Below are 57,531 nucleotides of genomic sequence, written 5' to 3' on the forward strand. Positions count from 1 at the left end.
CAGCCAGGTGGCGGCCTTGAGGTTGTGGGCGTTGCGGGCGCGCAGTTTTTTCACCAGTTCGCCGGTGTTGATGCCCACCGGGCAGCGCTGGGCGCACAGGCCGGTGGCGGCGCAGGTTTCGATGCCCTGGTATTGGAAGTCCTGCTCCAGGGCGCTGGTGTCGAGGCCTGCGCGTTTTTTTGCCTGGATGTCGCGCCACATCACGATGCGCTGCCGGGGGCTGAGGGTCAGGCCTTTGGACGGGCACACCGGTTCGCAGAAGCCGCACTCGATGCACTTGTCGACGATGTCATCGGCGGCGGGCAGTGGCTTCAGATTTTTCAGATGGATCTGTGGGTCTTCGCTGAGCACCACGTCAGGGTTGAGGATGCCAGCGGGGTCGAGCAGGCGCTTGAGCTGCCACATCAGCTGGTAGGCGTCGTGGCCCCATTCCAGTTCGACGAAGGGCGCCATGTTGCGGCCGGTGCCGTGCTCGGCTTTCAGCGAGCCGCCAAATTCCACCGCCACCAGTTGCGCCACGTCGTCCATGAAGGCCTGGTAGCGCGCCACTTCCGCGGGGTTGTTGAAGCCCTGGGTGAAGACGAAGTGCAGGTTGCCCTCCAGGGCGTGGCCGAACAGGATGGCTTCGTCGTAGCGGTGTTTGTCGAACAGCGCGATGAGGCGGTTGACGCCGATGGCCAGTTGTTCGACCGGGAAGGTCACGTCTTCGATGATCACCGTGGTGCCGGTCTGGCGCACGGCGCCCACGGCCGGGAAGGTGTCTTTGCGGATGGCCCACAGGCGGGCGTTTTCCACCGGGTCTTCGCTGAAGTCGACCTGGCGTTCCACCGGGAACGGCGCCAGGGCGGCCATGATCAGCGCGAGTTGTTGGTGCAGCAGGGCCTGGCTGGCGGCGCGGCTTTCGATCAGCAGGGCGCAGGCGCCGTCGGACAATTCGCGGACGAACGCGGGCATGCCCTTCATGTTCTGCACCGAGCGCAGGCTGCGGCGGTCCAGCAGTTCCACGGCGGCCACCGGTTGGGTCTTGAGCACGGTGACGGCGTTGCAGCAGGTTTCCACGCTGGGGAAGACGATCAGCGCCGAGGCCTTGAAGGGGTGGTCGATGACGGTGTCGTAGGTGACGGCGCTGATGAAGCCCAGGGTGCCTTCGGAGCCGACCAGCAGGTGGCTGAGGATGTCCAGCGGGTCGTCGTAGTCCACCAGGGCGTTGAGCGACAGGCCGGTGGTGTTTTTCAGACGGTATTTGTGGCGGATTCGTGCGGCCAGTTCGGCGTTGGCGCGGGTCTCGCGGCCCAGTTCCGCCAGGCGCTCGAGCAGGGTGCCGTGGCTGTGGCGGAAGGCGGCGACGCTGGCCGGGTCTTCGCTGTCCAGGCGCGTGCCGTCGGCCAGCACCAGGCGGATGCCGGCCAGGGTGTGGTAGGTGTTTTGCGCGGTGCCGCAGCACATGCCGCTGGCGTTATTGGCGACGATGCCGCCGATTTTGCAGGCGTTGATGGAAGCCGGGTCGGGGCCGATCTTGCGCCCGAACGGTGCCAGCCAGGCGTTGGCCTGGGCGCCGATGACGCCGGGCTGCAGGCGGATCTGCGTGCCCTGGCCACGAATTTCGCGGCCGTTCCAGTTGTCGCCCAGCACCAGCAGCACCGAGTCGCTGATGGCCTGGCCGGACAGGCTGGTGCCGGCGGCGCGGAAGGTGACGGGCACCTGGTCGCGGTGCGCCAGCTTGAGCAACGCTACCACTTCGTCTTCGGACTCGACGCGAATCACTAGCTTGGGAATCAGCCGGTAGAAGCTGGCGTCGGTGCCGAAGGCCAGGGTGGAGGTGGGGTCGTCGAAACGGCGTGCGGCCGGAATCAGTTGGCAGGCGTCACGCAGGAAGGCAGCGGGCAGGCTCATTGGTCCTCCAGAATCAGTACCACCAGGTCCTTGGGCCCGTGGGCGCCATAGGCCAGCACCTGTTCGATGTCGGCAGTCTTCGATGGCCCGGAGATTAGCAGTGCGTTGGTGGGCATGCCGGCGGCCAAGTTGAACTGGCGTTGCACGCTGTAGAGGTTGTCGTGGATCTGGCTGGCCTTCAGCAGGGCGAAATGCACCGGCGGCACCAGGCTCATCAGCCGCGGTTCTTCGCGGGTTGGCCACAGGATCAGGCTGCCGGTGGCGGCGATGGCGCCCAGGGTGCTGGTGAGGCCGGCGCTGGTGTCGTTGAACAGCTCGGCTTTCCACTCTTCCACGGGGCGGTCGTAGGCTTTCAGGGTCGGCAGGCCAGGCTCGCTTTGCCAATGGGCGCTGATGCGCTGGCCGTGGGGCGTGCCGGGGGCGATCAGCAGGTTGGGCAACTGGCGGTCGCGCAGCAGCTGCGCCAGCAACGCCGGCCAGGTGGCGTCGGTGGTCAGGTGGATTTCGGTGTGCACGGCTTCCATCAGCTTGCACAGCTGGGCCAGGCGCTCGCCTTGTGGATAAGTCCACGGCAGGGTGACCAGGGCTTCGTCGAAGTTATCCACAATGGGCGTGGTGCCGGTCAGGCTTTGCCGCAGTTTCCCCAGAATGTTCTGCTTGGCGCTCATTTGTTGTCTCCCAGGTGGTTGCGAGCCAGGTCGTGCAGTGAGCGCGCGGCGGGTTGCGGGGCGCTGTGGTTTTGCGTCCAGGGGCCGACGTTGCTCGGCGCCAGGCGGCGCAGGCGCGTGGCGCAGAAGCTGAACGCGCGGTACAGCAGCGGCGAGCGGTTGAGCGTGGCCCAGGCGTTCCAGATGAAGCGTTCCTTGCGCGAATACTTGCTGCCCTGGCCGCGCATCACTGGGTTTGGACTGTCCGGCGCCTTGACGTTTTCTTCGCGCAGGCGCCGCAGGATAGCCGGGATGGGGATTTTCACCGGGCATACTTCACCGCAGGCGCCGCACAGCGACGAGGCGCTGGGGTGGTCCGGCACCTTGGCCAGGCCCACCAGGTGCGGGGTGATGATTTTGCCGATGGGGCCGGGGTACACCTCGCCGTAGGTGTGGCCGCCGACGCGGGTGTACACCGGGCAGTGGTTCATGCAGGCGCCGCAGCGGATGCAGTTGAGGGTCTGGCGCAGTTCGCTGTCGGCGAAGGCCTGGCTGCGGCCGTTGTCCAGCAGCACCAGGTGCACTTCCTGGGGGCCGTCGAGCTCGTCAGGCTTTCGCGGGCCGCTGATCATGTTGACGTAGGTGGTGATGGGAATGCCCAGCGCCGAGCGAGTCAGCAGCGACAGCAGGGGCACGGTGTCACGCAGGTTTTCCACCACCTTCTCGATGCCGGTGACGGCGATGTGCACCGGCGGCACGCTGGTGGTCATGCGGCCGTTGCCTTCGTTTTCCACCAGCAGCAGGGTGCCGGTCTCGGCCACGGCGAAGTTGACGCCGGACACGCCGATGTCGGCCTCGGAGAATTTCTGCCGCAGCACGCGGCGGCCGATCTGGATCAGCTGGTCGACATCCTTGGTGTATTCCACGCCGAGTTTGTCGTGGAACAGCGACGCCACCTGGCCGGCGTTCTTGTGGATGGCCGGCATGATGATGTGGGAAGGCTTCTCGTGGTCCAGCTGGACAATGTACTCGCCCATGTCGGACTCCAGGCATTCGATGCCGCGGGCCTCCAGGGCGTGGTTCATTTCCATCTCTTCGCTGACCATGGACTTGCCCTTGATCACCTGGCGCGCGCCGTGGGCGTCGATGATGCCCTGGACGATGGCATTGGCCTGGTCCACGGTCTCGGCCCAGTGCACCTTGACGCCGTTGCGGGTGAGGTTGCGCTCCAGGGTTTCCAGCAGGTCGGGCAGCTTGGACAGGGCGCGGGCGCGAATGGCGTTGCCCAGGGCGCGCAGTTGCTCGCGCTCGTCGGGGTCGGCGAAGGCCACGGCGCGCTTGGTCATCAGCGAATCCATGGCGGTGCGGAAGTTGTTGCGCAGCTGCGTGTCGCCCAGCGCCTGGTGGGCACGGCTGCGGAAATCGTCTTCAATTTCGACGGCGGGAATGCGTGCCTGGCTGGTCATTGGCCACCCCCGCTGCGCTGCCACAGGAAGGTGGCCAGGTGTTGGCCGCGCAGGGCTTCGCGTTGTTTTTCCAGGGCGCCGTTGATGTTCATCAGGCAGCCGCAGTCGGCGCTGAGCACCTGGTGGGCGCCGGATGCCTTCAGGTTGCGGGTCTTGTCGGCCACCATGGCGCCGGAAATGTCCGGCATGCGCACGCTGAAGGTCCCACCGAAGCCGCAGCATTCGCTTTCATGGCTGTGCTCCACGCGCTCGACGTTGCCGAGCTGCGCCAGCAGGGCGCGGCCGTGCAGGTGGGTGTTCATTTCGCGGCGGGCGGAGCAGGAGGTGTGCAGCGCCACTTTCACCGGTTGGCCGCGGTCCTTGAGCTGCACCTTGCACACGTGCAGCAGGAATTCGGCCAGCTCATAGGTGCGTTCGGCCAGGGCCTGCACCTGCTCGAACATCTCAGGCTCGTCCTTGAACAGGTCGGCGTAGTGCTGGCGCAGCATGCCGGCGCAGGAGCCCGAGGGCACCACCACCGGTTGGTCGTTGGCGAACAGTTTGAGCTGTGCGCGCGCCACTTCGCGGGCCTGGTCGGTGTAGCCGCTGGTGTAGGCCGGCTGGCCGCAGCAGGTCTGGCCCTGGGGGAAATCGACGCGGATGCCTTCGCGTTCCAGCAGGCGGATCGCGTCCATGCCGGCCTCGGGGTAGAACAGGTCGACCACGCAGGTGCCGAACAGGTACACCCGCGCAGGCTTCGCCGCAGGGTAGCGGCGCGGCTGGGGAATGGGGGGCGCAACGCGGGTGGCGTTGGGCATGGCGTTGTGGAAAAGCTCGCTCATCAGGCGTTGTCTCCGGGTTGGCCCGGTTAGCCGGCCGCGAGGGCCGGGGTTATCAGTACCGGCGCCGCCCAGGGCAGCGCCGGGCGTGTTGCATCAATGCACCAGCATGCCGGTGAACCAGTAGGCCTGGGCCAGGGTGATCAGGCCGACGATGGTGGCGAAGAACAGGCTGTGCTTGAGGGTGAAGCGGAACAGGTCCGACTCCTTGCCCACCAGGCCGGTGGCGGCGCAGGCCACGGCGATGGACTGCGGCGAGATCATCTTGCCGGTCACGCCACCGCTGGTATTGGCGGCCACCAGCAGGGTGTCGCTGACGTTGATCTGGTGCGCGGTGGTGGCCTGCAGCGAGCTGAACAGTGCGTTGGAGGAGGTGTCGGAACCGGTTAGGAACACCCCCAGCCAGCCCAGGAACGGCGAGAAGAACGGGAACGCCGCGCCGGTGGCCGCCAGCACCAGGGCCATGGTCGAAGACATGCCCGAGTAGTTGGTGACGAAGGCGAAGGCCAGCACCATGCCGATGGACAGGATGGGCCAGCGCAGCTCGAACAGGGTTTCAAAGAAAGTGGTAAGACCAATCTTCGCCTTGATCTTCAGCACGGCCATGGAGACCAGCGCGGCGAGGAAGATGGCGGTGCCGGTGGCGGCGATCGGGTCGAGCTTGAACACCGCGGCGATGGGCGTTGGCGTGGCGGCAATCGGCGCCATCTTGATCACCAGTTGGTCCAGGTGCGGGATGGCGAAGTTGAACACCGTCGAGTACATGGCGCCGCCGGCGGCGAACAGGGCCTTGAAGGGTTTCAGGGTCCAGATGGTCACCAGCACGGTGAGGATCAGGAACGGCGACCAGGCCTTGAAGATCTCGCCCAGGCTGTAGGGCGAGACCAGCTGCGTGCGCGGCTTGCCGAAGCCGCCGACGCTGGCCACGGCCGATGCGCCCTCGGCGGTGCCGGCAATGTGGTCGCCGGCGCTGCGGTGCGGCTGCCAGACTTTCAAGAACAGGGTCAGGGCGATAAGGCTGACCAGCGCCGAGGTGATGTCCGGCAGTTCCGGGCCAATGAAGTTGGAGGTGAAGTACTGGGTGATGGCGAAGCTGGCGCCGGCCACCATGGCGGCTGGCCAGGTTTCGCGCACGCCGCGCATGCCGTCCATCATGAACACCAGCCAGAACGGCACGAACACCGACAGCAGCGGCAGCTGGCGGCCGGCCATGGCGCCGATCTTGAAGGCGTCGATGCCCGTGACCTGGCCAGCGACGATGATCGGGATGCCCAGGGCGCCGAACGCCACGGGCGCGGTGTTGGCGATCAGGCACAGGCCGGCGGCGTACAGTGGGTTGAAGCCCAGGCCCACCAGCAGCGCCGCGGTGATGGCCACGGGTGCGCCGAAGCCGGCGGCGCCTTCCAGGAACGCCCCGAAGCAGAAGCCGATCAGCAGCACCTGCAGGCGCTGGTCGTCGGTGATGGACAGCACCGAACTGCGGATGATTTCGAACTGGCCGCTCTTCACGGTGAGCTTGTAGAGGAACACCGCCGCCACGATGATCCAGGCGATGGGCCACAGGCCATAGATAAAGCCATAGCCGGCGGCCGCCAGGGCCATGTCGGCGGGCATGCCGAAGGCGAATATCGCCACCAGCACCGCCAGCACCAGGGTGATGCTGCCGGCCACGTGGCCTTTGAGGCGCAACACGGCCAAGGCGAGGAAGAAGAAGACGATCGGGATGACGGCGGCGAGGGCGGATAAACCGAGGCTGCCGAGCGGGCTGTAGAGTTGTTGCCAGGTTTGCATGTGGGGTGGCCCCTAATTGTTGTTGGTCAGGCACTGCACTGGCATTGGCAAATTGGTAATACCAATTTACAATGCATGTGTGCTAGGTTAGAGGCCCTGCTGTCAGTGTGTCAATTTGTCACCCTGAAACTTTGGTCGCAGTTGGATGAGTGGTGAGGTGTTTCATGGCGTTTGATCAGGTGCGGCAGCGCCGTCTGTCCGACGATATCGTCGAGCGGCTGGAAGGGATGATTCTGGAAGGCACCCTGCGTGCCGGTGAGCGGCTGCCTGCCGAGCGGGCGTTGGCGGAGCAGTTTGGCGTGTCACGGCCGTCGTTGCGCGAGGCCATCCAGAAGCTGGTGGCCAAGGGCATGCTGATGAGCCGGCAGGGGGGCGGTAACTATGTGGTGGAGTCGCTGGGGTCTACCTTCAGCGACCCGCTGATGCAGCTGCTGGAAAGCAACCCCGAGTCCCAGCGCGATTTGCTGGAGTTTCGCCACACCCTGGAGGCGTCCTGCGCGTTTTACGCGGCCAAGCGCGCCACCGAGCTGGACCGGGAGCGGTTGAAGGTAGCGTTCGAGGCGTTGCTGGATTGCTATGCGCGGGAAGACAACGTGACCCGGGCCGAGGAGGGCGCGGCCGACGCCAATTTCCACCTGGCCATTGCCGAGGCCAGCCACAACGCGGTGTTGCTGCACACCATCCGCGGGTTGTTCGACCTGCTCAAGCGCAACGTGGTGATCAACATTGGTGGCATGTACCAGCAGCGCAGCGAGACCCGCGACATGCTGATCAGCCAGCACCGCGAGCTGTACGAGGCCATTATCGAGGGGCGTGCCGAAGACGCCCGGGAGATCTCCAGCCGGCATATCCTGTATGTGCAGGAAGTGCTGGATGAAGTCAGGCAGCAGGTGCAGCGCGTGGCGCGGGCCGAGCGGCGCAAAGGCCTGTAACCCCACCCCGTAGCAGCTGCCGAAGGCTGCGTCACCCCCCCGCGCGATAACCAGATGATCGTGCGGCGGCCGTGACGCGGCCTGTGGCCGCTGCTACGGGTGGTGTTGGTTACTCGTCCTTGCCCTTGGTGCGCACGGCGCGGTGCAATTCGCGGTCGGAATCGCGCTCGCGCTCGGTATGGCGCTTGTCGTATTCCTTCTTGCCCTTGCCCAGCGCGATTTCGCACTTGATCAGGTGCTGCTTCCAGTACATGGACAGCGCCACGCACGCGTAGCCTTTCTGTTGCACCAGGGTGAACAGTTTTTCCAGCTCGCGCTTGTTCAGCAGCAGTTTACGGGTACGTACCGGGTCAGCGATGACGTGCGTACTGGCCGCGGTCAAGGGCGTGATATGGCTGCCCAGCAGCCAGGCTTCGCCATCCTTGAGCAGGACGTAGCTGTCGATCAACTGCGCCTTGCCGGCACGCAGACTTTTTACTTCCCAACCGGACAGGACCAGACCGGCCTCGAACTTGTGCTCGATGAAGTAATCGTGTCGCGCCTTCTTGTTCTGCGCGATAGTCCCTTCGGGGTGTTTCTTTTGTTTGGCCATAGGGGGCGCATTATAGGCAGTCGCGACGTTGTCGGCTACGGTGAAGCTACGTGCTTGAGCCCGTGCGGTGAATCCCGGACAATGCGCGATCTTTTTTGATCACCTGGGCCTGGTTGCTGTCGACTGATAGGCACCGGAGGAAATGACGCACTCATGACTACTCATATCCAACGTTCGGCCTTGCTGCCTTACCCTGCGCAGGCCTTGTATGACCTGGTCAACGATGTGGCTAACTACCCGCAGTTCCTGCCCTGGTGCTCGTCCAGCACGGTTTTGGAAAACACTGACACCTTGATGCGCGCCAGCCTCGAAGTGGCCAAGGGGGGGCTCTCGCAGAAATTTGTCACACGAAATGTACTGGTGCCTGGCAGGTCCATCGAGATGAACCTCGAGGAAGGCCCGTTCACCCAGCTGCATGGCCTGTGGGTGTTCAAGCCGCTGGGCGAGAAGGCCTGCAAGATCAGCCTCGACATGTCCTTCGACTACGCCGGCTCCATCGTGCGCGCCACCCTGGGCCCACTGTTCAACCAGGCCGCCAACACCATGGTCGATGCGTTCTGCCAGCGCGCCAAGCAGCTCTATGGCTGAGGCAAGCCTGGAGGTGGAAGTGGTATTTGCCGCCGTGGACCGGCAGGTGCTGCTGAGCGTGCAGGTGCCGGTGGGTTGCTCGCTGCGTGAAGCGGTGGAGCGCTCGGGCATTGCCGCGCACTTCCCCGGGCTGGATGTACTGGCCTGCCCCATGGGTGTATTCGGCAAGGTGGTGGCGGACCCGTCCCGCCCGGTGGAGGCGGGGGAGCGCATCGAGCTGTACCGCCCGCTGATCGCCGACCCCAAGGAGGTGCGACGTATGCGCGCAGCCAAGGCCGCGGAAGCTGCGAGGTTACGCGCAAGCGAATAAAAAAGCCCCGGCACTGGCCGGGGCTTTTTTGTACCAACCGCTTACTGCGGGTTGGCTTCGATCGGTGCTGGCGTAGGCACTGGCACCACTTTCACGTCGTCGACGCTGCGCTGGATCTGGTCCAGGGTGGAGCCCGGCTTGGCCGGTGCTTCCTTGGCCGGCTGCGGCGCGTTTTCGGCCGGTTCAGCAGGCGCTGCGGCTGGAGTGCCGAGGATGGTCTGGTCCTTGCTGACGCCAGGCATGAAGTCGCCCGACAGGCTGGCCAGTTGATCGTTCTCGTTGAAGAAAACGCTCATCCGTTCCTGCTGGCGTTCGCCGCCACCTGGTTGGATACTGTAGAGGTAATCCCAGCGATTGGCGTGAAACGTATCGACAAGCAGAGGGTTGCCCATGATAAACCGTACTTGCCGGCGGGTCATTCCCGGGCGTAACTGGTCTATCATGTCCTGCGTGACGACATTGCCCTGCTGGATGTCGATTTTGTAAACCCCGGGGAATGAACAACCGGCGAGTGCGAGCAGTCCCACGAAGGTGAGGCTGAATAGCAAGTGCTTGGTGTTTTGCATCGGTGGGCGACTTCCACTATCTTGGCTGGGACAACGTAAACCCCGATCATACCCGCATTAAGAGAAGCTGCGAAGCAGCATCGGCGAGAAAGCTGACCATGGTTGAAAATAGCGAGTTACGAAAAGCCGGCCTCAAGGTGACCCTGCCTCGAGTCAAGATCCTGCAAATGCTTGACGCTGCAGAGCAACGCCACATGAGTGCCGAGGATGTCTACAAGGCACTGATGGAAGCAGGCGAAGATGTGGGCCTGGCCACGGTTTACCGTGTACTGACCCAATTCGAAGCTGCTTCCCTGGTGGTGCGCCATAACTTCGATGGCGGCCATGCCGTGTTCGAGCTGGCTGACAATGGCCACCACGACCACATGGTTGACGCGGATACCGGTGAGGTCATCGAGTTTGTCGACGAGGAAATCGAGAAACTGCAACACGCCATCGCCGCGCGTCATGGTTATGAGTTGGTTGACCATAACCTGGTACTGCACGTACGCAAGAAGAAGTAATCGACCTGCGTGACGAACGAAGGCGGCCTTAGGGCCGCCTTTGTGCTTTCTGGGCAGAGATCGTTGTGGGAGCTGGCTTGCCAGCGAGTTTTTGGGGCCTCAACAGCTCGCTGGCAAGCCAGCTCCCACAGAGGTTTTCAGAGAGATTATCGTCATCAGCCGCAGCGGGCGGTGACTACCATCTTTTTCGCGTGGGCCAGGGATTCCTTGGTCAGGTCGATGCCGCCCAGCATCCGCGCCACCTCTTCCACACGTTCTCCTTTATTAAGGTTGGCCACCGCCGTGCGCGTTTCGTCGCTGCCGCGCTGCTTGTGCACGAACAGGTGGTGATGGCCTTGCGCCGCAACCTGCGGCAGGTGGGTGACGGTCAGCACCTGGCCGCGCTCGCCCAGGCGGCGCAGCAGTTGGCCGACGATCTCGGCGGTAGGGCCGCCGATGCCCACGTCCACTTCGTCGAACACCAGGGTCGGCACCCGCGAGGTTTGTGCGGTGATTACCTGGATGGCCAGGCTGATGCGCGACAGCTCGCCGCCCGAGGCCACCTTGGCCAAAGACTTGAGCGGCTGGCCGGGGTTGGCGCTGACCAGCAGTTCCACCTGCTCCAGGCCATGGGGCAGCAGTTCGTCGCCGGCATGGGGGCGCAGTTCGATGGTGAATCGCCCGCCCGGCATGCCCAGGCGCTGGATTTCCACTTCCACTGCGGCCGCCAGCTGGGTGGCGGCCTGCGCGCGCAGGCCGCTGAGTTCGCGGGCGTGCTCCTGGTAATGACGGGCGTAGGCTTTCACCTCGTCGGCCAGGCGCTCGATGGCCTCGTCGTTGGCGTTCAGCGTCTCGATTTCGTCCAGCAGCTTCTGTTGCAGCGCCGCCACTTCGGTGGGGTGGATGCGGTGCTTGCGCGCCAGGGTATAGATGGTGTCCAGGCGCTCTTCCAGTTGCTGCAGGCGCGCCGGGTCGGCGTCGAAGTGGTCGAGGAAGCGGTTCAGCTCCCCCACGGCTTCTTCTACCTGGATCTGCGCGCTGGACAGCATGCTGGCCGCCTCGCCCAGGGCGCGCGGGGCGTTATGCACCGCGGTCAGGCGGTTGAGGCTGGCGGTGAGGGCGCTGAGCACGTTGCCCGAGTCGTTCTCGCTGCAATGGTCGATCACCTGGCGGCAGATGCCGAACAGCGCCTCGGCGTTGGTCAGGTTCTTGTGTTCCTGCTCCAGCAGCTCCAGTTCGTTGTCGCCCAGGTTGAGGTTCTCCAGCTCTTCCAGCTGGTAGCTGAGCAGCTGGTGGCGGGCACGCTGTTCGTCGCCGGAGTTCGACAGGCGGTCGAGCTCCTGGCGGGTCTGGCGCCATTTCTGTGCGGCCAGCTGCACCTGGCGGGCCAGGTCGGTGGCGCCGGCGTACTCGTCCAGCAGGCGCCGGTGGGTGTCGGTTTTCAGCAGGGACTGGTGCTCGTGCTGGCTGTGGATATCGATCAGCAGCTCGCCCAGCGCCTTCAGGTCGCCGAGCGGGCAGGGCGTGCCGTTGATATAGCCGCGCGAACGGCCTTCGGCGGTGATGACCCGGCGCAGGATGCACGGGCTGTTGTTGTCCAGGTCGCGCTCGGCCAGCCAGGTGCGCGCCTCGGGAATGTCGCCCAGGTCGAAGGTGGCGAGGATGTCGGCCTTGTCGGCACCCGGTCGAACTACGCCGCTGTCGGCGCGGTCACCTAGGGTGAGCCCCAGCGCGTCGAGCATGATGGACTTGCCCGCGCCGGTCTCGCCGGTGATCACGCTCATGCCGCGTGCGAGCTCAAGGTCCAGGTGTTCGACGATGGCGTAGTTGTGTACGGATAGGTGCACCAGCATGGGGCGGCTCCCTGGGTAAAAAGGTCTGGTTATTTATACAGTGTTTTTATTTGCCCTGACAATGCCTGCGCTTAGCACCATTGGCTTGCCTGGCGGTTTTTTTAATCGCCAGCGGTGATTTGCCAATGTGCACGCGGCAACACAAAGGCCCTTGAAGCTGAGAATTGCGACCCCATATAGCGGGCAGAAGCGCGAGTCGAGCTCGCAGACGAAATTGAAAGGAGAACCCTTATGGCTGACGAACAGACTCTGGACGAACAGAACCTCGAAGCAAACCAGGCTGGCGAAGCTGGCGCAGAAGACCTCGCCGCGCGGGTGAAAACCCTCGAGGAGCAGCTGGCTGCCGCCCAGGACCAGTCGCTGCGCGTGGCTGCCGACCTGCAGAACGTGCGTCGCCGTGCCGACCAGGACGTGGAAAAGGCGCACAAGTTCGCCCTGGAAAAATTTGCCTCCGACCTGCTGCCGATCATGGACAGCCTGGAACGTGGCGTTGAACTGAGCAGCGCCGATGACGAAGCCCTGCGCCCGATGCGCGAAGGCATGCAGCTGACGCTGAAGATGTTCGAGGACACCCTCAAGCGCTACAACCTGGAAGCCATCGACCCGCACGGCCAGCCGTTCAACGCCGAGCACCACCAGGCCATGGCCATGCAGGAAAGCGCTGACGTCGAGCCCAACAGCGTGCTGAAAGTGTTCCAGAAGGGCTACCAGCTCAACGGTCGCCTGCTGCGCCCGGCCATGGTCGTGGTCAGCAAGGCCCCGGCGCCGGTGTCGCCGTCGATCGACGAGCAGGCGTGAAACTTCTGTTAATGGGTGGCCTTGAAATTCCTCCAAGGGCCCCCATTTTGATGTCAAGCGTTTAAGTGCTACCGCAGACAGCCACTACTGCTGCGGCATCCAAATCCAAAGTTTCGGGAGAGTTAACATGGGCAAGATTATCGGCATCGACCTGGGGACCACCAACTCCTGCGTCTCCATTCTGGAAAACGGCAAGGCCAAGGTTATCGAGAACGCTGAAGGCGCTCGTACCACCCCATCGATCATCGCCTACGCCAACGACGGCGAAATCCTGGTTGGCCAGTCGGCCAAGCGCCAGGCCGTCACCAACCCGCACAACACCCTGTACGCGGTAAAGCGTCTGATCGGCCGTCGTTTCGACGAAGAAGTCGTGCAGAAAGACATCCAGATGGTCCCTTACAAGATCGTCAAGGCTGACAACAGCGACGCCTGGGTGGAAGTGAACGGCCAGAAAATGGCTCCGCCACAGATTTCCGCCGAAATCCTGAAGAAAATGAAGAAAACCGCCGAAGATTACCTCGGCGAGGCAGTGACTGAAGCGGTCATCACCGTGCCTGCCTACTTCAACGACAGCCAGCGCCAGGCCACCAAGGATGCCGGTCGCATCGCAGGTCTTGACGTAAAACGCATCATCAACGAACCAACCGCAGCCGCACTGGCCTACGGCATGGACAAGGCCAAGGGCGACCACACCGTGATCGTCTACGACCTGGGTGGCGGTACCTTCGACGTGTCGGTCATCGAGATCGCTGAAGTCGACGGCGAGCACCAGTTCGAAGTACTGGCTACCAACGGCGACACTTTCCTGGGTGGCGAAGACTTCGACATCCGCCTGATCGACTACCTCGTCGACGAGTTCAAGAAAGAAACCGGCATGAACCTGAAGGGTGACCCCCTGGCCATGCAGCGTCTGAAAGAAGCCGCTGAAAAAGCCAAGATCGAGCTGTCCTCCAGCCAGTCGACCGACGTCAACCTGCCGTACATCACTGCAGACGCCACCGGTCCTAAGCACCTGAACGTGAAAATCTCGCGTGCCAAGCTGGAATCGCTGGTTGAAGACCTGGTTCAGCGCACCATCGAGCCTTGCCGCATTGCCCTGAAAGACGCCGGTATCGACGTTGGCTCGATCAACGACGTGATCCTGGTCGGCGGCCAGACCCGTATGCCGCTGGTACAGAAAGCCGTTACCGACTTCTTCGGTAAAGAAGCTCGCAAGGACGTAAACCCTGACGAAGCCGTTGCCATGGGTGCTGCCATCCAGGGCGCCGTACTGGCCGGTGACGTGAAAGACGTACTGCTGCTGGACGTCAGCCCGCTGACCCTGGGTATCGAAACCATGGGTGGCGTGATGACCGCGCTGATCGAGAAAAACACCACGATTCCTACCAAGAAATCGCAAGTGTTCTCGACTGCCGACGACAACCAGAGCGCCGTGACCATCCACGTGCTGCAGGGCGAGCGCAAGCAAGCCGCGCAGAACAAGTCGCTGGGCAAGTTCGACCTGTCCGAGATCCCGCCAGCCCCACGCGGTGTGCCACAGATCGAGGTGACCTTCGACATCGACGCCAACGGTATCCTGCACGTAGGCGCTAAAGACAAGGCTACCGGCAAGACCCAGTCGATCGTGATCAAGGCCAACTCGGGCCTGTCTGACGAAGAAATTCAACAGATGATCCGCGACGCCGAAGCGAACTCGGAAGAAGACCGCAAGTTCGAAGAACTGGCCGCTGCCCGCAACCAGGGTGACGCGCTGGTGCACTCGACTCGCAAGATGGTCACCGACGCGGGCGACAAGGTCACCGCCGAAGAGAAAACCGCTATCGAAGCGGCCGTGGTTGCCCTGGAAGCCGCTGTCAAAGGCGACGACAAGGCTGCCATCGACGCCAAGGTCGAAGAGCTGTCGAAAGTCAGCGCGCCGGTTGCCCAGAAGATGTACGCCGAGCAGGCCGAACAGCCTGCAGGCGCGGCAGCCCAGCCTGCTGAAGAAGCCGGCAAGCACGACGACGTCGTCGACGCCGAGTTCGAAGAAGTCAAAGACCACAAGTAATTACTGCTTGTTGTCGGCCAGTTGACTGCCCTTTGGCAGTCGCTGGTAGGATGTCGCCGCGCGGGGGCTTGCTCCCGCGTTGGCGTGTCTGGAATAGACGAATTTTTACAGCATGCGACTGACTCGGATGCTGTCGGCACGGTCGGAGGCCCTCGTGCGCTCCGACGTCCTGAAGAGACAATAGAACTATGTCAAAGCGTGACTATTACGAGGTTCTAGGGGTCGAGCGCGGCTCCAGCGAAGCCGATCTGAAAAAGGCCTATCGCCGCCTGGCGATGAAGCACCACCCGGACCGTAACCCGGGCGACAAAGCGTCGGAAGACATGTTCAAGGAGGCCAACGAGGCCTACGAAGTGCTGTCCGACTCCAGCAAGCGCGCAGCCTACGACCAGTACGGCCACGCCGGTGTCGACCCAAGCATGGGTGGCGGTGGCGGCTTTGGCGGCGGCGGTGCCAACTTCTCCGACATCTTCGGCGACGTATTCAGCGACTTCTTCGGTGGCGGCGGCCGTGGCGGCTCTCGCGGCGGCGCCCAGCGCGGCAGCGACCTGCGCTACACCCTGGAACTGAACCTGGAAGAAGCGGTGCGCGGCACCACGGTCAGCATTCGCGTGCCGACCCTGGTCAACTGCAAGCCGTGCGACGGCTCGGGCGCCAAGAAAGGCTCCGCGCCGGTCACCTGCCCAACCTGTGGCGGTATCGGCCAGGTGCGCATGCAGCAGGGCTTCTTCTCGGTGCAGCAGACCTGCCCGCGCTGCCATGGCCAGGGCAAGATCATTTCCGACCCGTGCGAATCCTGCCGTGGCGAAGGCCGCGTGGAAGAGTACAAGACCCTGTCGGTGAAAGTGCCGGCTGGCGTCGACACCGGTGACCGCATCCGCCTGTCGGGCGAAGGCGAGGCCGGCACCCAGGGCGGCCCGACCGGCGACCTGTACGTGGTGATCAACGTGCGCGAGCACGACATTTTCCAGCGCGACGGCAAGCACCTGTACTGCGAAGTACCGATCAGCTACACCGAGGCTGCCCTGGGTGGTGAGCTGGAAGTGCCGACCCTGGACGGCCGCGTGAAGCTGAAGATCCCCGAAGGCACCCAGACCGGCAAGCAGTTCCGCCTGCGTGGCAAGGGCGTGGCCCCTGTGCGTGGCGGCGGTGCTGGCGACCTGATGTGCCGCGTGGCGGTGGAAACCCCGGTCAACCTCAGCCGCCGTCAGCGCGAGCTGCTGGAAGAGTTCCGCTCCACCCTGGAAGGCGACAGCTCGCATTCGCCCAAGGCCAGCGGCTGGTTTGAAGGCGTGAAGCGCTTCTTCGGCGATCTGTAAGGAATCTGGCATGAGACGTATTGCGGTGATGGGCGCTGCCGGGCGCATGGGCAAGAACCTGGTCGAGGCCGTGCAGCAGCGCGCGCCGCTGACCGGCCTGACCGCGGCGATCGTTCGCCCGGGCAGCACGATGATTGGCGCCGACGCCGGCGAGCTGGCCTCGCTGGGTCGTATCGGCGTGCAGTTGACCGGCAACCTGGAGCAGGTAGCGGATGAATTCGATGTGCTCATCGACTTCACCCTGCCGGACGTGATGCTGAAGAACCTGGCCTTCTGCCGCAAGGCAGGCAAGGCCATGGTCATCGGCACCACCGGCCTGAATGCCGAGCAGAAGCAGTTGCTGGTGGAGGCGGGCAAGGACATCCCGATCGTCTTCGCTTCCAACTTCAGCGTCGGCGTGAACCTGTCGTTCAAGCTGCTGGACCTGGCGGCGCGGGTGATGGGCGAAGAGGCCGACATCGAGATCATCGAGGCTCACCACCGCAACAAGGTCGACGCGCCTTCGGGCACGGCCGTGAGCATGGGTGAAGTGGTGGCCAAGGCCCTGGGGCGCGACCTGTCCAAGGTGGCGGTCTATGGCCGTGAAGGCCACACCGGCGTGCGTGAGCGCGACACCATCGGTTTCGCCACCGTGCGTGGCGGCGACGTGGTGGGCGACCACACCGTGCTGTTCGCCGCCGAAGGCGAGCGCCTGGAGATCACCCACAAGGCCTCCAGCCGCATGACCTTCGCCAAGGGCGCCGTGCGCGCTGCCCTGTGGCTGGATGGCAAGGCTGCCGGGCTGTACGACATGCAGGACGTGCTCGACCTGCATTGATCGATTGTGGGAGCTGGCTTGCCAGCGAGTTTTTGGGGGTATCAACAGCTCGCTGGCAAGCCAGCTCCCACAAGGGCTGCGTCCCGTCGCCGCACCGTGGTGCGGTCGACGGGGTTGCCGGGGGCGAAAAAGCTCGCTGGCAGGCCTGCTCCCACGTACAATTGCGGCTCCAGACCCCGTTTTACCCCCGCCACGCGATTCCTTGTCGCATTCCTCTGCCTTTCAGGCTCATTGGCGGTAGATAAAAAAATCATTTTTCTGTAAGCTACAGCTTTAGTGTGTCCACTAAAAGCGCGCAGATAATTCGATGAAGAAGCGGGGTGACGTGTCTATACGTCATTCCGCTTTTTTACAACCTGCGATCGCCCTTTCAGGTTTTATTTACGGGAGGTCTTCTTGACTAAGCCAGCCATACTTGCCCTTGCTGATGGCAGCATTTTTCGCGGTGAAGCCATTGGCGCCGACGGCCAGACTGTCGGTGAGGTGGTGTTCAACACCGCAATGACCGGCTATCAGGAAATCCTTACCGATCCTTCCTATGCCCAGCAAATCGTTACCCTGACTTACCCGCACATCGGCAACACCGGCACCACCGCCGAAGACGCCGAGTCGAACCGCGTCTGGTCCGCCGGCCTGGTCATCCGTGACCTGCCACTGGTTGCCAGCAACTGGCGCAACACCCAGCCCCTGGACGAATACCTGAAGGCCAACAACGTTGTTGCCATCGCCGGTATCGACACCCGTCGCCTGACCCGCATCCTGCGTGAGAAAGGCGCCCAGAACGGCTGCATCATGGCCGGTGACAACATTTCCGAAGAAGCCGCCATCGCCGCCGCTCGCGCCTTCCCAGGCCTGAAGGGCATGGACCTGGCCAAGGAAGTGACCACCAAGCAAGCCTACCAGTGGCGCTCCAGCGTCTGGAACCTGGCCACCGACAGCCACCCGGAAATCGCCGACAGCGAACTGCCGTACCACGTGGTTGCCTACGACTACGGCGTCAAGCTGAACATCCTGCGCATGCTGGTAGAGCGCGGTTGCCGCCTGACCGTGGTGCCGGCGCAAACCCCTGCCGCCGACGTGCTGGCCCTCAACCCTGACGGCGTGTTCCTGTCCAACGGCCCGGGCGACCCCGCGCCATGCGACTACGCTATCCAGGCCATCAAGGACGTGCTGGAAACCGAGATCCCGGTCTTCGGCATCTGCCTGGGCCACCAGCTGCTGGCCCTGGCCTCCGGCGCCCAGACCGTGAAGATGGGCCACGGCCACCACGGTGCCAACCACCCGGTCCAGGACCTGGACACCGGCGTTGTGATGATCACCAGCCAGAACCACGGTTTTGCCGTTGACGAGGCGACCCTGCCAAGCAACGTGCGGGCGATCCACAAGTCGCTGTTCGACGGTACCCTGCAGGGCATCGAGCGCACCGACAAGAGCGCGTTCAGCTTCCAGGGCCACCCTGAAGCCAGCCCAGGCCCGAACGACGTGGCCCCGCTGTTCGACCGCTTCATCGACGCCATGGCCAAGCGCCGCTGAGTGAAGCTGTTGGAAGCGTAACGCGCGCCGTGCAGGCCCCGCTTCAAGCGGAGACAGCCTGCCCGGCGCCGCCAAAGAATGTTCAAGGCGGCTCGCCTGAGGGCCTGCCGACTGACCTGCGGATTTGAGTGACAACCATGCCAAAACGTACAGACTTAAAAAGCATCCTGATTCTCGGCGCCGGCCCCATCGTGATCGGCCAGGCCTGTGAATTCGACTACTCCGGCGCCCAGGCCTGCAAGGCCCTGCGCGAAGAGGGCTACCGCGTCATCCTGGTGAACTCCAACCCGGCCACCATCATGACCGACCCGGACATGGCCGACGCCACCTACATCGAGCCGATCAAGTGGCAGACCGTTGCCAAGATCATCGAGAAAGAGCGTCCGGACGCCGTGCTGCCGACCATGGGTGGCCAGACCGCCCTGAACTGCGCCCTGGACCTGGAACGCGAAGGCGTGCTGGAAAAGTTCGGCGTGGAAATGATCGGTGCCAACGCCGACACCATCGACAAGGCTGAAGACCGTTCGCGTTTCGACAAGGCCATGAAGTCCATCGGCCTGGCGTGCCCGCGTTCCGGCATCGCCCACTCCATGGAAGAAGCCAACGCGGTCCTCGAGACCCTGGGCTTCCCGTGCATCATCCGTCCATCGTTCACCATGGGCGGCACCGGTGGCGGCATCGCCTACAACCGTGAAGAATTCGAAGAAATCTGCGCCCGTGGCCTGGACCTGTCGCCGACCAAGGAACTGCTGATCGACGAATCGCTGATCGGTTGGAAAGAGTACGAGATGGAAGTGGTCCGCGACAAAAAGGACAACTGCATCATCGTCTGCTCCATCGAGAACTTCGACCCGATGGGCGTGCACACCGGTGACTCGATCACCGTTGCCCCTGCACAGACCCTGACCGACAAGGAATACCAGATCCTGCGTAACGCCTCCCTGGCGGTGCTGCGCGAGATCGGCGTGGAAACCGGCGGTTCGAACGTGCAGTTCGGTATCTGCCCGAACACTGGCCGCATGGTCGTGATCGAGATGAACCCGCGCGTATCGCGTTCCTCGGCACTGGCTTCGAAAGCCACCGGCTTCCCGATCGCCAAGGTCGCGGCCAAGCTGGCTGTTGGCTACACCCTGGACGAACTGCAGAACGACATCACCGGCGGCAAGACCCCGGCGTCCTTCGAGCCGTCCATCGACTACGTCGTCACCAAGCTGCCACGCTTCGCCTTCGAGAAGTTCCCGAAAGCCGACGCCCGCCTGACCACCCAGATGAAATCCGTGGGTGAAGTCATGGCCATCGGCCGTACCTTCCAGGAATCCCTGCAGAAAGCCCTGCGCGGCCTGGAAGTGGGTGTTTGCGGCCTGGACCCGAAAGTCGAGCCAAGCAACCCCGAGTTCCACAGCATCCTGAAGCGCGAACTGACCGTGCCGGGCGCCGAGCGCATCTGGTACGTGGCCGACGCCTTCCGTTCGGGCATGACCTGCGACGAAATCTTCGCCCTGACCGCTATCGACCACTGGTTCCTGGTGCAGATCGAAGACCTGATCAAGGACGAAGAGCGCGTCAAGACCCTGGGCCTGGCCGACATCGACAAGGCCCTGATGCTGAAACTCAAGCGCAAGGGCTTCTCGGACCAGCGCCTGGCCAAGCTGCTGGGTGTTACCGACAAGAACCTGCGTCGTCACCGCCACAAGCTGGAGATCTTCCCGGTCTACAAGCGCGTTGACACCTGCGCCGCCGAGTTCGCCACCGACACCGCCTACCTGTACTCCACGTACGAGGAAGAGTGCGAGGCCAACCCGTCGACCCGCGACAAGATCATGATCCTGGGCGGTGGCCCGAACCGTATCGGCCAAGGCATCGAGTTCGACTACTGCTGCGTACACGCGGCCCTGGCGCTGCGTGCCGATGGTTACGAAACCATCATGGTCAACTGCAACCCGGAAACCGTGTCCACCGACTACGACACCTCCGACCGCCTGTACTTCGAGCCGCTGACCCTGGAAGACGTGCTGGAAGTGGTACGCGTCGAGAAGCCGAAAGGCGTGATCGTCCAGTACGGCGGCCAGACCCCGCTGAAACTGGCCCGTGCCCTGGAAGAAGCCGGCGTGCCGATCATCGGTACCAGCCCTGACGCCATCGACCGCGCCGAAGACCGCGAGCGCTTCCAGCAGATGGTCCAGCGCCTGAACCTGCTGCAGCCGCCAAACGCCACCGTGCGCAGCGAAGAAGAAGCCATCCGCGCTGCCGGCGCCATCGGCTACCCGCTGGTGGTGCGCCCGTCCTACGTACTGGGCGGCCGTGCGATGGAAATCGTCTACGAACTGGACGAGCTGAAACGCTACCTGCGTGAAGCGGTGCAAGTGTCCAACGACAGCCCGGTGCTGCTGGACCACTTCCTCAACTGCGCCATCGAAATGGACGTGGACGCGGTCTGCGACGGCACCGACGTGGTGATCGGCGCGATCATGCAGCACATCGAGCAGGCCGGCGTTCACTCCGGTGACTCCGCGTGCTCGCTGCCACCGTACTCGCTGCCTGCCCACGTGCAGGACGAAGTGCGCGAGCAGGTCAAGAAGATGGCCCTGGAACTGGGCGTGGTCGGCTTGATGAACGTGCAGCTGGCCCTGCAGGGCGACAAGATCTACGTGATCGAAGTCAACCCGCGCGCCTCGCGTACCGTACCGTTCGTGTCCAAGTGCATCGGCACTTCGCTGGCCATGATCGCTGCCCGCGTGATGGCTGGCAAAACCCTGAAAGAGCTGGGCTTCACCAAGGAAATCATTCCTAACTTCTACAGCGTGAAAGAGGCGGTCTTCCCGTTCGCCAAATTCCCTGGCGTAGACCCGATCCTGGGCCCAGAGATGAAGTCCACCGGTGAAGTCATGGGTGTCGGCGACACCTTCGGCGAAGCCTTCGCCAAGGCCCAGATGGGCGCCAGCGAAGTGCTGCCTACCGGCGGCACCGCGTTCATCAGCGTGCGTGACGACGACAAGCCACTGGTGGCCGGCGTTGCCCGCGACCTGATCGCCCTGGGCTTCGAAGTGGTTGCCACCGCTGGCACCGCGCGCGTCATCGAAGAAGCCGGCCTGAAAGTACGCCGTGTGAACAAAGTGACCGAAGGTCGCCCGCACGTGGTCGACATGATCAAGAACGACGAAGTCACCCTGATCATCAACACCACCGAAGGCCGTCAGTCGATCGCTGACTCCTACTCCATCCGTCGCAACGCGCTGCAGCACAAGATCTACTGCACCACGACCATTGCTGCTGGCGAAGCGATCTGCGAAGCGTTGAAGTTCGGTCCGGAAAAGACCGTGCGTCGCTTGCAGGATCTTCACGCAGGATTGAATGCATGAATAAATACCCCATGACCGTCCAGGGCGCTCGCGCCCTGGAGGAAGAGCATGCCCACCTGACCAAGGTCGTGCGCCCCAAGCTCAGCCAGGACATCGGCACTGCCCGTGAACTGGGTGACCTCAAGGAAAACGCCGAGTACCACGCTGCCCGCGAACAGCAGGGCATGGTCGAGGCGCGCATCCGTGACATCGAAGGCCGCCTGCAGAACGCCGTGGTCATCGACGTCACCACCATCGAGCCTACCGGCAAGGTGATCTTCGGCACTACCGTCGAGATCGCCAACGTCGAGACCGACGATCGGGTCAAGTACCAGATCGTCGGTGAAGACGAAGCCGACATCAAGCTGGGCAAGATTTCGGTCGGTTCGCCGATCGCGCGCGCCCTGATTGCCAAGCAGGAAGGCGACGTGGTGGTGGTCAAGACGCCTGGCGGCGTTATCGAGTACGAGATTGTCGAAGTCAGCCACATTTGAAAAACGTCGCCCGTTCATGGCGGGCGCGATCGTCTGGCAGCTTGCCCAGGTACTCTGGGTGGGCGGCCTGTGGTTCCTGCAACTGGGCGTGATGCCGGCGCTGACCCACATCGGGTTGGCGCCGGTGCTCATTCAGGACGTGGGGGCGCAAATGACCGCGCTGCTGGTGGGTTTCTGTGCGTTCTGTGTGGTATTGCAGGCGCTGGTGCTGATCAGTGGCCTGGGCTTTGCGGCCCTGTGGCGTGACTCGCGTGGACAGTTGCTGTCCATGGCCCTGATGGCCGCCGCGTTGTACGGCGTGGTGACAGTCGGGGCGCTCGACCCGCTGCGGTGGCAGATATTCTGTTACCTGGCGCTGGGCCTCTGCGGCCTGGCGCTGGTGTTGCAACCGGTGCCGGCCAGGGCGCGCCAGGCGCGCCACTGACCGTCGCGAACATCACTTGTAGCGATGGATGTTCGACAGCTGCTTGTTCGGCTGTGGGTTGCGGCGATAGATCAGCGCTTTCTTGCCGATGGTCTGCACCAGCTCGGCGCGGCCAGCCTTGCACAGCTCGGCAATGGTCGCGGCACGGGCTTCACGATCTTCGGAGCGAATCTCGACCTTGATCAATTCGTGGTCGACGAGTGCGCGTTCGAGTTCTTCCAGAACTCCTTCAGTCAGGCCATTGCCTGCCACAATCAGAACTGGTTTCAGATCGTGGCCAATGGATTTGTACTGTTTCTTCTGCTCGTTAGTGAGCGGCATAATCTGACCCTTAGTTTGGATTTTGCAAAAATGGCGGCCATTTTACCCGAGGGCCCGTGGATCCGCCCAATTAATCACGACCCTTATCATCGAGGTGCCCAATGGCGCGTTCCAAGACAAGCCTTGGTTGGCTGAAAGAACATTTCAACGATCCTTACGTCAAAAAGGCGCAAAAGGACGGTTATCGCTCGCGAGCGAGCTACAAACTGCTTGAAATCCAGGAAAAGTACCGCCTGATCCGCCCCGGCATGAGCGTGATCGACCTGGGCGCAGCGCCCGGTGGCTGGTCGCAGGTGACCAGTCGTCTGATTGGTGGCCAGGGCCGCCTCATCGCCTCCGACATCCTGGAAATGGACAGCATCCCGGACGTGACCTTCATCCAGGGTGACTTCACCGAGGACGAAGTGCTGGCGCAGATTCTCGAGGCCGTGGGTAATTCGCACGTGGACCTTGTGATTTCGGATATGGCCCCCAATATGAGTGGTACGCCCGAAGTGGACATGCCCAAGGCGATGTTCCTGTGCGAGCTGGCGCTTGACCTGGCGACCCGCGTGCTCAAGCCTGGCGGCGATTTCGTGATCAAGATTTTCCAGGGCGAAGGGTTCGATCAATACCTCAAGGACGCCCGCAAGAAGTTCGACAAGGTGATCATGCTCAAGCCGGACTCCTCGCGTGACCGTTCCCGCGAACAGTACATGCTGGGGCGTGGTTACAAGGGCGAGTAAGGCCTGCGCCGGGCAGGTGTCGAGGTAGCCCATAGTTTTTTCCAATCGGATGGACTGCGTGGCCGGGATCGACATCGTGTAGTCTAGTTTTCACAAAGGGTTACAGACGGCACCTGCAGACAAACAGGTTATGTAGTAAGTTAAGCCGGTGATTATCATGCGAAGCACGCCTGCGCGGGTTGCGGGTAGCAGGCTTCAGAGGGTAGCGAATTGAACGATATGGCAAAGAATCTGATCCTGTGGTTGATCATTGCGGCCGTGCTGGTGACGGTGATGAACAACTTCTCCAGCCCCAATGAGCCTCAGACCCTCAACTATTCCGACTTCATCCAGCAGGTCAAGGATGGCAAGGTCGAGAAAATTACCGTTGACGGCGTGGTCATCACCGGCAAGCGCAATGATGGCGACAGCTTCAAGACCATTCGTCCGAACATTGCCGACAACGGCCTGATCGGCGACCTGGTCGACAACCACGTGGCCATCGAAGGCAAGCAGCCCGAGCAGCAGAGCATCTGGACTCAACTGCTGGTGGCGAGCTTCCCGATCCTGGTGATCATCGCGGTGTTCATGTTCTTCATGCGCCAGATGCAGGGCGGTGCGGGCGGCAAGGGCGGGCCGATGAGCTTCGGCAAGAGCAAGGCGCGCCTGCTGTCCGAAGACCAGGTCAAGACCACATTGGCCGACGTCGCCGGTTGCGACGAAGCCAAGGAAGAAGTGGGCGAGCTGGTCGAGTTCCTGCGCGACCCGGGCAAGTTCCAGCGCCTGGGCGGTCGTATCCCGCGCGGCGTGCTGATGGTCGGCCCTCCAGGTACCGGTAAGACCCTGCTGGCCAAGGCCATCGCGGGCGAAGCCAAGGTGCCGTTCTTCACCATTTCCGGTTCCGACTTCGTGGAAATGTTCGTGGGTGTCGGTGCCAGCCGTGTGCGCGACATGTTCGAGCAGGCCAAGAAGCACGCACCCTGCATCATCTTCATCGACGAGATCGACGCCGTGGGTCGCCATCGTGGCGCCGGCATGGGTGGCGGTCACGACGAGCGTGAACAGACCCTCAACCAGCTGCTGGTGGAGATGGACGGCTTCGAGATGAATGACGGCATCATCGTCATTGCCGCGACCAACCGTCCGGACGTGCTCGACCCCGCGCTGCTGCGTCCAGGTCGTTTCGACCGCCAGGTGGTGGTTGGCCTGCCGGACATCCGCGGCCGCGAGCAGATCCTCAAGGTACACATGCGCAAGGCGCCACTGGGTGACGACGTCAACCCGGCGGTCATTGCCCGTGGCACCCCTGGCTTCTCCGGTGCGGACCTCGCCAACCTGGTCAACGAGGCCTCGCTGTTCGCTGCCCGCAATGGCAAGCGCATCGTCGAGATGAAGGAATTCGAGCTGGCGAAAGACAAGATCATGATGGGCGCCGAGCGCAAGACCATGGTCATGTCCGAGAAAGAGAAACAGAACACTGCGTACCATGAAGCCGGTCACGCCATCGTCGGCCGTATCGTGCCCGAGCACGACCCGGTCTACAAAGTGTCGATCATTCCCCGTGGCCGCGCGCTTGGCGTGACCATGTTCCTTCCCGAGGAAGACCGCTACAGCCTGTCCAAGCGTGCGCTGATCAGCCAGATCTGCTCGCTGTACGGCGGCCGTATCGCCGAGGAAATGACCCTGGGCTTCGACGGTGTCACCACCGGCGCGTCCAACGACATCATGCGTGCCAGCCAGATTGCCCGGAACATGGTCACCAAGTGGGGCCTGTCCGAGAAGCTGGGCCCACTGCTGTACGCCGAAGACGAAGACCAGGGCTTCCTGGGTCGTGGCGGCGGCGGTGCCAACTCCAGCGTCTCGGGTGAAACCGCGAAGATGATCGACCTGGAAGTGCGCAGCATCATCGACCAGTGCTACGGCACGGCGAAGCAGATCCTCACCGATAACCGCGACAAGCTGGACGCCATGGCGGACGCCTTGATGAAGTACGAGACCATCGATGCCGATCAGATCGACGACATCATGGCTGGCCGCACGCCGCGCGAACCGCGTGACTGGTCGGGCGGCTCAGGCTCTACCGGCACCCCAGTGCCGCGGGACGACCGTCCCGAGAGCCCGATCGGCGGTCCTGCAGCTCAACACTAAGGCCTGACATGACTTCACAGCAGTACCCAACCCGGTTGCCTTGCGGCAACCGGGTTCTTGATTTAAGCCGTACCCATGTCATGGGTATCCTCAATGTCACCCCCGATTCCTTCTCCGATGGCGGCCGGTTCAACCAGCTCGACGTGGCCCTGCGCCATGCCGAAGCCATGGTGCAGGCCGGGGCCACGCTGATCGACGTCGGTGGCGAGTCCACCCGGCCCGGTGCGCGCGTGGTCACCCCGCTCGAAGAGCTGGAGCGCGTGGCGCCGGTGGTGGAAGCCATCGCCCGGGAAATCGACGTGATCATCTCGGTGGACACCTCCACGCCTGCCGTCATGCGCGAGACGGCGCGGGTAGGCGCCGGGCTGATCAACGACGTGCGCTCGCTGCAGCGTGACGGCGCCCTGGATGCCGCGGCCGCCACCGGCCTGCCGGTGTGCCTGATGCACATGCTGGGCGAGCCCGGCAACATGCAGGACGACCCTCACTACCAGAACCTGGTGGGCGAGGTGACCCAGTTCCTCGACGAGCGCATGCGGGCTTGTGCGGCGGCGGGTATCCCGGCCGAGCGCATCATCCTTGACCCGGGCTTCGGCTTTGCCAAGACCCACGAGCACAATCTCAGCCTGTTCAAGCACATGCAGGCCCTGGATGCCCTTGGGCGGCCCCTGTTGGTGGGTGTGTCGCGCAAGAGCATCGTGGGCCTGGCGTTGGGCCGGCCGGTGTCTGAACGCCTCTACGGCAGCCTGGCGCTGGCAGCGCTGGCCATGTTCAAGGGCGCAAGGATCCTTCGCGTGCACGACGTGGCGGAAACCGCCGACGTCGTACGCATGATCACAGCGGTAGAAACCGCTGAATAAGAATGACGGAGCACACATGAGCAGAAAATATTTTGGCACCGACGGCATCCGCGGTCGTGTCGGGGAATACCCCATTACGCCTGACTTCATGCTCAAGCTGGGCTGGGCCGCCGGCATGGCCTTCCGCAAGATGGGCGCCTGCCGCGTACTGGTCGGCAAGGACACGCGCATCTCCGGCTACATGTTCGAATCGGCCCTGGAAGCCGGCCTGTCGGCCGCTGGCGCCGACGTGATGCTGCTGGGCCCGATGCCGACACCGGCCATCGCCTACCTGACCCGCACCTTCCACGCCGAAGCCGGCATCGTCATCAGTGCCTCGCACAACCCCCATGACGACAACGGCATCAAGTTCTTCTCGGGCCAGGGCACCAAGTTGCCCGACGAGATCGAGTTGATGATCGAGGAACTGTTGGACGCGCCGATGACCGTCGCCGAGTCGAGCAAGCTGGGCAAGGTGTCGCGCATCAACGACGCCGCCGGCCGCTACATCGAGTTCTGCAAGAGCAGCGTGCCCACCAGCACCGACTTCGCCGGCCTTAAGCTGGTGATCGACTGTGCCCACGGTGCCACCTACAAGGTTGCCCCCAACGTGTTCCGCGAGCTGGGCGCCCAGGTCACCGTGCTGTCGGCAGCGCCCGATGGCCTGAACATCAACGACAACTGCGGCTCCACCCACATGGAGGCCCTGCAGGCCGCCGTGCTGGTCGGCCACGCCGACCTGGGCATCGCCTTCGACGGCGACGGCGACCGCGTGCTGATGGTCGACCACACGGGCGCCATCGTCGACGGCGACGAGCTGCTGTTCATCATCGCCCGCGACCTGCACGAGCGTGGCAAGCTGCACGGCGGCGTGGTCGGCACGCTGATGAGCAACCTGGGCCTGGAGCTGGCCCTGGAAGAGCTGTCGATTCCGTTCACCCGCGCCAACGTCGGCGACCGCTACGTGATGGCCGAGCTCAAGGAGCGTGAATGGCAACTGGGTGGCGAGAACTCCGGCCACATCGTCTGCTGCCAGCACACCACCACGGGTGACGCGATCATCGCCGCGCTGCAGGTGCTGTTGTCGCTCAAGCGTCGTGACGAAACCCTGGCCCACGCCCGCCATGGCCTGCGCAAGTGCCCGCAGGTGCTGCTCAACGTGCGTTTCGCCGGTGGCGACGTGAACCCCATCGAGCACCCTTCGGTACAGCAGGCGTGCGAGCGCGTGACCCAGGCCATGGCCGGTCGCGGGCGCGTGTTGCTGCGCAAATCCGGCACCGAGCCGCTGGTGCGGGTGATGGTCGAGGGCGACGACGAAAAGACCGTGCACGGCTATGCCGAAGAGCTCGCGAAGGTCGTTAGTGAAGTTTGCGCTTGATACGGCTTGCCAGTAGTCGCTTCGTTGGGTAACATCTGCGCCCACTTTGACCGACGAGGTACAGCATGCGTCGCCCTATGGTAGCTGGTAACTGGAAAATGCACGGTACCCGCGCCAGCGTCGCTGAGCTGCTCAAGGGCCTTGTAGATGAGGCCCTGCCTGGCGGTGTTGATGTGGTGGTATTTCCACCCGCCCTGCACGTCGAACGAGTGATCGACGGCCTGCAAGGTGCATCGATTGAAGTAGGTGCGCAGAACTGCGCAACGCAAACCGGGCAAGGCGCCCTGACCGGCGAGGTTTCGTCGACTCAGTTGGCTGATGCCGGTTGCAAGCTTGTGTTGATCGGTCACTCCGAACGCCGCCAGATCATCGGCGAGCAGGACGAAGTGCTGGTTCGCAAGTTCGAGGCGGCTCAGGCAGGTGGCCTGGTTCCGGTGCTCTGCATCGGCGAGACCCTGGCAGAGCGCGAAGCCGGCAAGACCCTGGAAGTGGTAGGGCGCCAGCTGAGCAGTGTCATTGATGCCCTGGGCATCGGTGCCTTCGCCAACGCAGTGATCGCTTATGAGCCTGTATGGGCCATCGGCACTGGTCTGACGGCAACGCCAGAGCAGGCGCAGGATGTGCACGCAGCCATTCGTGCTCAACTGGCAACAGAGAATTCTGAAGTCGCGCAAGGTGTGCGGCTTCTATACGGCGGCAGCGTGAAGGCGGCCAATGCGGCTGAGCTGTTCGGCATGCCGGATATCGATGGGGGGCTCATTGGTGGAGCCTCCTTGAATGCAGATGAGTTCGGTGCGATCTGTCGCGCCGCGGGAAACTGAGAAGATGCTGGAAACAGTCGTAGTCGTGTTTCATCTGCTGGCTGCCCTGGGTGTAGTTGCCCTGGTTTTGCTGCAGCAGGGTAAAGGTGCGGACGCTGGCGCGTCTTTCGGAGCAGGTGCATCAAATACTGTGTTCGGAAGCCAAGGTTCCTCTACCTTTCTTAGTAAGTTTACTGCTATACTTGCCGCAGGTTTCTTCATAACCAGCTTGGGGTTAGGATACTTTGCTAAAGAGAAGGCTCACCAGCTGACTCAAGTAGGGTTACCCACTCCGGCCGCAGTTGAAGCGCCAAAGCAAAAGCCGGCCTCAGATGATGTACCGGTGCTTCAAGAGCAAAAGACTGATGTGAATTCCACTGACGTACCTCCCGCTCAAGAGCAGAAGTAAAAGGGTTTCAAACGTAGTATTGCCGAGGTGGTGGAATTGGTAGACACGCAACCTTGAGGTGGTTGTGCCCATAGGGTGTAGGGGTTCGAGTCCCCTTCTCGGTACCATTTATTCAGGAGAGCCCGCAACAGCGGGCTTTCTTGTCGGTGGAAGTGTGCGATTGACCCAAAAGGGTATCAGACGTATACTTTTGCCCCAGCTTTGTCGCGGGATGGAGCAGTCTGGTAGCTCGTCGGGCTCATAACCCGAAGGTCGTTGGTTCAAATCCAGCTCCCGCAACCAGTTTTACTGGAGCCCCTTTTACAGGGGCTTTTTGTTAGCTGAAAAGATCATAGCGCCGGTATTCAACGGCGTTTCAGGGATGGGCGCTTCGCCCATTTTTTATTTGCATAAGCATGCACGAGGGGGTTCAGGTGTCGAGCAAGCTAGAACAGTTGCAGGCCTTGCTGGCCCCGGTGGTCGTGGCCCTAGGCTATGAATGCTGGGGTATCGAGTTCTCGGCTCAAGGCCGTCACTCAATGTTGCGCATTTATATCGACAAAGAAGGCGGTGTGCTGGTGGATGACTGCGCCATTGTCAGTCGTCAGGTCAGCGGGGTGCTTGATGTTGAAGACCCTATCGCTGTCGAGTACACCCTTGAAGTCTCTTCTCCTGGCATGGAACGCCCGCTGTTCACCCTTGAACAGTTCGCCAAGTATGCCGGGGACCAAGTGAAGATCAAGCTGCGCTCTCCCTTTGAAGGGCGTCGCAACTTTCAGGGCCTTCTCCGCGGGGTGGAGGAGCAGGACGTCGTGGTGCAGGTTGATGACCATGAGTTCCTGCTGCCGATCGATATGATCGACAAGGCCAACATTATTCCCAGTTTTGACTGAGACGTGCCAGATACTGCGGATCCCGCGGATCCAATGGCTTGCGAAAGGCGAGGCGTACGATGAGCAAAGAAGTACTGCTGGTTGTTGAGTCGGTATCCAACGAAAAGGGTGTACCGGCCGGCGTAATATTCGAAGCGCTGGAGATTGCTCTGGCAACCGCTACCAAGAAGCGCTTCGAAGATGAAGTGGACCTGCGTGTGGAAATCAACCGCCACACCGGTGCCTATGAAACTTTCCGTCGCTGGGCAGTGGTCGAGGATGAAGACCTGGACGACCCGGCGATCGAGCTGGCCGTTGACCAGGCCCAGGCCAAGAAGCCGGGCGCCGTCGCCGGTGACGTGATCGAAGAGAAGATCGAATCGATCGAATTCGGTCGCATTGCAGCACAGACTGCCAAGCAGGTGATCGTCCAGAAAGTTCGTGAAGCAGAGCGCGCCCAAGTGGTTGACGCCTATCGCGAGCGCCTGGGCGAGATCATCTCCGGTACTGTTAAGAAGGTTACCCGTGACAACGTCATCGTGGACCTTGGCAACAACGCCGAAGCCCTGCTGGCCCGCGAGGACATCATTTCTCGCGAAACTTTCCGGGTAGGTGTGCGCCTGCGCGCCCTGCTCAAGGAAATCCGCACCGAGAACCGCGGTCCGCAGCTGATCCTGTCGCGTACAGCGCCGGAAATGCTGATCGAACTGTTCCGCATCGAAGTGCCGGAAATTGCCGAAGGCCTGATCGAAGTGATGGCTGCGTCCCGTGACCCGGGTTCGCGCGCCAAGATTGCGGTCCGCTCCAAGGACAAACGCATCGACCCACAAGGTGCCTGCATCGGTATGCGCGGTTCGCGCGTCCAGGCGGTATCGGGTGAATTGGGCGGTGAGCGTGTGGATATCGTCCTGTGGGATGACAACCCTGCGCAGTTCGTGATCAACGCGATGTCCCCAGCTGAAGTGGCGGCGATCATTGTCGACGAGGATGCCCATGCAATGGACATCGCTGTCGGCGCTGACAATCTGGCTCAGGCCATTGGTCGTGGTGGTCAGAACGTACGTTTGGCCAGCCAGCTGACTGGCTGGACCCTGAACGTGATGACCGAATCGGACATCCAGGCTAAGCAGCAAGCAGAAACCGGCGACATCCTGCGCAACTTCATCGACGAGCTGGAAGTCGACGAAGAGCTGGCACAGGTGCTGGTTGATGAAGGCTTCACCAGCCTGGAAGAGATTGCCTACGTACCGTTGGAAGAAATGCTCAACATCGACGGCTTTGACGAGGACATCGTCAACGAGCTTCGCGCTCGTGCCAAGGATCGCCTGTTGACCAAAGCCATCGCTACAGAGGAAAAGCTGGCAGACGCCCATCCGGCCGAAGACCTGCTCTCGCTTGAGGGTATGGACAAGGATTTGGCGATGGAACTGGCGGTGCGCGGCGTAATTACCCGCGAAGACCTGGCCGAGCAGTCTATTGATGATCTGCTCGACATCGACGGCATTGACGATGATCGTGCCGGCAAGTTGATCATGGCCGCCCGAGCCCACTGGTTCGAGTAAGTAGGCGCGGCCTGAGGAGAGAAGTGCATGACGCAAGTCACGGTGAAAGAACTGGCCACAGAGGTCGCCGCACCGGTAGAGCGCCTGTTACAGCAGATGCGTGAGGCAGGTCTGCCGCACACCGACGCCGGACAAGTTGTGACCGATAATGAGAAGCAGGCTCTGCTGGCTCATTTGAAAAGCAGCCACAAGGCTAAAGCGGAAGAACCACGCAAGATCACCTTGCAGCGCAAGACCACCAGCACCCTGCGTGTGGCTGGCAGCAAGAGCATCAGCGTAGAAGTACGCAAGAAGAAAGTATTCGTGCAGCGCAGCCCTGAAGAAATTCAGGCCGAGCAGAAGCGCGAGCTGGAAGAGCGCCGTGCAGCCGAGAACGCTGCGCGTCAGAAAGCCGAACAGGAAGCTGCCCGTCAGCGTGCCGAAGAAGAAGCACGCCGTCCTGCCGCGCCTGCGTCGGCTGCTGCCCCGGCGCCTGCCGTGGAAGCGCCTGCCGCCGCTGCCGATGTAGCCGTTGCCCCTGCGCCGGTTGCCGACCGCAAGAAAGACGAGCCGCGTCGCCCGGACAAACCGCGCAACGACGACAGCCGCCGCAACGATGGCGAGCGCAAGAACGCGCCGCATCGTGCTTCGGTCAAGGAAAAAGAGAAGGCGCCGACTCCACGTGCCGCTCCACGCACCACCGACGAGGAAAGCGATGGCTTCCGTCGTGGCGGTCGTGGCAAGGGCAAGCTGAAGAAGCGCAACGCCCACGGCTTCCAGAACCCTACCGGTCCTGTGATTCGTGACGTGCAGATTGGCGAGACCATCACTGTCGGCGACCTGGCCGCGCAGATGTCGGTGAAAGCTGCCGAAGTCATCAAGTTCATGTTCAAGCTGGGTACCCCGGCCACCATCAACCAGGTACTGGACCAGGAAACTGCCCAGCTGGTTGCTGAAGAACTGGGCCACAAGGTGACCCTGGTCAGCGACACCGCCCTGGAAGACTCCCTGGCCGAATCGCTGAAGTTCGAAGGTGAGGCGTTCTCCCGTGCACCAGTCGTGACCGTAATGGGCCACGTTGACCACGGTAAGACCTCGCTGCTGGACTACATCCGTCGTGCCAAGGTAGCTGCTGGCGAAGCCGGCGGTATCACCCAGCACATCGGTGCGTACCACGTTGAAACCGACCGTGGCATGGTGACCTTCCTCGACACCCCTGGCCACGCCGCGTTTACCGCCATGCGTGCCCGTGGTGCCAAGGCCACCGACATCGTGATCCTGGTCGTTGCTGCCGACGACGGCGTGATGCCACAAACCATCGAAGCCGTTCAGCACGCCGTTGCTGCTGGCGTGCCGCTGGTTGTCGCGGTGAACAAGATCGACAAGCCGGGTGCAGACCTGGACCGTATCCGCAGCGAGCTGTCGGTACACGGCGTGACCTCGGAAGACTGGGGTGGTGACACTCCATTCGTACCGGTCTCGGCGAAGATGGGTACTGGCGTCGACGAGCTGCTGGAAGCTGTCCTGCTGCAAGCCGAAGTACTGGAACTGAAGGCAACCCCATCGGCCCCTGGCCGTGGTGTTGTGGTTGAATCGCGCCTGGACAAGGGCCGCGGCCCTGTGGCCACCGTGCTGGTTCAAGACGGTACCCTGCGCCAAGGCGACATGGTGCTGGTCGGTTCGAACTACGGCCGTGTACGTGCCATGCTCGACGAGAACGGCAAGCCGATCAAGGAAGCAGGTCCGGCCATTCCGGTCGAGATCCTGGGCCTGGACGGTACCCCGGACGCTGGCGACGAGATGAGCGTGGTTGCCGACGAGAAGAAAGCCCGTGAAGTGGCTCTGTTCCGTCAAGGCAAGTTCCGCGAAGTCAAGCTGGCCCGCGCCCACGCTGGCAAGCTGGAAAACATCTTCGAGAACATGGGCCAGGAAGAGAAGAAGACGCTCAACATCGTCCTCAAATCCGACGTCCGTGGTTCGCTGGAAGCTTTGCAGGGCGCTCTGAACGGCCTGGGCAACGACGAAGTGCAAGTGCGCGTGGTCGGTGGCGGCGTCGGTGGTATCACCGAATCCGATGCCAACCTGGCACTGGCCTCCAATGCAGTACTGTTCGGCTTCAACGTGCGTGCCGATGCCGGCGCGCGCAAGATCGTCGAGCAGGAAGGTCTGGATATGCGTTACTACAACGTGATCTACGACATCATTGAAGACGTCAAGAAAGCCCTGACCGGTATGCTCGGCAGCGACGTTCGCGAGAACATCCTGGGCATCGCCGAAGTGCGTGACGTGTTCCGTTCGCCGAAGTTCGGTGCTATCGCAGGTTGCATGGTCGTCGAAGGTACCGTTTACCGGAACCGTCCGATCCGTGTACTGCGCGAAGACATCGTTATCTTCGAAGGCGAGCTGGAATCGCTGCGTCGCTTCAAGGACGACGCCTCGGAAGTCCGTGCCGGCATGGAATGCGGTATCGGCGTGAAGAGCTACAACGACGTCAAGGTCGGCGACAAGATCGAAGTCTTCGAGAAGGTCCAAGTGGCTCGTACGCTCTAACACGCGAGCTAGAGGAGTGCACCGGGTTCGCCCGGGCACTCTAAACGCAACGCCCGGTCCGGCTCTTCGCCTGGCCGGGCGTTTGCCGCTTCAGTTACAGGTAAGAATTCATGGCAAAAGAATACAGCCGTACCCAGCGCATCGGCGACCAGATGCAACGCGAGCTGGCGCAACTGATCCGCCGTGAGGTCAAGGACCCGCGCGTGGGCCTGGTGACCATCACTGCCGTCGACGTCAGCCGCGACGTGGGCCATGCCAAGGTGTTCATCACCGTCATGGGCCAGGACAGCGCCGAGGACATCAAGCAGACCATCAAGGTGCTGAACTCTGCTGCAGGCTTCCTGCGCGTGCACCTGGGCAAGGAAATGAAGCTGCGTAGCGTGCCGCAACTGCACTTCCACTACGACGAAAGCGTCACCCGTGGTGCCCAGCTTTCCGCGCTGATCGAGCGTGCCGTGGCCGAAGACAGCCAGCACCAGGACGCCGACAGCAAACCAGGCACCGAGGAGTAAGCGGTGGCTCAGGTCAAGCGTATCCGTCGTAACGTCAGCGGCATCATCCTGCTGGACAAGCCGTTGGGCTTCACTTCCAACGCCGCCCTGCAGAAGGTCCGCTGGCTGCTCAATGCCGAGAAGGCCGGCCACACCGGCAGCCTCGACCCCCTGGCCACCGGCGTGCTGCCGCTGTGCTTCGGCGAGGCCACCAAGTTCTCGCAATACCTGCTCGATTCCGACAAGGGCTACGAGACCGTCATGCAGATGGGCCAGACCACCACCACGGCAGACGCCGAGGGTGAGGTTTTGCGCACTCGAGATGTAACCGTTTGTCGCGGCGACATCGAAGCCGTTTTGCCACAATTTCGTGGTGAAATCAGTCAGATACCGCCGATGTACTCCGCCCTCAAGCGTGATGGCCAGCCGCTTTACAAGCTGGCACGTGCAGGGGAAGTAGTGGAGCGCGAAGCGCGTTCTGTTACTATTGACCGGCTGGAATTGCTCGCCTTCGATGAGACCCGCGCACGGTTGTCGGTAGGGTGCTCCAAAGGCACCTACATCCGTACCCTGGTGGAGGACATCGGCGAGCAGTTGGGTTGCGGCGCGTACGTTGCAGAACTGCGTCGCACCCAGGCTGGCCCGTTCACGTTGGCCCAGACGGTCACCCTCGAGGAACTCGAGCGCGTGCATGCCGAAGGTGGCAACGAGGCGGTGGACCAGTTCCTGATGCCTTCTGACAGCGGCCTGCTGGATTGGCCCCTGTTGCAGTTCTCCGAGCACAGTGCGTTCTACTGGCTGCACGGGCAACCGGTTCGCGCCCCCGACGCGCCGAAATTCGGCATGGTGCGGGTGCAGGATCACAACGGTCGCTTCATCGGTATCGGTGAAGTGAGCGAAGACGGGCGCATCGCGCCACGTCGACTGATTCGGTCAGAATGACCGAACGAGGGTGGCTGTTAACAGGCACGGTTATCCCTCACTTTTAAATACGAGGATTTGTCCTCGGCCTGTTGGAAAGCCGGTCAAACGGTTTTCCTTAGTAATGGAGATGCCCTCATGGCACTTAACGTTGAAGAAAAAGCAAAGATCGTTGGTGAGTTCCAGCAAGCCGCTGGCGACACTGGTTCGCCAGAAGTGCAAGTTGCACTGCTGACTGCCAACATCAACAAGCTGCAAGGCCACTTCAAGGCCAACGGCAAAGACCACCACTCGCGTCGTGGCCTGATCCGTATGGTTAACCAGCGTCGTAAGCTGCTGGACTACCTGAAGGGCAAAGACACCACTCGTTACAGCGCCCTGATCGGCCGTCTGGGTCTGCGTCGCTAATAGCGGCCCGGGCTTGTGGTGTGCGCGGCGTGTTGCCTCCGTCGAACCCGGCGCCTGGCGCCGGAGCTGACGAACACGCCGTGCGTATCAATGAGGTTGGTTGACTGTCCTGTATCGGCGCCTAGGCGCTGATGCAGGGCAGGCTTCCAGCCTCAAGTTTTATCTGGACTGCCAAAAGGGGCCGATTCCCCTTGCTGCCCAAGAATTTCGCAAGAAACCAGTTCCCCCAGAGCCATTGAAGAAGGTAGGAAACCGTGAACCCGGTAATCAAGAAGTTCCAGTTCGGTCAATCGACCGTAACCCTCGAGACTGGCCGTATTGCCCGTCAAGCCTCCGGCGCCGTGCTGGTCACCGTCGACAACGACGTCACCGTGCTGGTCACCGTGGTAGGTGCCAAGCAAGCTGATCCAGGCAAGGGCTTCTTCCCCCTGTCCGTGCACTACCAGGAAAAGACCTACGCCGCTGGCAAGATCCCTGGTGGTTTCTTCAAGCGTGAAGGCCGTCCTTCCGAGAAAGAGACCCTGACCTCGCGCCTGATCGACCGTCCGATCCGCCCGCTGTTCCCTGAAGGCTTCATGAACGAAGTCCAGGTGGTCTGCACCGTGGTGTCCACCAGCAAGAAGACCGATCCGGACATCGCTGCGATGATCGGTACCTCGGCAGCCTTGGCCATCTCCGGTATTCCTTTCGAAGGCCCGATCGGCGCCGCGCGCGTTGCTTTCCACGAAAGCACCGGCTACCTGCTGAACCCAACCTACGAGCAACTGGCTGCCTCGAGCCTGGACATGGTCGTTGCCGGTACCTCCGACGCCGTGCTGATGGTTGAATCGGAAGCCAAGGAGCTGACCGAAGACCAGATGCTGGGCGCCGTGCTGTTCGCCCACGACGAATTCCAGGCGGTCATCAAGGCTGTCAAGGAACTGGCCGCCGAAGCTGCCAAGCCTACCTGGGCCTGGGCTCCTCAAGCCGAAGCCACCGAACTGCTGGGCGCTATCCGTGCCGAGTTCGGCGCTGCCATCTCCGACGCCTACACCATCACCGTCAAGGCCGACCGTTACGCTCGCCTGGGCGAGCTGAAGGACCAGGTTGTTGCCAAGCTGTCCGGTGAAGAAGGCCAGCCTTCGGCCAGCGACGTCAAGGCTGCCTTCGGCGAGATCGAATACCGCACCGTGCGCGAGAACATCGTCAACGGCAAGCCACGTATCGACGGCCGCGACACCAAGACCGTGCGCCCGCTGAACATCGAAGTCGGCGTGCTGCCGAAGACCCACGGTTCGGCCCTGTTCACCCGTGGCGAAACCCAGGCCCTGGTCGTTGCGACCCTGGGTACTGCCCGTGACGCCCAGCTGCTGGACACCCTGGAAGGCGAGAAGAAAGACCCCTTCATGCTGCACTACAACTTCCCTCCGTTCTCGGTGGGCGAGTGTGGTCGCATGGGCGGCGCTGGTCGTCGTGAAATCGGTCACGGCCGCCTGGCTCGTCGTTCGGTACAGGCCATGCTGCCAGCCGCCGACGTGTTCCCGTACACCATCCGCGTGGTGTCGGAAATCACCGAGTCCAACGGTTCCAGCTCCATGGCTTCGGTGTGCGGTGCATCCCTGGCCCTGATGGACGCCGGTGTACCGATGAAGGCACCGGTTGCCGGTATCGCCATGGGCCTGGTTAAAGAAGGCGAGAAGTTCGCCATCCTGACCGACATCCTGGGTGACGAAGACCACCTGGGCGACATGGACTTCAAGGTGGCCGGTACTGCCAAGGGCGTTACCGCCCTGCAGATGGACATCAAGATCAACGGCATCACCGAAGAGATCATGGAAATCGCCCTGGGCCAGGCCCTGGAAGCGCGCCTGAACATCCTCGGCCAGATGAACCAGATCATTGGCCAGTCGCGTACCGAGCTGTCGGAAAACGCGCCTACCATGATCGCCATGAAGATCGACACCGACAAGATCCGTGACGTCATCGGTAAAGGCGGCGCCACCATTCGCGCCATCTGCGAAGAGACCAAGGCTTCGATCGACATCGAAGACGATGGCTCGATCAAGATCTTCGGCGAAACCAAGGACGCGGCCGAGGCTGCCAAGCAGCGCGTGCTGTCGATCACTGCCGAGGCCGAGATCGGCAAGATCTACGTGGGCAAGGTCGAGCGTATCGTCGACTTCGGCGCCTTCGTCAACATCCTGCCTGGCAAGGACGGTCTGGTTCACATCTCGATGCTGAGCGACGCTCGCGTAGAGAAAGTGACCGACATCCTGAAAGAAGGCCAGGAAGTTGAAGTACTGGTGCTGGACGTGGACAACCGCGGCCGTATCAAGCTGTCCATCAAGGACGTAGCTGCAGCAAAAGCTTCCGGCGTTTAATTAGCCGATAGCAAAAAAGGGCCCTTCGGGGCCCTTTTTTTATGGCGAAGAATCGTATGGTGCCTGCCACCTGCCAACGATCTCAACCACCCCACGCACCGCCTTTGACCTTGATCCCGTGCGGCCCTTGATCTTGATTGTGTGCCCCATAAAGCGCCAGGGCCGACTGGAGGCGTTGGCCAAGCGGTCCCCGGCGTAGCCGGGGAAGACGGAACCGGAGGCGCTTCTATTCCGGGCCGTCGGCCGCTTGGGCGACGCCGGAGGGAGGGGACCCGCAGCGAAGCGTAGGGACCAAGCAGGGGCAAGCCTTTTTTGCTTACTTTTTGTGGCGTTTGACAAAAAGTGAGCCGCCGTAAGGGCGGAAAGGTGATTGTGCATCACCCTAGGTAATGGATATGTTCACGATATGTGGATCCCGCTTTTGAGGGTTTCGGACATATCCATTTTCGCGGTGCGATCACCGACCGTTTCGCCCTTACGGCGAGTAACTTTTTGGCAGTCGCCCCAAAAAGTCACCAAAAAGGGCTTGCCCCTGCTTGGGCCCTCCGCTGCGCTACGGGTCCCCTCCTTCCGGCGTCGCCCAGGCGGCAAACGGCCCCCGCTATAAAAGCTGGCGGGTTGCCGTTTCCTTCGGCTGCGCCGAAGGGCCCTGCGGGCTGCCGCCTGGTCAACGCCTCCAGTCGGCCCGGGCGCTTTACGGGGCATACGATCAAGATCAAGAGCCAGATCAACAGCAGATCAAAAGCCAGATCACAAGCAGAACACAAGCAGATCACAAGCAGATCAACTGCAGATTACAAGCAAAGGCGAGGTGGGTGGGTGCAGGCGGTTAGCCTTCACCCAGTTCTTTAGCGGACATGCAACTTGCACGCGGTTTTTGCCGCGAGCATGCAGAATGCACGAACAGCAAAAACGAGGAGTTTTTTAAGGTGTTGATTTTAAAGGATTTTATTTAATCATCAGGTTGGCACACGCCCTGCAACGGTATAGCTAACCCTGCAGCCAGGCATGCCTTGGCGCAGACTTCTCGAAAAACAGGAGTGACTCGTATGAAAAAGTTCGCTATTGCTGCCGCTACTGCCACCGCCCTGACCCTGGCCATGGGTAACTTCGCGTATGCCGCCACTGCGAGTGAAACCGCAGCCAAGACCGAACAAGCCGGTTCCGACACCTGGATCACCACCAAGGTGAAAGCCAACCTGCTGACCGAGAAAGGCATTCCTGGTAGCGACATCACCGTCGAGACCAACCAAGGCGTGGTAACCCTGGCTTCGAAGGCAGGCACTACCCTGACCTCGGCACAGAAAACCACCGCGGTGAACATCGCCAAGCACACCAAGCACGTCAAGTCCGTGTCGGCTGACGCGCTGGAAACCCAATAATCGATTCATGCGACGGGCACACGGACTGTGCCCACTCAAAGCCCCGGCCGTGTGCCGGGGCTTTTTTTTGTGGGTCAGGTCAATCCGCTTCCAGGTGCAGGTTGGTGACCACGGTGCCGTCTTTCTGGGCATCGCTGATGATGGTGTCGATCAGGAACACCTTCTCGTCCGGCAACTGGCCTTTGTCCACCAGGAAGGCCTTGATGGCCGCCGAACGAGCCTGGCCCAGGGTGCGCAGCAGCTGCTCGTCCGTGCTCCAGGCCTTGATGACCGCGTCACGCAGGTTGGCATCGCGCTGTTTCTTCTCCAGCTGATCCCACTCGGCAGGCGGCGCCTGGTTGAGGCGGGTGCGGTAGATGGCCGGCAGCATGGGGGCTTTCTCGTCCTCGGGCACCACCAGCAGCGAGGCCTGGGCGGGCACCTTGTCGCCGCGCCGCTGGAGGATCTTGAAGTAGGTGGCCTGGTATTCACGCTCCAGGCGCTGCTGGGCCACCAGCGGGCCGTCGCTGCTGGCCGCCGCGCCGCCTTCCACCTCCAGGTGCAGGCCGGGGCGGGCCTTCATGCCCGCTGCCAGCTTCAGCAGGTTGTCCTGGGCGCTCGGGGTCAGGTCACTGGCGCCGGGGGCGAAGGCGATGTTGCTGAGGTCTGCCGAATCGCCACCGCTCACCAGCCCGCCCAGCAACTTGAAGGGCGCGGCCACGGCCTTGACCACCAGGTTGCGCAGGGTCTGCCACACGATAGGCATCACGCTGAACTGCGGGTTGTTGAGGTCGCCGGTGATCGGCAGCTCGATGTTGATCTGGCCGTTGACGTCCTTGAGCAGGGCCACCGCCAGCTTCACCGGCAGGCTCACGGCGTCGGGGCTGTCGACTTTCTCGCCCAGCTCCAGTTGGTCCACCAGCACTTTGTTCTCGGCCTTTAGCTGGCCCTTGGTGATCACGTAGTGCAGTTGCAGGTTCATCCGCCCCTTGCGGATGCGGTAGCCGGCGAATTTACCGGAGTAGGGCGTCAGCGTGGTCAGTTCCAGGCGGTTGAAGCGCGTGTCGATGTCCAGGCTGGCCATGGGGTCGAACGGCGTCAGCGCGCCGCTGATGGTCACCGGCGCGTAGCGGTCGACCTTGCCCTTGATGTCCACCTTGGCCGGCTTCTGCTGCTGGCTGTCGATGGTGCCAATGGTACCGGTGAGGTTCTGGATGTTGGTGGCGAAGTTGGGCGTCAGGCTGAAGTCACCGAAATACGCCGAGCCGTCATTGATGGCGATGCCACCGATGTGAATGGCCAGTGGCTTGCTGGCGACCGCAGGCTTGGCGTCGGCCTGGGCCTTGGGGTTCTCGGCCTGGGGTATCAGCAGGTCCTTGATGCTGGTGGTGCGGTCTTCGTTGATCATGAAGCGCGCGTACGGCTGCATCAGGGTGACCTTGTCGATGGTCAGGCTGTTGCCGTGCTCGTAGTCCAGGCCATCGAGCTGCAGCTGTTCCCATTTGACGAAGTCGCGGTTTTTCACCGTGTCCAGGGTGTGCAGTTGGTCTACCTGGGCGCGACCGGTGACGCTCAGGGTCAGCGGGTCGATGTTCTTGAGCGTCACCGCCAGGTCGCTGCCGAGCATGCCGCTGCGCAGTTCCAGGCGAATGAACGGGCTGATGTAGGCCTGGGCCACGCGCAGGTCGATGTCCTGGGTCTTGACCTTGAGGTTGGCGGTGACCGGCGCCAGGTTGACCTCGCCGGCGGCGCTGAGCTTGCCCTGCTTGCCCAGGCCGGTATCGAGCTTGAGGGTGAAGGGCGATTTGTTCAGGCTGTCGAAGTTCTGCACATCGACGTTCAGCGGGCCCAGCTCCAGCGCCACCGGCTCCTTCTGCAGGCGATCGGCCAGGTGCACCTGGTAGTCGCGCAGCTGCACGTCCTTGAGCAGCACCTGCCAGGGCTTGCTCGGCGCGCCAGGCACCGGCTTGGCCTCGGGCTTGGCGTCGGCGGTGGCCGGCGCGGTTTTTTCCTGCGGCGGTGCGGCGGTTTTCTGGCTGGCGAACAGCTTCTGCCAATCGAGCTGGCCATCGGCTTCGCGGGCTGCCCAGGTTTCCAGCTTGCTGCTACGGATCTTGCCGACGGTCACCAATTGCCTGGCCAGGTCCACCGAGGTGTCGCTGACGTCCAGGCGTTCGAGCTTGACCAGCGGGCGGCCGTCCGGGGCGTTGAGGGCGAAGGGCGCGATGCTGACCGAGGCGTTGGTGAGATTCAGCTCGGTGTTTTTCGACAGGTCCAGCGAGTAATCGGTGCTGAGGTTGAGGATGCCGTCCTGCAAGGCCAGGGGCAGGGCGTCACGCACGTAGGGCCACCAGACCTTCATCTTGCCGTCGGTGACCTTCAGGCTGCCCTTGGAGGTGATCGGCACCAGGCTGATGCTGCCTTTCCAGTCGATCTGGCCGCCGTCCGGGCCAGCGGCCACCAGGGTCATGTCGGCGTTGTCCTCAGGCAGGGTGCTGAGGTTCTTCAGCTCCAGGTTCATGGAGTTGTAGAGGAACTCGATGGGCTCGCTGGGGCGCACGTCCTTGAAGTGCAGGTAGCCTTCGCTGAGCTTGATGCTGCCCACCCGCACCGGGAAGGGTTTGCTCGGCGGCTGGTCAGGCTTGGCCGGCTCGCTGGGCGGCAGCTTGAACAGCTGCGCCAGGTTCAGGCTACCGTCCTTGTTGAACAGCAACTCGGTGCGCGGCTTGTCCAGCTCGATGGCGTCCAGGTGCAGGGCCCGGGTCCACAGGCTGTCCACCTGCAGGTTCAGGTACAGGCGCTCGAAGCCGACCTGTTCGATGCCCGGCTCGCCGATGTGCAGGCCCCACAGGGTCAGCTCCAGGCTGAAGGGGTTGAACTCCAGCCGCTCCAGGTGCGCCGGCACGCTGGAATACTTGGCCAGCTGGGAATTGGCCACCCGCAGCCCGATGCCCGGCAGAATCAGGAAGCCCAGCAGGCTGTAGAGCGCGAGCGCGGTCAGTACGGCGCCGATGGCGCGTATCAATCCTTTGGGCATGGGGGGGCATCTACGTCTCGGAATAGGAGTGCTTGGAGTATGGCACGCCTATCTGGTTCCGAAGAGGTGTCCGCTTTATGTGTAGGATTTTTCTGGAAACTTACAGTTGCAGCACCAGGGTCTTCAGCGGCGGCTGGCCGTCCATGGACGGGAAATCACTGGCCGGGGTGATCACCTGCCAGTCACGCACCGGCCGGCCGGCTTTCTCGGCGCAGCGCAGCACCTGGTCGCGCCAGTCGTCGAAGGCCACCTTCGCCAGGTTGTTGCAGCAGATCAGCACGCCGTCGTCGGCGGTGGTCAGCAGCGCTGGCTTGAGCAGGCTCTGGTAGTCGCGCAGCAGGTCCACGGTGCCGAAGGCGCTCTTCGCCCAGGCCGGCGGGTCGAGGAACACCAGGTCGTACTGGCGTTGCTCCATGCGCGGGTAGCTGGGCAGCTTCTGGCCGCGGCGCTGGCTGATGGGCAGGCCGGCCAGCTGGCGGATGGCCGGGAAGTAGTCCGACTGCACGAAGGTCATGGGCAGCAGCGTCGGGTTCAGGGCGCCGTTTTCCTTGCCCACGGCCAGGTTGCCTTCGGCGAAGTCCAGGTTGCACACCTCGCGCGCGCCACCGGCTGCGGCGGCCAGGCCGACGCCACAGGTGTAGGCGAACAGGTTGAGCACGCTCTTGCCCTGGCTGTTGGCCTTCACCCAGCCACGGGCGTTGCGCAGGTCCAGGAACAGCAGCGGGTCTTGCCCGGCATGGCGGCCGCGCACGCGGTAGTCCAGGCCCCACTCGTGGCCCACCAGGTCAGCCAGCGCAGCGTCGTCGGCCTGGTACACGCTGTCCTGGCGGTCGATGCGCGAGTTGCCCTTGGAGCGATCGTTGTAGACCAGCAGCAGCTCCTGGCCCAGTTCGGCGTTGATGGCGGCGTGGATAGCCAGCAGGTCGTCGCGCTCAAGGCTGGTGTGGAAGCTTTGCACCATCAGCTGCGGGCCGTAGCGGTCCACGGTGAGGCCGCCGGCGCCTTCCTGGCTGCCGTGAAACAGCCGGTAGCAATCGGTGCCCTGGGCGTGCAGTTGCGCGAGGAGGTCTTTGCGGGAGTCGAGAGCGGCGCGCAGCGCCTTGTTCACGGTGGACATGCGCTGTACGCCTGGAAAAAAAGAGGCGCGTAGTTTAACAGGAGAACACCCGCCTCAGGCGATGCCCATGCGCCGCCGGGCGCGGTGGGCAGAGCCGTCGCGCACGGCCCAGCGCAGCACCGGCGCGGTGCCGTTGATGCCCGTGCGCACCAGCCGGCGCTTGAAGTCGCTTTGCGGCAGTTCGAGCATGGCGCTGGCCCAGTCGGGCAACAGGTCTACCCCGGCCTGCATCATCAGCGCGCCGAACGGCTTGGCCAGGCGGCTGGGCGCGGGTGCGTTCATCAGCAGGCGTACCACTTCGCGGCTGCGGTGGTCGCACACCAGTTGCGGGCGAATGCCCTCCAGGTACTCGGCAATCTCCTGGCGCGAGGCGGGCACGTGGCGCGCGCCCAGGCGTTCGGCCACCAGGGCGATCTCCGCGTAGTAGCGGTCCTGGTCGGCGGCCGGCAGGTGCGGGTTGCGGTAACGCAAGTGCGCGGCGAGGAAATGGCTTACCTCGGCCACGTGCACCCAGGTCAGCAGGTCCGGGTCGCTGGCGGCATAGGCGCGGCCGTCCTCGGCGTGGCCCACTACCTGCAGGTGGATGGTGCGCACCTTGTCGATCAGCCAGTCGGCGTCGCGAGTGGCACCGAAGGTGGTGCCGGAGATGAACTGGCCGGTGCGGCGCAGGCGCCCGAGCATGTCGGTGCGGAAATTGGAGTGGTCCCACACTCCGGCCAGCGCCAGTGGGTGCAGCGCCTGCAGCATCAGCGCGCTGATGCCGCCCACCAGCATGCTGGTGAAGTCGCCATGCACCTGCCAGCACACCGCCTGGGGGCCGAACAGGCCGGGGTCACCCTTGGGGTTTTCCAGGTCCAGCCGGCCTAGGGACAAGCCGGTCAGGCTCAACACTTGTTTCTCGATACGACGACGAATGAATTCCATGAATAATCTGGGTCAGGACGCGGCCTGCGGCCGCTGCTACGGGGGTTATTGGTGCCTAAAAAGAAAATCCCCTCCGGAGAGGGGATTTTTTCGTCAACCGCGGTGGCGGCCGCGGAAGTAGTTGATCAGGCCCTGGGTGGAGGCGTCCTCGGCAGGCTCTTCGATGCCGCCGGTGAGGCGCTGGTACACGCCCTTGCCCAGTTCCTTGCCCAGCTCCACGCCCCATTGGTCGAAGGCGTTGATGCCCCACAGCACGCTCTGCACGAACACCTTGTGCTCGTACATGGCCACCAGGGCGCCCAGGCGGCGCGGGCTGATGCGTTCCACCACCAGGGTGTTGCTCGGGCGGTTGCCCGGGATCACCTTGTGCGGCGCCAGCTTCTGGATCTGCTCTTCGGGCATGCCCTTGTCGCGCAGCTCGGCTTCAGCCTCGGCGCGGGTCTTGCCCAGCATCAGCGCCTGGCTCTGCGACAGGCAGTTGGCGAACAGCCACTGATGGTGGTCGGCCACCGGGTTGAAGCTCACCACCGGCACGATGAAGTCGGCCGGGATCAGCTGGGTGCCCTGGTGCAGCAGCTGGTGGTAGGCGTGCTGGCCGTTGCAACCCACGCCGCCCCAGATGACCGGGCCGGTGTCGGTGGTGACCGGGCTGCCGTCCTGGCGCACGCTCTTGCCGTTGGACTCCATGTCCAGCTGTTGCAGGTGCTTGGTGATGTTGCGCAGGTAGTGGTCGTACGGCAGGATCGCGTGGGCCTGCGAGCCCCAGAAGTTGCCGTACCACACGCCCAGCAGGGCCAGCAGCACCGGCATGTTCTGTTCGAACGGCGCGGTCTGGAAGTGCTGGTCCATGGTGTAGGCACCGGACAGCAGTTCCTTGAAGTTGGCGGTGCCGATAGCCAGGGCAATCGGCAGGCCGATGGCCGACCACAGCGAGTAGCGGCCGCCTACCCAGTCCCACATCGGGAAGATGTTCTCTTCACGGATGCCGAAGGCCACGGCCGCGGCGTTGTTGCTGGACACGGCGATGAAGTGGCGGTGCAGCTCGGCTTCCGAACCGCCCTGGGCCAGGTACCAGGCGCGGGCGGCCTGGGCGTTCTTCAGGGTTTCCAGGGTGCTGAACGACTTCGACGAGACGATGAACAGGGTGGTCTCGGCGCGCAGCTTGGTGGCCAGTTCGTGGAACTCGCTACCGTCGATGTTTGCCAGGTAGTGGCAGCGCACGCCTTTCTGGGCGTACGGCAGCAGGGCTTCGGAGACCAGCTCCGGGCCCAGGAACGAGCCGCCGATGCCGATGTTCACCACGTCCGTGATCGGCTTCTCGGTGTAGCCGCGCCACAGGCCGTCGTGGATGCGGGTGACCAGCTCGGTGATCTGGTTCAGCACCTTATGCACTTCGGGCATGATGTTGGTGCCGTTGACGTTGAGCTTGTCGCCTACCGGGCGGCGTAGGGCGGTGTGCAGCGCCGGGCGGCCTTCGGAGGCGTTCAGCAGCTCGCCGGCGAACATGGCCTTGATGGCGCCCTGCAGGTCCACTTCACCGGCCAGCTTGACCAGCAGGTCGCGGGTCTCGGTGGTGATCAGGTTTTTCGAGTAGTCGAGGAACAGCCCGCAACCACTCAGGGAAAATTGGTGAAAACGCTGCGGATCGGCCGCGAAGGCTTCGCGCATGCTGAAATCCTGCATGGCCTGGCGGTGCTGGGTAAGTGCCTGCCAGGCGGGCAGAGCGGTAACGTCGTGGGGGGTACGGTAATACGCCATCGCTGCGGGTTTCCTTGTACTTAGAACAGCCTTTGGGCACGGTCGGGTCCTGGCCAGTTGCATAAATTTTGCAACCTGTGGGAGCTGGCTTGCCAGCGAGCTTTCCGGCCCGCAAAAAGCTCGCTGGCAAGCCAGCTCCCACAGTAACCATCTACAGCGCATCTGTCTGCGCGGTGCCCGGTACTTTTAACAGTTCCGGGCCTTGCAGCATAGCAGTCAGGCGTCGAGGTTCAGGTGCAGGTTGTCGATCAGCCGGGTGCTGCCGATGTAGGCGGCGGCGATGATCACTACGTCACGGTCCTCGGCGGTGGCCGGGCGCAGGTTGATGCCGTGGCGAATCTCGAAATAGTCGGTCTTGAAGCCGGCGGCGGTGATCTGCGTGCGGGCCTCATCCAGCAGGCGGCCGTAGTCGCGCTCGCCGGCCTCGATGGCCTTGGCCACCTGTTGCATGGCGCGGTACAGCGCAGGGGCGGCAGCGCGTTGCTCGGTGGTCAGGTAACCGTTGCGCGACGACAGCGCCAGGCCGTCCTCGGCGCGCACGGTAGGCTCGCCGATGATCTGGATGGGCATGTTCAGGTCACGCACCAGCGCGCGGATCACCGCCAGCTGCTGGTAGTCCTTCTGGCCAAACACGGCCAGGTCCGGCTGGACCATGTTGAACAGCTTGCTGACCACGGTGGCCACGCCCTCGAAATGGCCAGGGCGGCTGGCGCCACACAGGCCTTCGGACAGGTGCGGGACGCTGACACGGGTCTGCACGCCCATGCCGTCGGGGTACATTTCTTCAACGGTGGGGGCGAACAGCAGGTGGCAGCCGGCTTGCACCAGTTTTTCCTGGTCGGCGGCGAGGGTGCGCGGGTACTTGTCCAGGTCCTCGGCAGGGCCGAACTGCAGCGGGTTGACGAAGATGCTCGCCACCACGAAGTCCACGCGCTGGGCCGCCTTGGTCACCAGTGCGGCGTGGCCGCTGTGCAGGTTGCCCATGGTGGGCACGAAGCCGATGCGCTTGCCTTCGCTACGGGCGCGGGCCACGGCGGCGCGCAGTTCTTTGACGGTTTTTACGGTGTTCATGCATTAAATCCGTGTTCGGTACCCGGGAAGCTGACTTCCTTGACGGCGGTGACGTAGGCGCCCAGGGCGCTCTGGATGTCTGGCTGGCCGGCCATGAAGTTCTTCACGAACTTGGGTACGCGGCCGGTCAGCGACAGGCCCAGCATGTCGTGCAGCACCAGTACCTGGCCGTCCACGGCGCTACCGGCGCCAATGCCGATGACCGGCACCTTGACCGCCTGGGTGATCTCGGCGGCCAGCTCGCTGGGCACGCATTCAAGCAAAATCATCGCCGCGCCGGCCTGTTCCAAGGCGATGGCGTCGGCGCGCATCTGCCGCGCCTGGGCTTCGTTGCGGCCTTGCACTTTATAGCCGCCCAGCACGTTGACCGTCTGCGGCGTCAGGCCCATGTGCGCGCACACCGGCACGCCGCGCTCGGCCAGCAGGCGGATGGACTCCGCCAGCCAGGCCGCGCCTTCCACCTTGACCATGTGGGCGCCGGCCTGCATCAGCTGGGCGCTGTTGGCGAAGGTCTGCTCCAGGGTGGCGCAGGCCATGAACGGCAGGTCGGCCAGGATCAGCGCGCCCTCGTTGCCGCGCTTGACGCTGGCCACGTGGTAGGCCATCTCGGCGTTGGTGACCGGCAGGGTGCTGTCGTGGCCCTGCAGGACCATGCCCAGGGAGTCGCCGACCAGCAGGATTTCCACGCCCGCCTGGCAGGCTGCCTGGGCGAAGGTCGCGTCATAGCAGGTCAGCATGGCGATTTTCTCACCCTTGAGCTTGAGGCTCTGCAGGGTGGTCAGGGTGATTTCAGGCATCAAAGGGGTCCTCTTTCAGGCGCCGTGAATACTGCTAACAGTTAGCGGATCAAACACAACATCATCTGCCGTGATGTTTGGGAAACGACCGTCAACCGGCCGTTCCGCGCCGTTTTGCTGCGTTAGTGAGCAACGGGATGCCTATAGTCGTGAGGAGGGGGCGGGAAGTCAATTGGATGTGTTACGGGTGTGTTACTGGGTGGGGGGATTGTGTGTTACCGGGACGGCAGACGGCCCCGTAGCCGCTGCCGCCAGGCTGCGCTGGCGATTGAATTCGCAGGGGATTTCGCGGGTGTATGCGAGGTCCAGCGCAGCCTGGCGGCAGCGGCTACGGAGTTAAGCGCTCGAGGCCTTCAAACGGGCAAGCAGCCAATAGATCGGCCAAAGGCCGTCCATCCGCCAGGCGCAGGTCGGCCGGCGCCAGCTCGGCCAGCGGGTACAGCACGAACGCCCGCGCGTGCATGTGGTAATGCGGCACCTTCAACCGTGGCTCGTCGATGACCCGGTCGCCGAACAGCAGCACGTCCAGGTCCAGGGTCCGCGGGCCCCAGCGCTCGGCGCGCACGCGGCCCTGGTCGTTCTCGATGGCCTGCAGGCCGTCCAGCAGCGCCAAGGGCGCGAGCGAGGTTTCGAGCCGCGCCACCGCGTTGGTATAACGCGGCTGGCCGGGTGATAGCGACTCGCTGCTGTACAGCGCCGACACCGCCAGGCCCTGGCTCGACGGCAACTGCCCCAGGGCCTCGATGGCCTGGCGCAGTTGCTCGGTGGGCTCGGCCAGGTTGCTGCCCAGGCCGATGTACACGACTTCCATTGGCTTACTCGCCCGAATCCGCCGCTGCGCCACGCTTGCGCTTGGCGCCAGTGCGCTTGCGCTTGCGTGGGCCGGCGCCGGTTTCGTCCTTGCTGCCCAGGTCGCGGATCATGTCGCGGCGTTCGCTGTCATTGGCGTCCTGGTAGTCGGTCCACCACTCGCCCAGGCCCTCGGTCTGCTCGCCAGCGCTTTCGCGCAGCAGCAGGAAGTCGTAGCCGGCGCGGAAGCGCGGGTTGTCCAGCAGCAGGTCGGCGCGTTTGCCGCTGCGGCGTGGCAGGCGCTCCTGCATGTCCCAGATCTCGCGGATCGGGATGGTGAAACGCTTGGGAATGGCGATGCGCTGGCACTGCTCGGCAATCAGCTGGTGCGCGCCTTCCTGCATGGCCGGGATCGGCGGCATGCCACGTTCCTGCAGGTGCAGCACGCGGGCGGGCAGGGCCGGCCACAGCAGGGCGGCGAACAGGAAGGCCGGGGTCACCGGCTTGCCCTGCTTGACGCGCAGGTCGGTGTTCCTCAGCGCTTCGCTGATCAGCGTGTGCGTGTAGGTCGGCTGGTGCTCCAGCGCGTGGGCGCTGGCCGGGAACAGCGGGTCGAACAGCTGCAGGTCGACCAGCATTTCGAAGGTGTCCGAGGCGTGGCCCGAGAGGAACAGCTTCAGGCTTTCCTCGAACAGGCGCGCCGACGGGATCTCGCGCAGCATGGGCGCCAGCTCGCGGATCGGCGCGGCGGTGTGCTTCTCGATGCCGAAGTCCAGCTTGGCGGCGAAACGCACGGCCCGCAGCATGCGCACCGGGTCTTCCTGGTAGCGCTGCACCGGGTCGCCGATCAGGCGGATCAGGTGGTTGCGAATGTCGTGTACGCCGTTGGCGTAATCGAGGATGCGCTCGCTCACCGGGTCGTAGTACAGGGCGTTGATGGTGAAATCGCGGCGCTGGGCGTCCTCTTCGAGGGTGCCGTAGACGTTGTCGCGCAGGATGCGACCACTTTCGTTACGCGACGACTGGTTGCTGTCTTCCTCTTCTTCATCCTGGGGATGATTGGCGCGGAAGGTAGCGACCTCGATGATCTCGCGACCGAAATGGATATGCACCAGCTTGAACCGACGGCCGATCACCCGGGCGTTGCGGAACTCCGCACGCACTTGCTCGGGGGTGGCACTGGTGGCGACGTCGAAGTCCTTGGGGGTGATGTTGAGCAGCATGTCACGCACGCAACCGCCCACCAGATAGGCCTGATAGCCAGCGTTTTGCAGGCGTTCGACGATGCTCACCGCGTGGCGGCTGAACTGGTTGCGCTGCAGCGAGTGTTGCCCGCTATTGAGCACTTCGGGCGTGGTCCGCAGGTGTTGCGGGCGACGCACGGGGGGACGGATAGACTGGAACAGCTTCTTCAGCATGGGATGCACTGTTTGAAGGAATGTTCGGCCATGAATGGAGAATGACCGCATGATGGGCGGGGATTCTAGCATTTAGTCAGGGGATGGTGTAGGACACTGCGCAACGAGGGGGACGAAACGTGGAAACTACAAGGGGAGCCGAAGCTCCCCAAGGAATGTAGTTGCGTGCTCTTCTTGTTTTTTTGATCGGGCTTCTTGTTTTTGTTAACGCCCTACCCACGTGGTCTTCGCCAGTGAGTGGCTCCCTAACCGGGAGCAAGAGCAAACGGATTGCTTTGGTCGCTGAGCTGCTTTCATCCCATGCCGTTCTGCTTTTCAGTGCAGTTTTTATTGGTCTTTGCCTGGGTGTGGGGCGGGCCCCAATTACAACGCCTCTCCAAAAGAATCAGTTAGCTGCGCCTCCGCCGTGTTGTTCTTGTTATGCGTGAGCCGTTTCATCTTGTTTTTATTAGAGTGTGTCATTGCTTATTGTTGTTCTTGTACCAAATACATAGCAGGTGCCGTGCCAACTTTTGAAAACCCTTGTAAATCAAGGCTTTCGGCTGCTTGGTGGCCATCGGCCAGTGCCTGAAACGGACAAAATTCGTTACCGTATGCCCCGGCATCTGTTACGCCGGCAAGGTGGGGGTAACAGTTTGTCACTCCCCCCTTTTGTTACCCCGTGACACCGCGTAATTAGCTGAAACGTATCAGCTTTCGCTGGCCACGCCCGACTTGCGCCGTGGAATACCCAGGCGCTGGCGGCGCTCCCACAGGCACTTGCGGCTGACGCCCAGCTTGCGTGCCAGCTCGGTCTCGGTCATGTGGTCCTGGTGCTCGAGCACGAAGTGCTGGAAATAGTCTTCCAGCGACAAGTCCTCGGTGGGTTCGTGGTTGCCGCCGCCGACGTTGCTCGCCGGTTGCGCGGCCATGGCGTCGAACGCCTCGTCGTCGAGGTCTTCCAGTTCGATGTCGATGCCCAGCAGCTCGGCGGAAATTTCCGCGCTCTCGCTGAGGATCACCGAACGCTCCACCGCGTTTTCCAGTTCGCGCACGTTGCCGGGCCACGAGTAGTGACGGATGGCCTGTTCGGCGTCGGCGGCGAAACGCAGGTCGTTGCGGCCGATGCGCGCGCTCTGGCGGGCCAGGAACGCGTTGGCGATCTCGTTGACGTCGGCGCCGCGCTCGCGCAGGGCCGGCAGCTTCAGGGCGATCACGTGCAGGCGGTAGTACAAGTCCTCACGGAACTGGCCGACCTTGGCCAGGCTCTTGAGGTCGCGGTGGGTGGCGGCGATCAGGCGTACGTCCACCTTCTGTGATTGCACCGAGCCCACGCGGCGAATCTCGCCTTCCTGCAGCACGCGCAGCAGGCGCGCCTGGGCCTCGAGCGGCAGCTCGCCGATCTCATCGAGGAACAGAGTGCCGCCGTCCGCCGCTTCCACCAGGCCGGCGCGGCCGGCGCTGGCGCCGGTGAACGCGCCCTTTTCGTGGCCGAACAGCTCGGACTCGATCAGGGTTTCCGGAATGGCGGCGCAGTTCACCGAGATCATCGGTGCCTTGGCGCGGCGCGACAGGTTGTGCAGGGCACGGGCCACCAGCTCCTTGCCGGTGCCCGACTCGCCCTGGATCAGCACGTTGGAGTCGGTGGGCGCCACCTTGCGGATCTTGCTGTACAGGTCCTGCATGGGCGGGCACGAGCCGATGATGCCGATCTCGCCATTGGCGTTCTCGGCGCCGGCGGCGGCCTTGGCGTTGCCATTGCCGGCGCGTTCGGCCGGCGCGGCAGCCGGGGCTGGCGCGCTCTGGCGGTCACGCAGGATGCGCGCCACGGCCTGCAGCATCTCGTCGTGGTCGAAGGGCTTGGCGATGTAGTCCACCGCGCCCATTTTCATCGAGTCCACGGCCGAGCGCAGGCTGGCATAGCTGGTCATGATCAGCACCGGCTTGCCCTGGCCCAGCTTGATCAGCTCGGTGCCCGGGGCGCCAGGCAGGCGCAGGTCACTGACGATCAGGTCGAACGTGGGGATGGAGAAGCGCTCTTGTGCCTCTTGCACGGAGCCGGCTTCGCTGACCTGGTACTGATTCCGTTCAAGCAGGCGGCGCAGGGCAGAACGAATAATGGTTTCGTCTTCGACGATCAGAATATGCGGCATTGATTCAATTCTCTCGACGGTCTCAGTTCACGGCGGACGTCGCTTCGACATGACGCGGCAAGGTCACCCGGATTCGGGTGCCGCGCTGGCTCTGGGTATCAGCCGGGCTGTCGATGGTGATTTGTCCATAATGCTCTTCAACGATGGAATAGACCAGAGCAAGCCCCAGTCCGGTTCCCTCGCCAGGGTCCTTGGTGGTGAAGAACGGTTCGAACAAGCGGTCCATGATGTTCTTGGGAATGCCGCTGCCCTCGTCCTCGACGATCAGGTCCACGGTGTGCTCGCTGGCCTCGCTTTTCACCCGCACGGCGCTGCCGGCCTGGGAGGCGTCGCGGGCGTTGGACAGCAGGTTGATCAGGACCTGGGCCAGGCGTTGCGGGTCGCCCTCCACCCAGTGGTCGGGGTCGCAGAGGTTGTAGAACTGCACTTCGAAATTGCGCCGGTTCAGGGCCAGCAGGCCGATGGCGTCCTGGGCCACTTCGGCCAGGTTCACCGGCTCGTCGCTGTGCTGGTGGCTGCCGGCGTGGGCGAAGCTCATCAGGGACTGCACGATGCGCGACACGCGCTTGGTCTGTTCGAGGATCTGGCTGCTGAGCTCGGTGATCTCGCCGTCTTCCTCGCGCTCTTCGCGCAGGTTCTGCGCCAGGCAGGCGATGCCGGTGATCGGGTTGCCGATTTCGTGGGCCACGCCAGCCGCCAGGCGGCCGATGCTGGCCAGGCGCTCGGAGTGCACCAGCTTGTCTTCCAGCAGCTGCGTGTCGGTGAGGTCTTCCACCAGCAGCACCAGGCCGCTGTTGCCCGGCGCCAGGGGCTCGTCGATGGCCGCCTTGTGCAGGTTCAGCCAGCGGATCTGGCCGTCCAGGGGCAGGCGCTGCTTGTGCAGGTGTTCGTCGGGCACGTTGATGAAGCCTTGCAGCAGGCCGCGCCACGGCTCGCCGATGGTCACCAGGCGCGAGCCCACCACGCGCTGCGCGGCGATGCCGGTCAGCTCTTCCATGGCCTTGTTCCACATCAGGATTTCCTGGTCCTTGGCCAGCGAGCAGACGCCCATGGGCAGTTCCTGCAGGGTCTGGCGGTGGTAGCGGCGCAGGGCGTCCAGCTCGGCGGCAAGGCCGGTGAGGCGCGAGTGGTAGTCTTCCAGGCGGCTCTCGATGAAGTGGATGTCTTCGGTGACGTAATTCTCGTTGCCGGACTTGTAGGGCAGGAAGGTCTCGACCATGTCCTGGGCCACGCTGGGGCCCATCAGGCCCGAGAGGTTGGCCTCGATGCGGTCGCGCAGGCGGCGCAGGGCATAGGGGCGGCGCTCGTCGAAGGGCAGGTAGAGGTCGCGCAGGGCCTGTTCCACTTCCTTCTGCGCGGCCTTGGCGCCCAGCGGCTTGGCCAGCTGGGTGGCGAATTCCTGGGGCGAGGCGGCGTGCAGCTCACGGCGCTGGGGCCGCCGCACGTTGTCCACCGCGCAGGCTTCGGCGGCGCTGGCCTCTTCGGCGCTGGGGTTGCTGAACAGCGAGATCAGGGTGAACACCAGCACGTTGGCGGCCAGCGAGGCGATGGCCGCCATGTGCCAGCTGGTGTCGTCGAGCACGTAGATCATGTTCAGCAGCGGGATGTAGAAGCCCTGCAGGTTGCCGACCAGCGGCAGCAGCATGGTCACCATCCACACCAGGATGCCCGCCAGCAGGCCGGCGATGAAGCCGCGGCGGTTGGCGGCCGGCCAGTACAGCACCGACAGCACCCCCGGCAGGAACTGCAGGGTGGCGACGAAGGCGACGATGCCCAAATTGGCCAGGTCCTGGGCGGTGCCCAGCAGCAGGTAGAAGGCGTAGCCGGCCATGATGATGGCGACGATCAGGCCGCGGCGCGTCCACTTCAGCCAGCGGTAGATGTTGCCCTCGGCCGGCGGCTGGTACAGCGGCAGCACCAGGTGGTTGAGGGCCATGCCCGACAGCGCCAGGGTGGTGACGATGATCAGCCCGCTGGAGGCCGACAGCCCGCCCACGTAGGCCAGCAGCGCCAGGGCCTTGCTGTTGGCGGCGATGCCTACGCCCAGGGTGAAGTATTCGGGGCTGGTGGTGGCGCCCAGGCGCAGGCCGGCCCACAGGATCAGCGGCACCGCCAGGCTCATCAGTAGCAGGAACAGCGGCAGGCCCCAGCTGGCGCTGACCAGCGAGCGCGGGTTGAGGTTCTCGGTGAACGCCATGTGGTACATGTGCGGCATGACGATGGCCGAGGCGAAGAACACCAGCAGCAGCGTGCGCCATGGGCCTTCTTGCAGCGGCGTGTGCAGGGCGGCGAGGGCGGTCTGGTTCTGCAACAGCCACAGTTCCAGCTCGTGGGGGCCGTTGAACACCCCGTACAGTGCGTACAGGCCGATGCCGCCCACGGCCACCAGCTTGATGATGGACTCGAAGGCGATGGCGAACACCAGGCCTTCGTGCTTCTCGCGGGTGGCGATGTGGCGTGAGCCGAAGAAGATGGTGAACAGCGTGATCAGCGCGCAGAACGCCAGGGCCACGCGGTTCTGCACCGGGTCGCGTGTGAGGATGCTGATGGAGTCGGCCACTGCCTGTATCTGCAAGGCCAGCAACGGCAGCACGCCGATCAGCATGAAGATGGTGGTCAGGGCGCCGGCCCAGGTGCTGCGAAAGCGAAACGCGAACAGGTCGGCCAGGGAGGACAGCTGGTAGGTGCGGGTGATCTTCAGGATCGGGTACAGCAGCACCGGCGCCAGCAGGAACGCGCCGCTGACCCCCAGGTAGCAGGCCAGGAAACCGTAGCCGTACTGGTAGGCCAGGCCCACCGTGCCGTAGAACGCCCAGGCGCTGGCGTAGACGCCCAGCGACAGGGTGTAGGTCAGCGGGTGGCGAATGATCGCGCGCGGGATCATCCCGCGCTCGCTGACCCAGGCCACGCCGAACAGCACCAGCAGGTAGGCGGCGCTGATCAGGATCATCTGGGTGAGGCTAAAGCTCATCGGCATCACGTTGGCTCTGGAGAATGAAAGTCACCACGATCAGGATCAGCCACAACAGGTAGGGCCGATACCAGGCGCCGGTCGGTTCTATCCACCAGTCCATGATCGCGGGGGAGAACAGGTAGATACCGACTACCAGCAGCAGGACCAATCGGTAGATGTACATGCCGGCCTCTCGAATGGAAGAACATCAAGTCCAGGGTGCTCGCCTTATTATTGTAGGTACGGGCAAAAAGGAGCGGGGATGGTAACGCAAGCGCGTCGTAGTGCAACTGGAAGTTCACTACACCCCGTAGCAGCTGCCGAAGGCTGCGTCCGGCCGCAACGACGAAACCGCGTTGCCGCCGGACGCAGCCTTCGGCAGCTGCTACGGGGGTTCTGGCGCCTCAGGCCGGCAACTGCGCCTCGGGCAGGCTCAAGGCGCGCGGGATAAGCTCGGCGTTCCAGTGGGCGATGCCCCACGCCAGCACCTCGCCAGGCATGGCACCCCGCAGCTCCAGCGGCACCGGCTGCCCCAGCGCCCGCAGCGCGCGCACCAGCAGCGGCGCGGCCTGGTCGGCTTCCAGCGGCGGCGAGCGGTAGCTCTTGCCCAGCTTGTGGCCGTCGGGCTGGGTAATCAGCGGCACGTGCAGGTACTTGGGCTGGGGCAGCCCCAGCAGTTCCTGCAGGTACAGGTGGCGCGGGGTGGAGTCCAGCAGGTCGGCGCCGCGCACGATGTGCGTCACCCCCTGCCAGGCGTCGTCCAGCACCACCGCCAGTTGGTAGGCGTACAGGCCATCGCGGCGGCGAATCACGAAGTCGCCGCTGTCGCGCCCCAGGTGCTGCTCGAAGCGGCCCTGCACGCGGTCGACGAAGGCGTAGTTCAGCTCCGGCACGCGGATGCGGATGGCTGCATCTTCCTGGCCGTGGCCCAGGTTGCGGCACAGGCCTGGGTAGATACCGTTGTAGGGCTCCAGCTGCTTGCGCGAGCAGGTGCAGGCATACGCCAGGCCCTGCTGGAACAGGCGGTCGATGACCTGGGCATAGGCGTCATGGCGCAGGCTCTGGTACACCACCTCGCCATCCCATTCGAAACCGTAGTTCTCCAGGGCCTTGAGGATCGCGGCCTGGGCGCCGGGCATCTCCCGTGGCGGGTCCAGGTCTTCCATGCGCAGCAGCCAGTGGCCACCCACGGCACGGGCGTCAAGGTAGGAAGCAAGGGCGGCCACCAGCGAGCCGAAATGCAGGAAACCACTGGGCGTTGGCGCGAAGCGGCCAATGTAGGCAGGCGTGTTCATGGGGAACAGGGTACTGGAAATTTCGGAGAAGGGGCGGGGCAGGTCCGGGGCGCGCGGCGCGCCCCGGCTTCAACAGGTCATTTGCCGACCTGTTTTTCCTTGATCTCTGCCAGGGTCTTGCAGTCGACGCACAGGTCGGCGGTAGGGCGGGCTTCCAGGCGGCGGACGCCAATCTCGACGCCGCACGATTCGCACCAGCCGTATTCTTCGTCGGTGATCAGCTGCAGGGTCTTGTCGATTTTCTTGATCAGCTTGCGCTCGCGGTCGCGGGCACGCAGCTCGAGGGCGAATTCCTCTTCCTGGCTGGCACGGTCAGCAGGGTCGGGGAAGTTGGCTGCTTCGTCCTTCATGTGGTCCACGGTCTTGTCGACGCCGACCATCAGCTCCATCTTCCATTTTTGCAGGATATTGGTGAAGTGTGCGCGCATGGGCTTGCCCATGTACTCCTCA

48 protein-coding genes and 2 tRNA genes (2 of these 50 only partly in view) are annotated in these 57,531 nt (G+C 63.2%); 28 read left to right on the top strand and 22 right to left on the bottom strand.

What is annotated here, in order from left to right; translation table 11 throughout:
• The 5 genes from ACWKWX_RS19670 to ACWKWX_RS19690 all read right to left on the bottom strand — a co-directional run.
• Window positions 1-1,893: the 5' portion of an FAD-binding and (Fe-S)-binding domain-containing protein gene (locus ACWKWX_RS19670; RefSeq protein ID WP_483828647.1), read on the bottom strand. 918 nt of this gene lie to the left of the window's left edge; only the first 1,893 of its 2,811 coding nucleotides appear in the window; its start codon is at window positions 1,891-1,893; the stop codon falls past the left edge of the window.
• Window positions 1,890-2,561 (bottom strand): LutC/YkgG family protein, encoded by a 672-nt coding sequence (locus ACWKWX_RS19675; protein ID WP_483828648.1) that lies wholly within the window; start codon window positions 2,559-2,561, stop codon window positions 1,890-1,892. Before ACWKWX_RS19675 ends, ACWKWX_RS19670 begins: the two co-directional genes overlap by 4 nt.
• Window positions 2,558-4,006, bottom strand: coding sequence for a LutB/LldF family L-lactate oxidation iron-sulfur protein (locus tag ACWKWX_RS19680; protein ID WP_483828649.1), 1,449 nt, complete (start codon window positions 4,004-4,006; stop codon window positions 2,558-2,560). Before ACWKWX_RS19680 ends, ACWKWX_RS19675 begins: the two co-directional genes overlap by 4 nt.
• Window positions 4,003-4,827: a (Fe-S)-binding protein gene (locus ACWKWX_RS19685; protein WP_483828650.1), complete on the bottom strand. Its 825-nt coding sequence runs from the start codon at window positions 4,825-4,827 to the stop codon at window positions 4,003-4,005. Before ACWKWX_RS19685 ends, ACWKWX_RS19680 begins: the two co-directional genes overlap by 4 nt.
• Window positions 4,828-4,920: 93 nt before the next feature.
• The gene (locus ACWKWX_RS19690) at window positions 4,921-6,615 is read right to left on the bottom strand and encodes a lactate permease LctP family transporter (protein ID WP_483828651.1); all 1,695 of its coding nucleotides are present in this window, start codon (window positions 6,613-6,615) and stop codon (window positions 4,921-4,923) included.
• A gap of 164 nt (window positions 6,616-6,779) precedes the next feature.
• On the opposite strand from ACWKWX_RS19690, the gene ACWKWX_RS19695 reads away from it, so the two are divergent.
• The gene (locus ACWKWX_RS19695; protein WP_416422385.1) at window positions 6,780-7,547 is read left to right on the top strand and encodes a GntR family transcriptional regulator; all 768 of its coding nucleotides are present in this window, start codon (window positions 6,780-6,782) and stop codon (window positions 7,545-7,547) included.
• Between the two features lie 109 nt (window positions 7,548-7,656).
• Here ACWKWX_RS19695 and smpB read toward each other — a convergent pair whose 3' ends face one another.
• A complete protein-coding gene (gene smpB, locus ACWKWX_RS19700) occupies window positions 7,657-8,139 on the bottom strand; it encodes an SsrA-binding protein SmpB (protein WP_008373856.1) in 483 nt (160 codons plus the stop codon).
• Between the two features lie 153 nt (window positions 8,140-8,292).
• Here smpB and ACWKWX_RS19705 point away from each other — a divergent pair, with 153 nt between their 5' ends.
• Both ACWKWX_RS19705 and ACWKWX_RS19710 read left to right on the top strand, forming a co-directional pair.
• Window positions 8,293-8,727 carry a type II toxin-antitoxin system RatA family toxin gene (locus ACWKWX_RS19705; protein ID WP_416422386.1) on the top strand — a complete coding sequence of 145 codons (435 nt, stop codon included), beginning with the start codon at window positions 8,293-8,295 and terminating at the stop codon, window positions 8,725-8,727.
• The gene (locus ACWKWX_RS19710) at window positions 8,720-9,037 is read left to right on the top strand and encodes an RnfH family protein (protein ID WP_483828652.1); all 318 of its coding nucleotides are present in this window, start codon (window positions 8,720-8,722) and stop codon (window positions 9,035-9,037) included. The genes ACWKWX_RS19705 and ACWKWX_RS19710 overlap by 8 nt, the downstream gene beginning before the upstream one ends.
• A 41-nt stretch (window positions 9,038-9,078) precedes the next feature.
• Here the strand turns inward: ACWKWX_RS19710 and ACWKWX_RS19715 are convergent, their stop codons facing one another.
• Window positions 9,079-9,603: an outer membrane protein assembly factor BamE gene (locus ACWKWX_RS19715; RefSeq protein ID WP_416422388.1), complete on the bottom strand. Its 525-nt coding sequence runs from the start codon at window positions 9,601-9,603 to the stop codon at window positions 9,079-9,081.
• A gap of 98 nt (window positions 9,604-9,701) precedes the next feature.
• Here ACWKWX_RS19715 and fur point away from each other — a divergent pair, with 98 nt between their 5' ends.
• Window positions 9,702-10,106, top strand: coding sequence for a ferric iron uptake transcriptional regulator (gene fur, locus ACWKWX_RS19720; RefSeq protein WP_473006810.1), 405 nt, complete (start codon window positions 9,702-9,704; stop codon window positions 10,104-10,106).
• Between the two features lie 155 nt (window positions 10,107-10,261).
• Here fur and recN read toward each other — a convergent pair whose 3' ends face one another.
• A complete protein-coding gene (gene recN, locus ACWKWX_RS19725; RefSeq protein ID WP_483828653.1) occupies window positions 10,262-11,938 on the bottom strand; it encodes a DNA repair protein RecN in 1,677 nt (558 codons plus the stop codon).
• 231 nt (window positions 11,939-12,169) lie between these two features.
• Here recN and grpE point away from each other — a divergent pair, with 231 nt between their 5' ends.
• The 8 genes from grpE (at window position 12,170) to ACWKWX_RS19765 (ending at window position 22,708) form a co-directional block, all read left to right on the top strand.
• Complete coding sequence (gene grpE, locus ACWKWX_RS19730; protein ID WP_416422391.1) at window positions 12,170-12,736, top strand: nucleotide exchange factor GrpE; 567 nt, start codon at window positions 12,170-12,172, stop codon at window positions 12,734-12,736.
• Window positions 12,737-12,863: 127 nt separating this feature from the next.
• A complete protein-coding gene (gene dnaK, locus ACWKWX_RS19735) occupies window positions 12,864-14,783 on the top strand; it encodes a molecular chaperone DnaK (protein ID WP_416422392.1) in 1,920 nt (639 codons plus the stop codon).
• A 188-nt stretch (window positions 14,784-14,971) separates the two neighbouring features.
• On the top strand, window positions 14,972-16,102 hold the full coding sequence (dnaJ, locus tag ACWKWX_RS19740; protein WP_416422393.1) for a molecular chaperone DnaJ: 1,131 nt from the start codon (window positions 14,972-14,974) through the stop codon (window positions 16,100-16,102).
• Between the two features lie 10 nt (window positions 16,103-16,112).
• On the top strand, window positions 16,113-16,919 hold the full coding sequence (gene dapB / locus ACWKWX_RS19745) for a 4-hydroxy-tetrahydrodipicolinate reductase (RefSeq protein WP_416422394.1): 807 nt from the start codon (window positions 16,113-16,115) through the stop codon (window positions 16,917-16,919).
• Window positions 16,920-17,315: 396 nt separating this feature from the next.
• Complete coding sequence (carA, locus tag ACWKWX_RS19750) at window positions 17,316-18,452, top strand: glutamine-hydrolyzing carbamoyl-phosphate synthase small subunit (RefSeq protein ID WP_476298471.1); 1,137 nt, start codon at window positions 17,316-17,318, stop codon at window positions 18,450-18,452.
• 137 nt (window positions 18,453-18,589) lie between these two features.
• Window positions 18,590-21,811, top strand: coding sequence for a carbamoyl-phosphate synthase large subunit (carB, locus tag ACWKWX_RS19755; protein WP_027981870.1), 3,222 nt, complete (start codon window positions 18,590-18,592; stop codon window positions 21,809-21,811).
• Complete coding sequence (greA, locus tag ACWKWX_RS19760) at window positions 21,808-22,284, top strand: transcription elongation factor GreA (protein ID WP_473005335.1); 477 nt, start codon at window positions 21,808-21,810, stop codon at window positions 22,282-22,284. The genes carB and greA overlap by 4 nt, the downstream gene beginning before the upstream one ends.
• 16 nt (window positions 22,285-22,300) lie before the next feature.
• On the top strand, window positions 22,301-22,708 hold the full coding sequence (locus ACWKWX_RS19765; protein ID WP_483828654.1) for an MFS transporter: 408 nt from the start codon (window positions 22,301-22,303) through the stop codon (window positions 22,706-22,708).
• 12 nt (window positions 22,709-22,720) lie between these two features.
• Here ACWKWX_RS19765 and ACWKWX_RS19770 read toward each other — a convergent pair whose 3' ends face one another.
• Window positions 22,721-23,029, bottom strand: a complete 309-nt coding sequence (locus ACWKWX_RS19770) for a YhbY family RNA-binding protein (protein WP_416422399.1) — start codon at window positions 23,027-23,029, stop codon at window positions 22,721-22,723.
• 101 nt (window positions 23,030-23,130) lie between these two features.
• Between ACWKWX_RS19770 and rlmE the strand changes: the two genes are divergently transcribed.
• The 16 genes from rlmE to ACWKWX_RS19850 all read left to right on the top strand — a co-directional run bounded on the left by rlmE (window position 23,131) and on the right by ACWKWX_RS19850 (window position 39,811).
• The gene (gene rlmE, locus ACWKWX_RS19775) at window positions 23,131-23,754 is read left to right on the top strand and encodes a 23S rRNA (uridine(2552)-2'-O)-methyltransferase RlmE (RefSeq protein WP_416422400.1); all 624 of its coding nucleotides are present in this window, start codon (window positions 23,131-23,133) and stop codon (window positions 23,752-23,754) included.
• Window positions 23,755-23,973: 219 nt separating this feature from the next.
• On the top strand, window positions 23,974-25,881 hold the full coding sequence (gene ftsH, locus ACWKWX_RS19780; RefSeq protein ID WP_416422401.1) for an ATP-dependent zinc metalloprotease FtsH: 1,908 nt from the start codon (window positions 23,974-23,976) through the stop codon (window positions 25,879-25,881).
• 8 nt (window positions 25,882-25,889) lie between these two features.
• Entirely contained in the window at window positions 25,890-26,741 is an 852-nt protein-coding gene (gene folP / locus ACWKWX_RS19785) for a dihydropteroate synthase (protein ID WP_483828655.1), read from the top strand.
• Window positions 26,742-26,757: 16 nt separating this feature from the next.
• A complete protein-coding gene (glmM, locus tag ACWKWX_RS19790; protein ID WP_473005337.1) occupies window positions 26,758-28,098 on the top strand; it encodes a phosphoglucosamine mutase in 1,341 nt (446 codons plus the stop codon).
• 65 nt (window positions 28,099-28,163) lie between these two features.
• On the top strand, window positions 28,164-28,919 hold the full coding sequence (gene tpiA, locus ACWKWX_RS19795) for a triose-phosphate isomerase (protein WP_416422404.1): 756 nt from the start codon (window positions 28,164-28,166) through the stop codon (window positions 28,917-28,919).
• Window positions 28,920-28,923: 4 nt separating this feature from the next.
• Complete coding sequence (gene secG / locus ACWKWX_RS19800) at window positions 28,924-29,307, top strand: preprotein translocase subunit SecG (protein ID WP_416422405.1); 384 nt, start codon at window positions 28,924-28,926, stop codon at window positions 29,305-29,307.
• A 21-nt stretch (window positions 29,308-29,328) separates the two neighbouring features.
• A tRNA-Leu gene (locus tag ACWKWX_RS19805) sits at window positions 29,329-29,414 on the top strand.
• A 98-nt stretch (window positions 29,415-29,512) separates the two neighbouring features.
• Window positions 29,513-29,589: transfer RNA gene (locus ACWKWX_RS19810), tRNA-Met, on the top strand.
• Between the two features lie 131 nt (window positions 29,590-29,720).
• Window positions 29,721-30,179, top strand: coding sequence for a ribosome maturation factor RimP (gene rimP / locus ACWKWX_RS19815; RefSeq protein ID WP_027981879.1), 459 nt, complete (start codon window positions 29,721-29,723; stop codon window positions 30,177-30,179).
• A gap of 59 nt (window positions 30,180-30,238) precedes the next feature.
• Window positions 30,239-31,720 carry a transcription termination factor NusA gene (gene nusA / locus ACWKWX_RS19820; protein ID WP_027981880.1) on the top strand — a complete coding sequence of 494 codons (1,482 nt, stop codon included), beginning with the start codon at window positions 30,239-30,241 and terminating at the stop codon, window positions 31,718-31,720.
• A gap of 27 nt (window positions 31,721-31,747) precedes the next feature.
• Window positions 31,748-34,249 (top strand): translation initiation factor IF-2, encoded by a 2,502-nt coding sequence (gene infB / locus ACWKWX_RS19825; protein ID WP_416422406.1) that lies wholly within the window; start codon window positions 31,748-31,750, stop codon window positions 34,247-34,249.
• 110 nt (window positions 34,250-34,359) lie between these two features.
• Window positions 34,360-34,761, top strand: coding sequence for a 30S ribosome-binding factor RbfA (gene rbfA / locus ACWKWX_RS19830; protein ID WP_416422407.1), 402 nt, complete (start codon window positions 34,360-34,362; stop codon window positions 34,759-34,761).
• A 3-nt stretch (window positions 34,762-34,764) separates the two neighbouring features.
• Window positions 34,765-35,682 carry a tRNA pseudouridine(55) synthase TruB gene (gene truB, locus ACWKWX_RS19835; protein ID WP_416422408.1) on the top strand — a complete coding sequence of 306 codons (918 nt, stop codon included), beginning with the start codon at window positions 34,765-34,767 and terminating at the stop codon, window positions 35,680-35,682.
• 117 nt (window positions 35,683-35,799) lie between these two features.
• Entirely contained in the window at window positions 35,800-36,069 is a 270-nt protein-coding gene (gene rpsO / locus ACWKWX_RS19840) for a 30S ribosomal protein S15 (protein ID WP_158157548.1), read from the top strand.
• Between the two features lie 254 nt (window positions 36,070-36,323).
• Entirely contained in the window at window positions 36,324-38,429 is a 2,106-nt protein-coding gene (pnp, locus tag ACWKWX_RS19845; RefSeq protein WP_416422409.1) for a polyribonucleotide nucleotidyltransferase, read from the top strand.
• Between the two features lie 1,049 nt (window positions 38,430-39,478).
• Window positions 39,479-39,811 (top strand): BON domain-containing protein, encoded by a 333-nt coding sequence (locus ACWKWX_RS19850; RefSeq protein ID WP_416422411.1) that lies wholly within the window; start codon window positions 39,479-39,481, stop codon window positions 39,809-39,811.
• A 79-nt stretch (window positions 39,812-39,890) separates the two neighbouring features.
• On the opposite strand, the gene ACWKWX_RS19855 is transcribed toward ACWKWX_RS19850, so the two are convergent.
• The 13 genes from ACWKWX_RS19855 to dksA form a co-directional block, all read right to left on the bottom strand.
• Window positions 39,891-42,827 (bottom strand): DUF748 domain-containing protein, encoded by a 2,937-nt coding sequence (locus ACWKWX_RS19855; protein ID WP_483828656.1) that lies wholly within the window; start codon window positions 42,825-42,827, stop codon window positions 39,891-39,893.
• Window positions 42,828-42,927: 100 nt separating this feature from the next.
• Window positions 42,928-43,944 carry a class I SAM-dependent rRNA methyltransferase gene (locus tag ACWKWX_RS19860; RefSeq protein ID WP_483828657.1) on the bottom strand — a complete coding sequence of 339 codons (1,017 nt, stop codon included), beginning with the start codon at window positions 43,942-43,944 and terminating at the stop codon, window positions 42,928-42,930.
• A gap of 54 nt (window positions 43,945-43,998) precedes the next feature.
• Window positions 43,999-44,868, bottom strand: coding sequence for an oxygenase MpaB family protein (locus ACWKWX_RS19865; protein ID WP_483828658.1), 870 nt, complete (start codon window positions 44,866-44,868; stop codon window positions 43,999-44,001).
• A gap of 93 nt (window positions 44,869-44,961) precedes the next feature.
• Window positions 44,962-46,626, bottom strand: a complete 1,665-nt coding sequence (gene pgi / locus ACWKWX_RS19870; protein WP_416422415.1) for a glucose-6-phosphate isomerase — start codon at window positions 46,624-46,626, stop codon at window positions 44,962-44,964.
• A gap of 216 nt (window positions 46,627-46,842) precedes the next feature.
• Window positions 46,843-47,697 (bottom strand): pantoate--beta-alanine ligase, encoded by an 855-nt coding sequence (panC, locus tag ACWKWX_RS19875; protein ID WP_416422416.1) that lies wholly within the window; start codon window positions 47,695-47,697, stop codon window positions 46,843-46,845.
• Complete coding sequence (gene panB / locus ACWKWX_RS19880) at window positions 47,694-48,494, bottom strand: 3-methyl-2-oxobutanoate hydroxymethyltransferase (protein WP_416422417.1); 801 nt, start codon at window positions 48,492-48,494, stop codon at window positions 47,694-47,696. The genes panC and panB overlap by 4 nt, the downstream gene beginning before the upstream one ends.
• A 328-nt stretch (window positions 48,495-48,822) precedes the next feature.
• On the bottom strand, window positions 48,823-49,305 hold the full coding sequence (gene folK, locus ACWKWX_RS19885) for a 2-amino-4-hydroxy-6-hydroxymethyldihydropteridine diphosphokinase (protein ID WP_483828659.1): 483 nt from the start codon (window positions 49,303-49,305) through the stop codon (window positions 48,823-48,825).
• Window positions 49,306-49,309: 4 nt separating this feature from the next.
• Window positions 49,310-50,701, bottom strand: a complete 1,392-nt coding sequence (locus ACWKWX_RS19890; protein ID WP_473005344.1) for a polynucleotide adenylyltransferase PcnB — start codon at window positions 50,699-50,701, stop codon at window positions 49,310-49,312.
• Window positions 50,702-51,390: 689 nt separating this feature from the next.
• A complete protein-coding gene (locus ACWKWX_RS19895; protein ID WP_416422420.1) occupies window positions 51,391-52,833 on the bottom strand; it encodes a sigma-54-dependent transcriptional regulator in 1,443 nt (480 codons plus the stop codon).
• Window positions 52,834-52,855: 22 nt separating this feature from the next.
• Window positions 52,856-55,810, bottom strand: coding sequence for a sensor histidine kinase (locus tag ACWKWX_RS19900; protein WP_416422421.1), 2,955 nt, complete (start codon window positions 55,808-55,810; stop codon window positions 52,856-52,858).
• Complete coding sequence (locus tag ACWKWX_RS19905) at window positions 55,794-55,970, bottom strand: hypothetical protein (RefSeq protein WP_003250005.1); 177 nt, start codon at window positions 55,968-55,970, stop codon at window positions 55,794-55,796. Before ACWKWX_RS19905 ends, ACWKWX_RS19900 begins: the two co-directional genes overlap by 17 nt.
• A 220-nt stretch (window positions 55,971-56,190) precedes the next feature.
• The gene (gene gluQRS, locus ACWKWX_RS19910) at window positions 56,191-57,081 is read right to left on the bottom strand and encodes a tRNA glutamyl-Q(34) synthetase GluQRS (protein ID WP_473005345.1); all 891 of its coding nucleotides are present in this window, start codon (window positions 57,079-57,081) and stop codon (window positions 56,191-56,193) included.
• A 77-nt stretch (window positions 57,082-57,158) separates the two neighbouring features.
• Window positions 57,159-57,531, bottom strand: the 3' portion of a protein-coding gene (gene dksA, locus ACWKWX_RS19915) for an RNA polymerase-binding protein DksA (protein WP_473005346.1). The gene runs 74 nt beyond the window's last position; 373 of the gene's 447 nt are visible here — the last part of the coding sequence; its start codon lies off the right edge, out of view; it ends in the stop codon at window positions 57,159-57,161.

Source organism: Pseudomonas imperatae, from assembly GCF_057128625.1.

Bases quoted from the DNA above. Each gene is read 5' to 3' on its own strand.
- ACWKWX_RS19675 (WP_483828648.1), bottom strand. From the start codon at position 2,561: ATGAGCGCCAAGCAGAACATTCTGGGGAAACTGCGGCAAAGCCTGACC.
- ACWKWX_RS19680 (WP_483828649.1), bottom strand. From the start codon at position 4,006: ATGACCAGCCAGGCACGCATTCCCGCCGTCGAAATTGAAGACGATTTC.
- ACWKWX_RS19685 (WP_483828650.1), bottom strand. From the start codon at position 4,827: ATGAGCGAGCTTTTCCACAACGCCATGCCCAACGCCACCCGCGTTGCG.
- ACWKWX_RS19690 (WP_483828651.1), bottom strand. From the start codon at position 6,615: ATGCAAACCTGGCAACAACTCTACAGCCCGCTCGGCAGCCTCGGTTTA.
- ACWKWX_RS19695 (WP_416422385.1), top strand. From the start codon at position 6,780: ATGGCGTTTGATCAGGTGCGGCAGCGCCGTCTGTCCGACGATATCGTC.
- smpB (WP_008373856.1), bottom strand. From the start codon at position 8,139: ATGGCCAAACAAAAGAAACACCCCGAAGGGACTATCGCGCAGAACAAG.
- ACWKWX_RS19705 (WP_416422386.1), top strand. From the start codon at position 8,293: ATGACTACTCATATCCAACGTTCGGCCTTGCTGCCTTACCCTGCGCAG.
- ACWKWX_RS19710 (WP_483828652.1), top strand. From the start codon at position 8,720: ATGGCTGAGGCAAGCCTGGAGGTGGAAGTGGTATTTGCCGCCGTGGAC.
- ACWKWX_RS19715 (WP_416422388.1), bottom strand. From the start codon at position 9,603: ATGCAAAACACCAAGCACTTGCTATTCAGCCTCACCTTCGTGGGACTG.
- fur (WP_473006810.1), top strand. From the start codon at position 9,702: ATGGTTGAAAATAGCGAGTTACGAAAAGCCGGCCTCAAGGTGACCCTG.
- recN (WP_483828653.1), bottom strand. From the start codon at position 11,938: ATGCTGGTGCACCTATCCGTACACAACTACGCCATCGTCGAACACCTG.
- grpE (WP_416422391.1), top strand. From the start codon at position 12,170: ATGGCTGACGAACAGACTCTGGACGAACAGAACCTCGAAGCAAACCAG.
- dnaK (WP_416422392.1), top strand. From the start codon at position 12,864: ATGGGCAAGATTATCGGCATCGACCTGGGGACCACCAACTCCTGCGTC.
- dnaJ (WP_416422393.1), top strand. From the start codon at position 14,972: ATGTCAAAGCGTGACTATTACGAGGTTCTAGGGGTCGAGCGCGGCTCC.
- dapB (WP_416422394.1), top strand. From the start codon at position 16,113: ATGAGACGTATTGCGGTGATGGGCGCTGCCGGGCGCATGGGCAAGAAC.
- carB (WP_027981870.1), top strand. From the start codon at position 18,590: ATGCCAAAACGTACAGACTTAAAAAGCATCCTGATTCTCGGCGCCGGC.
- greA (WP_473005335.1), top strand. From the start codon at position 21,808: ATGAATAAATACCCCATGACCGTCCAGGGCGCTCGCGCCCTGGAGGAA.
- ACWKWX_RS19765 (WP_483828654.1), top strand. From the start codon at position 22,301: ATGGCGGGCGCGATCGTCTGGCAGCTTGCCCAGGTACTCTGGGTGGGC.
- ACWKWX_RS19770 (WP_416422399.1), bottom strand. From the start codon at position 23,029: ATGCCGCTCACTAACGAGCAGAAGAAACAGTACAAATCCATTGGCCAC.
- rlmE (WP_416422400.1), top strand. From the start codon at position 23,131: ATGGCGCGTTCCAAGACAAGCCTTGGTTGGCTGAAAGAACATTTCAAC.
- ftsH (WP_416422401.1), top strand. From the start codon at position 23,974: ATGGCAAAGAATCTGATCCTGTGGTTGATCATTGCGGCCGTGCTGGTG.
- folP (WP_483828655.1), top strand. From the start codon at position 25,890: ATGACTTCACAGCAGTACCCAACCCGGTTGCCTTGCGGCAACCGGGTT.
- glmM (WP_473005337.1), top strand. From the start codon at position 26,758: ATGAGCAGAAAATATTTTGGCACCGACGGCATCCGCGGTCGTGTCGGG.
- tpiA (WP_416422404.1), top strand. From the start codon at position 28,164: ATGCGTCGCCCTATGGTAGCTGGTAACTGGAAAATGCACGGTACCCGC.
- secG (WP_416422405.1), top strand. From the start codon at position 28,924: ATGCTGGAAACAGTCGTAGTCGTGTTTCATCTGCTGGCTGCCCTGGGT.
- nusA (WP_027981880.1), top strand. From the start codon at position 30,239: ATGAGCAAAGAAGTACTGCTGGTTGTTGAGTCGGTATCCAACGAAAAG.
- infB (WP_416422406.1), top strand. From the start codon at position 31,748: ATGACGCAAGTCACGGTGAAAGAACTGGCCACAGAGGTCGCCGCACCG.
- rbfA (WP_416422407.1), top strand. From the start codon at position 34,360: ATGGCAAAAGAATACAGCCGTACCCAGCGCATCGGCGACCAGATGCAA.
- rpsO (WP_158157548.1), top strand. From the start codon at position 35,800: ATGGCACTTAACGTTGAAGAAAAAGCAAAGATCGTTGGTGAGTTCCAG.
- ACWKWX_RS19850 (WP_416422411.1), top strand. From the start codon at position 39,479: ATGAAAAAGTTCGCTATTGCTGCCGCTACTGCCACCGCCCTGACCCTG.
- ACWKWX_RS19855 (WP_483828656.1), bottom strand. From the start codon at position 42,827: ATGCCCAAAGGATTGATACGCGCCATCGGCGCCGTACTGACCGCGCTC.
- ACWKWX_RS19860 (WP_483828657.1), bottom strand. From the start codon at position 43,944: ATGTCCACCGTGAACAAGGCGCTGCGCGCCGCTCTCGACTCCCGCAAA.
- ACWKWX_RS19865 (WP_483828658.1), bottom strand. From the start codon at position 44,868: ATGGAATTCATTCGTCGTCGTATCGAGAAACAAGTGTTGAGCCTGACC.
- pgi (WP_416422415.1), bottom strand. From the start codon at position 46,626: ATGGCGTATTACCGTACCCCCCACGACGTTACCGCTCTGCCCGCCTGG.
- panC (WP_416422416.1), bottom strand. From the start codon at position 47,697: ATGAACACCGTAAAAACCGTCAAAGAACTGCGCGCCGCCGTGGCCCGC.
- panB (WP_416422417.1), bottom strand. From the start codon at position 48,494: ATGCCTGAAATCACCCTGACCACCCTGCAGAGCCTCAAGCTCAAGGGT.
- folK (WP_483828659.1), bottom strand. From the start codon at position 49,305: ATGGAAGTCGTGTACATCGGCCTGGGCAGCAACCTGGCCGAGCCCACC.
- ACWKWX_RS19890 (WP_473005344.1), bottom strand. From the start codon at position 50,701: ATGCTGAAGAAGCTGTTCCAGTCTATCCGTCCCCCCGTGCGTCGCCCG.
- ACWKWX_RS19895 (WP_416422420.1), bottom strand. From the start codon at position 52,833: ATGCCGCATATTCTGATCGTCGAAGACGAAACCATTATTCGTTCTGCC.
- ACWKWX_RS19900 (WP_416422421.1), bottom strand. From the start codon at position 55,810: ATGCCGATGAGCTTTAGCCTCACCCAGATGATCCTGATCAGCGCCGCC.
- ACWKWX_RS19905 (WP_003250005.1), bottom strand. From the start codon at position 55,970: ATGTACATCTACCGATTGGTCCTGCTGCTGGTAGTCGGTATCTACCTG.
- gluQRS (WP_473005345.1), bottom strand. From the start codon at position 57,081: ATGAACACGCCTGCCTACATTGGCCGCTTCGCGCCAACGCCCAGTGGT.